Here is a 56,640-nt window from a genome sequence, read left to right on the forward strand (position 1 = left end):
TCCGATGGGATGAAAGAGGCTGCCGATCAGACAGAAAAGCAGAATTGCCCACCAGGCATAGACGCCAAGCCAAAGCTTGATCTCCGGGTTCTCTTGAACGACCTGCTTCAACCGCCCCTGCTGCCAGCCTGCGCGTAAAAGCTCCCCTGTGCCGAGCAGATATTTCGACGACCAGCGCCGTGTCAGCAGCACATAGGAGTTGATGTTATGGCCGAAGTGATCGACATAGCGCCGGTCCAGCCGGTAAAGCGTCCAGCCGCGCAGACGAAGACGTTGAGCCAGATCGAATTCCTCGAATGCGTGAAGATTGCGGTCGGAGAAATATCCCGCTTCTTCGATTGCGGCGCGACGATAAACGCCCCCACCGTTCAGACGATCGCGAACGCCATGCTTGACCTGCGAGGCAATTCGCTGCACCCGGCGGGTAAATTCCAGATTATCGAGATTGACCTCATTGATATCGCCGCTGACGCCGGCGACGCGGGGATGCTTGTCAAGATAATCGAAGGCTTCGGGCAAAAAGGTCGGATCAAGCAGCATGTCGCCGTCCATCAAGGCGACGAATTCCCCCTTGCTGTATTGAAATCCGAGCTGGGGACCGACGCCGCAGCTGGCTTTGGCAGGCGCTTGAATCTGGGCGATGATGACAGGATATCGAGAAGCGATCTCGATTGTTCGATCCTTCGAACCACTATCGGCAACGATGATTTCGCTTTCGATATCAGGCACGGCCTCTAAAGCAGCGATCACGCTTTCGATGGCCGCGCCGATCCGATTTTCCTCGTTCAGCGTCTTCAGAATGACCGATAGTTTCACAGCCGCGTCCGTTACATGTCAGTCTACTGAGGGAAGAATACAGGTTTCGGCACGAAGCTGTATGAAGAATTTCTTATATGCTTAACGCCACAGCAGAGGTCTATGCGGTTGTTGAGAGTCTGGCAACTATCGGATTTGCGGGCGCGGTGAAATCCGCTCAGTGAAGCACCCGGTTTCCGGCTGCCTTGTCCATGTAGAGCTGCAGGAGTGTCAGTGCTTGCGTCAGAATAAGCTCAAGCGGCCTGAGGTTATCCGATGACCTCTCCCCGCTTTCACCTTCGATCATCGCAGCCATGGCGCGGAAATTTTCCGCCAGCCGCACATCGCCCTCCTCTGAAGCATGTTCGGCCGCATCGAAAAGCGCTTCGCTCACAGTATTCATCATGGCGTGCCGCTCGCCGACATTCATCTCCGGTAAGCTTTTGGGTGCTGATTGCATCGATTTACCTCCGCGCGCGTCTTTGCTCCGCACCTGCCGTTGCAGATGCTTTAGCAATACGCATTGTTTGATCGGATTATTGAAACAGAGATAGGGTTGCGGGACCGGCGAAGCAAGTCATGACAGCGATGCCGTCTGCGCATGGCCTCAACCTTCCCACGGCCTACCATTCGATGCTCGAACCGTCATAGGCATGGAAGCTTCCGCTTTGCGCCGGCTGAAGTCTATCCAGAACGGAAAGCATCCTGGTCGCGCTCTCCTCCGGTAGAAACCGATCGCGGCCACCGGCGTAGTCATCACTGAGCGAGGTTGCCACGGTGCCAGGATGAAGTGCTGCCAAGACCGACTGCGGGTGAGTGCGGCCAAGTTCGATGGAAGCGGTTCGGACGATCTGGTTCAACGCCGCCTTCGAGGCGCGATAGGATACCCATCCGCCGAGATGATTGTCGCCGATCGAACCGACCCTTGCCGACAGAAACGCCATCAGCCCGCGGTCTCGCCTCGGCAGTTTCGTCGCGACGTGTTTCAACACTAGCGCGGGGCCGAGCGCATTCAGCGCAAATTGCTTCATCATCGCGTCGGCAGAAAGCTGCTTCAGTGCCTTTTCGGGGCCAACGCCGTCGATCGTCAGCGCACCGGTGGCGCAGAAGATGAGCTGAAAATCTCCCTCAAGTCTTCCGAGGGCGTCGTGAACGCTCGCGTCGTCGGTAATATCCAATCCGTCGGTGGAGCGTGAAAGCCCGACGACCTCTGCGCACCGCTTGTCAGCCTGGAGCAGTCTCGCAACAGCCGAGCCGATCCCACCGCTGGAGCCGATGACGAGCGCGCGATATCCGTCTGCGAGTGATGTCATCATCACGAGAACTCCTAAACAGGTTCCGCATCATCGAGCTTTTTCAGAAACTGGCGCGCCGCACTCCTATAGTCCTTGCGCTGTTCGTCCTTCATCCGTCCCCAGGTCGCGTAAGGCTGGGCCAGACGGCGGTTGCCGTCGAGCTTCTTTTTGTTCCGGTCAAGGAAATCCCAATATAGCGAATTGAACGGACAGGCTCCCTCCTCAGTCTTCTTGCGCACATCGTAGCGGCAGTTTTCGCAATAGTCCGACATGCGCGAAATATAAGCACCACTTGCCGCATAGGGTTTGGATCCCAGCAATCCGCCATCGGCGAACTGGCTCATGCCGATGACATTCGGCATCTCCACCCATTCGAAGGCATCGGCGTAGACTTCGAGATACCACTCATGCACCGCATGGGGATCGAGGCCCGCAAGAAGCGCAAAATTGCCGGTGACCATCAGCCGCTGAATGTGATGGGCATAGGCGTGATCAATGGTTTCACCAATGACGGTCGAAAGGCAGTTCATCTCGGTCTTGCCGTCCCAAAAGAAGGATGGAAGCGGTCGCGACGCGTCAAAGAAGTTGCGATCCGCATAGTCCGGCATGAAGTGCCAGTAGATGCCACGCATATATTCCCGCCAGCCGATGATCTGGCGAATGAAGCCCTCAACAGCGTTGATCGGCGCATCCCCTTCCAGATAGGCGCGTTCCGCCCTCCGGCAGATGTCGAGCGGATCAAGAAGACCCAGATTGATGTAGAAGGAGAGGAGCGAATGATTGAGGAACGGGTCGCTGGAGAGCATGGCGTCCTGCGTCTCACCGAAGCTCGGCAGGAAATGCTCGATGAATGCGTCTGCTGCCCGCTCCGCATCCTCCTGCGTGACGGCAAATGCGAAGCCCTTCGCTTCCCCCATATGCTCGGCAAAACGTTCATCAACGAGTTTCATCACGTCGCGCGTCGTCTTGTCGGGCGTAAACTGCGGATGAGAAGCGCGAAAGAGATCGGGCTTTGCCGGCTTGCGGTTTTCAGCATCGAAGTTCCAGCGCCCGCCTATGGGCTTGTCATCCTCCATAAGAAGTCCAGTCTTTCGGCGAACGTCGCGATAGAAGAACTCCATCCTCAGCTCACGCCGGCCCTCAACCCACGCAGCGAACTCATCCTTCGAACAGAGAAAACGGGTGTCGGTGCGTATGTCTACGGGAATGTTGAGGGACTTTTCCCAGCCAGACATCGCCTGCAACACCCGAAATTCGCCCGGCTCGGTGACGATGACCTTTTCTGGCTTGATCTCTTTGACGGCGCGCTTCAGCTCTTCGGTGAAGCTCCCCGTGTTCGGCGTATCATCGAGCTCCGTGTAGCCAACATCGAAACCCTTGCCGCGCAAATCTTCAGCGAAGTGGCGCATGGCCGAAAGGATCAGGATGATCTTCTTGCAGTGATGGCGCACATAGGTCGTCTCTTCCTGCACCTCGCACATCAGGATCATGTCCTGATCCGGATCGGCACCCTCCAGGCTTGAGACGGAGTGGGACAATTGATCGCCAAGGATGAAGATGAGATTGCGGCAGCGCTGTTTCATCGCCGCAAAACGCCAAGGTGCCGCCTGCCGTTCCAGACGGGAACCGCCATCGTCGTCTTTTTATGGGCGACGAGGATGTCGGCGATCGCTGCCAGTATTGCATCTTGTCTGCCCCAGAAGATCGCAAAGCATGTGTGGGTGTAACAAGGCGCACGCGTAAGGGCGATGCTGAGCTGATGTCGTTCAGGAAGGGTCGGGGCCGTAGCGAGACGGACGAGGGCGTCCGCAGCGCGAATCAGTGGGGCTTCGCGCACCGGCTATCGGCCATCATCGGCACGATAAATCTAAGACTTCGTTAATAAGGGGAACCAAAGACAGTCTCGCCACGTTGCTTTTCCACAATACGGAAAAGGAACTTCCAAAATGTCAAGATCAGGAAAAGCAAAATCCGTAGTTTTTTTAGCAGCAGCCTTCATGTGCGCTGCAAGCGGCCCATCGTTCGCCCTGAGCGTCATTAACCCCGCCTATGTAAACGAAGCTTCTGCCGAAGAGGCCACGAACGCTTCCGTCTCGGCATTTAGCAATGGCGGCGCAACGAAGGGCAGTGGCGACCTTCTTCTTTCAGCGGAAGAAGTTCAACACATTCGTTGGTGCGCAACACGCTACCCATCCTATCACGCGTCGGACAATACCTTTGCTAACGCCTCTGGTGCGCGCACGGAGTGCCGCTCCAAGTAAGGCGGGCTTGTTTTGCCCGCCTTCCAATTAACCGCGTTGGCAGTCTCAAATCCTGCCAAACATGTCAGAAGTGATAGTTCAAACCACCCTTGACGACGTTGTCGCTGATATCAGTCCGCGATGTGGTGCCGCCAGAGAATGTCCGAACATCGTTGGTCGCAACATAGTTGTACTCGACCTTGCCCGAAATCTGCTGATTGAACTTGTGCTCGATACCAGCACCAAGCAAATAGCCCTCCTTCATGCCATCAGGGCCGACGACATTGTCGCCGTCGCGAAGGCTCGTAACCGTCAGACCAGCCGTGCCGTAGATCAGAGTTTCGTCCATCTTGACGCCAGCTTTGGCCTTTGCCGCAACGCGCCAGCGCTCGCGCAGATTTCCGTTCGGAACGGAGACGCGGGTATCGCCGAGATGGGTCGCTTCGAGTTCGCCACCAACGACAGCACCGCCGAGGTCATAATTGTAGCCGCCCTGAACGCCCAGCGCCAAGCCCTTGCCGTCGCGGAAAGGGTTTGCACTCGGCATGGCAGCGCCAATATGGCCACCGGCATAAGCACCCGTCCAGGAAGAGCTCGCAGGCTCGTTATAGGCCGGTGGCGCCTCATAGGACGAGGTGAGGTCTGCAGCAACAACCGGGCTGGCAGCCACCATTGCCGCAATGGCAACAGCGTAAGATCTGAATTTATTGGACATCATCAACTCCATACCAAGTCCTTAAGTCTCCCCGCGGGAGACGTCATTCCGAAAGCCACCAAAGACAGTGCCTGTCTGATTGCTGTTATGGTCAACATAAGCGCGAAGGTATGGCGGAAAAAGAAACTTGGTTAGAATTTAGCTAAAACTTTAACGGCATGGATAACAGGAGGTTAACGACGAATTGCGATCGCTATTCGCGATCTGATGCTTGAGTGCCGGGTGCAGAGAGCCAGGCGTCGGGAGCAAGATGGGAACCAACAGGGCGGCCTTCTGTTTACCTAACGAACAACAAACAGAGGAGGCTCACCATGCCAAACCGTGATCCATTGGACGAGTCCACGATCGACAGCCCGCGTGGTCCAACATCAACACCGGGCATTCCGGACCGCGTCCAGGAAAAGCCGCCCGTTCCACCCGTGAAGGATCCGGGCGATACGAAAAACCCGAACGATCCGACACTCAATCCCGCACTTCTGCCGATCGGCGATCCCGCGGGCGCAGCCTGAAAGCTGTTATAGGAATTCACCAAACCGCCGTGCGAGACAATCGCACGGCGGTTTGTTTGTCTTAGAGCTTGACCCAGCTGCCGTTGTCCTTGGACGAGCGAATACACGCCTCGACAAAGGCAACGCCTTTCACGCCATCATCCACGGTTGGATAGATGACGGCCTTGTTGAGATCAGAACCGTTGCGGCGCGCATCGATGGCATTGGCCGCTTCCGAGTAGATCGTCGCGAAGGCTTCTAGGTAACCTTCCGGGTGACCCGACGGAATGCGTGTGACACGGGACGCCGCATCACCGGCACCGGCGCCACCGCGGGTGATCAGTTGCTTTGGCTCTCCAAGCTTGGTGAACCACAGATAGTTCGGGTCCGCCTGCGTCCATTCCAGCCCAGCCTTGGTGCCATAGACGCGCACCTTCAAGCCGTTCTCATGGCCAACGGCGACCTGGCTGCACCACAAAAGACCCTTGGCCGCCTGCTTTCCGTCTTTCGCCTTGAAGCGCAGCATGACGTGGGCGTTGTCATCCAGGCGCCGGCCTTCGACAAAGGTGTGCACGTCGGCTGCAAGCTCATCCAACTCCAAACCCGAAATGAAGCATCCGAGGTTGTAGGCATGGGTGCCGATGTCACCCGTCGACCCGCCTGCACCCGACTGCGCGGGGTCAGTTCTCCAGACCGCCTGCTTGGCGCCGGTCTGTTCGATCGGCTCGGCCAGCCAATCCTGCGGATACTCCATCTGAACCAGACGAATATCGCCGAGCACGCCACTTTCCACCAGCTCCCGTGCATGGCGGACCATGGGGTAGCCGGTATAATTGTGGGTGAGCACGAACAGCGCATCCGCCTTGTCGGCAACCTCTTTCAGCTTCTTGGCATCTTCGAGGTTGGAGGTCAGCGGCTTATCGCAAATGACGTGGATACCGCGCTCCAGGAAGGCCTTTGCCGCCGGATAGTGAACATGGTTCGGCGTGACGATCGCGACGGCGTCGATGCCATCTTCGCGTGTCGATTCCTTTTCCGCCATTTCCTCATAGGAGCCGTAGCAGCGGTCTTCGTCGAGCCCCAGCTCCAGACCGGACGCCTTCGACTTCTCCGGTGTGGACGACAATGCGCCTGCCACCAATTCGAACCGGTTGTCGAGACGCGCCGCCATGCGGTGAACGCCGCCGATGAACGCGCCGCTGCCACCGCCGACCATACCGAGGCGAATACGCTTGGACGCCTTGTCGGTCGTCTTTCCTTCAATTGCCATAGTTTTCAGTCCTCGCAATCGTTCTATTACAGGCCGAGCATGCGCCGGTTGGCCGCATCATCCGTGCCACTGGAGGCGAAATCGTCGAAGGCCTTTTCCGTCACGCGGATGATGTGTGCCTTGACGAATTCAGCGCCTTCGCGCGCGCCGTCTTCAGGATGCTTCAAGGCGCATTCCCATTCGACGACGGCCCAGCCATCGAAATCATTGGCCGCCATCTTGGAGAAGACGGCGCCAAAATCGACCTGGCCGTCGCCAAGCGAGCGGAAGCGGCCCGCGCGGTTGACCCAACCCTGATAGCCGCCATAGACGCCCTGGCGTCCCGTCGGATTGAACTCGGCGTCCTTGACGTGGAACATCTTGATGCGGTCTTTGTAGATGTCGATATTGTCGAGATAATCCAGGCACTGCAGCACGTAGTGCGAGGGGTCGTAGAGCATGTTGGCGCGGCTGTGGTTCTTCACACGCTCCAAGAACATTTCGAAGGTCACGCCATCATGCAGGTCTTCGCCTGGATGAATTTCGTAGCAGACATCGACACCCTGCTCATCGGCAAAGTTCAGGATTGGCGTCCAGCGTCTTGCGAGTTCGTCGAATGCCGTTTCCACTAGGCCTGCAGGACGTTGCGGCCACGGGTAGATGAAGGGCCAGGCGAGAGCACCTGAAAATGTCGCGTGTGCATCGATGCCGAGATTGCGCGATGCCTTCAAGGCGAGCTTGACCTGATCGACCGCCCATTCCTGCCGTGCCTTGGGATTGCCGCGCACTTCCGGTGCTGCAAAACCGTCGAAGGCTTCGTCATAGGCGGGGTGAACCGCCACGAGCTGCCCCTGAAGATGGGTCGAAAGCTCGGTCACTTCGACACCATTCTGGCGCGCAACGCCAGCAAATTCTTCGCAATAATCCTTGGATTCCGCTGCCTTCTTGAGGTCGATCAATTGGCTCGCCCATGTCGGCACCTGAACGCCGACATACCCTTTTTCAGCGGCCCATTTGGTGATCGCGTCCCAGCTGTTGAAAGGTGCGGCATCTCCCGCGAACTGACCCAGAAACAAACCGGGACCCTTGATCGTCTTCATCTCTGACTTCCTCCTGTATCGATACAGTTGAACGGACCAAGCCTCCGCCGCGCAACCGCGGACAAGCTAACCGCTCCAGAATTTCGTGCAACCCTGAATGTCGCTCGCGCCGCTAAAAAATGCACGGTGGCGACGCCGACCGCTGGAGAAGCTTCGAAGCGAGTCTCGCTCGCGATAACAACTTCGGGAGAGCGTCTCAAACGAAGCCAGTGCGGGAAACCTTTTGCAGTTGCTGTGGTTATCCGTTCTCAACCTTTGATCACCAGGAGCTTCGAACCGCCATGATATTGACCAGACGCGCAGTCCTTGCAGCCGGCGCCGCCTCGGCTGCCGCCACGGTTCTTTCAACGCCCTCCATCGGCCGTGCCGCAGCTCCTTTCGAGCAGCCCGCACTTCCCTTCAAGGAGGACGCGCTGGCGCCGCATATCTCGGCAAAGACGGTGGGCCTCCATTACGGCAAGCACCACAAGGCCTATTTCGACAAGCTCAACACGCTTTCGAAGGGCACGCCCTATGCGGACATGAAGCTGGAAGAGATCGTGACTGCGTCCTACGGCAAGGCGGCAGACAAGAAGATCTTCAACAACGCCGCGCAGGCGTGGAACCACATCTTCTACTGGGACCAGTTCGTGCCCGGCGGCCCGAACAGACCAGAGGGAAAAACGGCCGATGAAATCAACGCCGCATTCGGCGGTTATGACAAGTTCATCGAAAAGGCCGTCGCGGCTTCCGATGAGGTCTTCGGCACCGGCTGGGTTTGGCTCACAAGAGATGACGCCAACAAGCTCGCGCTGGTCGGATATGAAGACGGCAACAACCCTGTGGCCGTCGGTCGCCCGGCCTATCTCGGCATCGATATCTGGGAACACGCCTATTACGTCGATTACGAGAACCGCAAGCCTGCCCATATCAAGGCCGTGCTGGAAAACCTCGTGAACTGGCGCTTCGTCGGCGACAAGATCTCTGCGGCTTGAGGTTCGTCGGCGCAATCGACGACTGAACCATCGCGATCCACCTCATGCGCCCTGCATCTCGCGGGGCGCTTTCGCATGACTGCACCTCACGGCGGTAGAAGGATATATCGCATTTGAGCAATTCGACGATCATAACATTCTAATGATTTCGCCTAAAATAGTATCAGATCGCGGAAAGTTGAATATTTGATCAAAAATCATATGAATCGTTTCAGTGTTCGCTTGAGTATGTAAAGACTTTCTTATAACGACGATCAGTCGGCATTCGCGGGACAAGCGAGCCGGTTACAAAAAATTGGGAGCTCACATATGAGATACAAATTTGGCATCATCGCCGCCGCTCTGCTTTCGGCGACGTGCTTCGCGAATGTGGCAAGCGCGAAAACCTTCGTCTATTGCTCCGAAGGTTCTCCTGAAGGCTTCGATCCGGGCCTCTACACTGCCGGCACCACCTTCGACGCCGCTGCACACACCGTTTACAGCCGCCTGCTGGAATTCGAAAAGGGCACCACGAAGCCGATTCCAGGTCTCGCGGAGAGCTGGGAAGTTTCCAAGGACGGCAAGGAGTACACCTTCAAGCTGCGTCCTGGCGTCAAGTTCCAGACCACAGACTTCTTCACGCCGACCCGCGACCTGAATGCCGATGACGTTGTTTTCTCCATCGAGCGCCAGATCAAGACCGACAATCCATGGCACCAGTATGTTCCGGGCACGTCCTGGGAATATGCAGCCGGCATGGGCTTCCCTGAACTGATCAAGTCGGTCGAAAAAGTCGACGACATGACGGTCAAGTTCACGCTGAACCGCCCGGAAGCTCCTTTCCTCGCAAACCTCGCAATGCCTTTCGCTTCGATCGTTTCAAAGGAATACACCGATAAGCTCGCTGCCGAAGGCAAGCAGGCCGAACTGAACCAGAAGCCGGTCGGCACTGGTCCGTTCACATTCGTCGGCTACCAGCAGGATGCCGTCATCCGCTACAAGGCCAACAAGGATTATTGGGGCGGCGCACCGAAGATCGACGATCTGGTTTTCGCCATCACCACGGACGCTGCCGTTCGCTACCAGAAGCTCAAGGCTGGCGAATGCCACCTGATGCCTTACCCGAACGCTGCTGACGTTCAGTCCATGAAGTCGGACTCGAACCTCAAGGTCATGGAGCAGGAAGGCCTCAACGTTGCCTACCTCGCCTACAACACCACCCAGGCTCCGTTCGACAAGGTCGAAGTGCGCAAGGCGCTGAACAAGGCCATCAACAAGAAGGCCATTGTCGACGCTGTCTTCCAGGGCATGGCAACACCTGCCAAGAACCCGCTGCCGCCGACCATGTGGTCCTATAACGACAAGATCGAAGACGATACCTACGATCTCGACGCTGCCAAGAAGATGCTCGCAGATGCCGGCGTGAAGGACCTCTCCATGAAGGTCTGGGCGATGCCCGTTTCGCGTCCTTACATGCTGAACGCCCGTCGCGCGGCTGAAATCATCCAGGATGATTTCGCCAAGATCGGCGTCAAGGTTGAAATCGTCTCCTACGAGTGGGCCGAATATCTCGACCGTTCCAAGGCCAAGGACCGTGACGGCGCTGTCATGCTCGGCTGGACTGGCGACAATGGCGATCCGGACAACTTCCTTGATACGCTGCTCGGCTGCGAAGCTGTTGGCGGTAACAACCGTGCACAGTGGTGCAACAAGGAGTTCAACGATCTGGTGAAGAAGGCCAAGGTTACGACCGATCAGGCCGAGCGCACCAAGCTCTACGAAGAAGCTCAGGTTGTCTTCAAGAAGGAAGCACCTTGGGCCACGCTCGACCACTCCCTGTCCATCGTTCCGATGCGCAAGGAAGTAACGGGCTTCGTTCAGAGCCCGCTGGGTGACTTCACGTTCGAAAACGTCGACATCACCGAGTAATCGCTGCACCCAAACAGACATGCCGCGCATCTTTTCGAAGGTGCGCGGCAGTTCCTTTATGCGGCACTCATAACATACCAATAAGCAGGCGAAACTGCCTCGTGCCAGAGCATAGGTTCCTTGAAGGAACAGATCGAAGGTTTCTCATGATTGGCTTTCTCGTGCGGCGTATTGCCGTGCTCATCCCGACATTCATCGGGGTTTCTATCATCGCGTTCCTGTTCATCCGGCTTCTGCCGGGCGATCCGGTCGCACTGCTGTCCGGCGAACGCGTCATGTCGCCAGAGCGTCATGCGCAGATCAGCGCAGCGCTCGGTCTCGACCGTCCGCTCGTGATCCAGTATTTCGACTATTTGAAGGGCATCCTGACAGGCGATTTCGGCACGTCCATCGTGTCCAAATCTCCGATCATCGATCAGTTCTTCGCGCTTTTCCCGGCAACGGTCGAACTCTCCTTCTGCGCCATTATCCTGGCAATCTGCATTGGTATTCCGGCAGGTGTGATTGCGGCCATCAAGCGTGGCTCGGTCTTCGATCAGGGTCTGATGGGCATCGCGCTCGTGGGCTATTCCATGCCGATCTTCTGGTGGGGCCTGCTGCTGATCATCCTGTTTTCCGGCATTCTGCAATGGACGCCGGTTTCGGGGCGCATCTCGCTGATGTTCTACTTCCCGCCGGTCACCGGCTTCATGCTGATCGACTCGCTGCTCTCCGGGCAGAAGGGGGCATTCGCCTCCGCGCTGAGCCATCTGGCCCTGCCATCGATCGTGCTTGCCACCATTCCACTTGCCGTCATTGCGCGCCAGACGCGCTCGGCCATGCTGGAAGTTTTGTCGGAAGACTACGTGCGCACCGCACGCGCCAAGGGCCTGTCTCCCTTCCGGGTGATCGGCATCCACGCGCTGCGCAACGCCATGATCCCGGTCATCACCACCATCGGTCTCCAGGTCGGCGTCATGCTGGCAGGTGCCATCCTCACCGAAACGATCTTCTCCTGGCCGGGCATCGGCAAGTGGATGGTCGATTCCGTCTTCCGCCGCGATTACCCGGTCATTCAGGGTGGTCTGCTGTTGATTGCAGGCATCATCATGGTCGTCAACCTCATCGTTGACCTCCTCTATGGCCTGATCAACCCGCGCATCCGGCACTAAAGGGAGGACCGTTTCATGGCCGATACCGCCATTACCAAAACCGCTGCACCGGTTTCCTCTGCTGCCATGCGCAAGCAGATGCTCAAGGAATTCTGGTTCTATTTCTCGGAAAACAAGGGTGCCGTCATCGGCCTTTATGTTTTCCTCGCGCTCGTGATCATTGCCGTCTTCGCGCACTTCATCGCGCCGCACTCGCCATTTGAACAGTATCGTGACGCTGTCCTTCTGCCGCCCGCCTGGGTTGAAGGGGGACGCCTAACCTATCTGCTCGGCACCGACCCGGTCGGCCGCGATATTCTGTCCCGCCTCATCTACGGCGCGCAGTATTCGCTGTTCATCGGTGTCTTCGTCACCACGCTGTCCTTGACCACAGGCGTCGTCATCGGCGTTCTGGCCGGCTATTATCGCGGCTGGCTCGACACCGCCATCATGCGTCTGATGGACATCATCCTGGCCTTCCCGTCGCTGCTTCTGGCGCTCGTTCTCGTCGCCATTCTCGGACCGGGACTAACGAACGGCATGATCGCGATTGCCCTCGTTCTTCAGCCGCACTTCGTGCGCCTGACCCGTGCCGCGGTGATGGCAGAAAAGAGCAAGGACTATGTGACTGCGTCGCGCCTTGCAGGTGCCGGTCCTCTGCGTCTGATGTTCCGCACCATCCTGCCGAACTGCACAGCCCCACTCATCGTCCAGGCAACGCTCTCCTTCTCGAACGCCATTCTCGACGCAGCCGCTCTCGGCTTCCTCGGCATGGGCGCACAGCCGCCCGCACCCGAATGGGGCACCATGCTTGCCGAAGCGCGTGAATTCATTCTGCGCGCGTGGTGGGTCGTCACCTTCCCAGGTCTTGCCATCCTCATCACCGTTCTTGCCATCAACCTGATGGGCGATGGTCTGCGTGATGCGCTCGACCCGAAACTGAAGAGGTCCTGATATGGCACTTCTGCAAATCGATAATCTCACCGTCGAGTTTGAAACCGCCAATGGCTGGTTCCGCGCTGTGGATGGCGTGTCGATCTCGGTCGATCCGGGTGAAGTGCTTGCCATCGTCGGCGAGTCCGGCTCCGGCAAGTCCGTCTCCATGCTGGCCGTTATGGGCCTCTTACCTTGGACGGCACGCATTACCGCCGACCGCATGCTCTTCCAGGGCAAGGATATCCAGAATCTCAGCGCATCCGAACGCCGCAAGCTGATCGGCAAGGATGTTGCCATGATCTTCCAGGAACCGGTTGCAAGCCTCAATCCGTGCTTCACGGTTGGTTTCCAGATCGAGGAAGTTCTGCGAATCCATATGGGCCTCGACAAGAAGGCACGTCGCGCACGCGCGATCGAACTCTTCAAGCTCGTCGGTCTGCCGGATCCGGAAGAGCGGTTGAAGCATTATCCGCACCAGATGTCTGGCGGTCAGTGCCAGCGCGTGATGATCGCAATCGCGATCGCCTGCAATCCGAAGCTCCTGATCGCCGACGAGCCGACCACCGCGCTCGACGTGACGATCCAGAAGCAGATCCTCGATCTCATCATGCGCCTGCAGGCCGAAACCGGCATGGGCCTGATCATGATCACCCATGACATGGGCGTGGTGGCGGAAACGGCCGACCGCGTCGTGGTCCAGTATAAGGGTCGCAAGATGGAGGAGGCCGACGTGCTCACTCTGTTTGAAAACCCGAAGAGCAACTATACCAAGGCACTTCTGGCAGCGCTGCCGGAGAATGCGACGGGCGATCGCCTGACGACCGTATCGCAGTTCTTCGATGGCACACCGACGCCAGCCGCAAGCATTGGGGGAGAAACGGCATGAGCGACAACAAGATCATGCTCGAAGTCCGCGACATGAAGCGGGATTATCATATCCCTGGCGGCTTTCTGAAGCAGAGCAAGACGGTCCATGCCGTCAAGGGCGTTTCCTTCAAGCTGGAGACAGGCAAGACTCTGGCAATCGTCGGCGAAAGCGGCTGCGGCAAGTCTACCCTTGCCCGCATGCTGACCTTCATCGACGAGCCCACATCCGGCGAACTCTTCATCGATGGCGAGAAGATGGACACACGTCCCGGCCACCTGACGGCGGATATGCGCCAGAAGGTGCAGATCGTGTTCCAGAATCCCTATGGCTCACTCAACCCGCGCCAGAAGATCGGCGATGTGCTGGGTGAATCGCTGCTGATCAACACCAAAATGTCCGCCGCCGAGCGCCGCGAAAAGGCAACCGACATGCTGGTGCGCGTCGGTCTCGGCCCCGAGCATTACAACCGTTATCCGCACATGTTCTCCGGCGGACAGCGCCAGCGTATCGCCATTGCGCGTGCACTGATGCTCAATCCGAAGCTTCTCGTACTGGACGAGCCGGTTTCCGCGCTCGATCTCTCGGTCCAGGCACAGGTGCTGAACCTGCTTGCCGACCTTCAGGACGAATTCGGTCTGACCTATGTCTTCATCAGTCACGACCTGTCGGTGGTGAGGTATATCGCCGACGAAGTGATGGTGATGTATTTCGGTGAAGCGGTCGAATATGGCACCCGCGACGAGGTCTTCTCCGACCCCAAGCACAGCTACACCCGCACATTGTTTGCGGCCACGCCCAAGGCAGATGTGGAATCGATCCGCGCCCGCATGGCCGCAAAGGCTATGGCGAAGACCGGCTGATCACACGACCCTCAAGCCTCGGAGAAATCCGAGGCTTTTTCATCCCGGCTTGCGCGCACAGATCGCGTAGCGGTGCTGAATGCCACGGGCCGCAGCCTTAAGGACATTCCAGTTCTTTGCCTGGCTCTTGTGAACGTCGCGAAGATCGGTGTCGATCGTCACGTCCTCGAAGCCGGCATCGCGCAGCAATGCTGCCACCGCCTCGGCACGGGCACCTTTGGAAAAATAGACACGGGATAGAATGCTGTTATGCGTGCCGGCCATATCCGGCGGCATGTGCACCGCTTCGGCCTTGATAAGCCCGCGCCTTTGCAGCCAGTTCGCCAGGTCTTTCAGGACCTTCTCCATGCGGCTGACATTGACGAAATCGCCATCGACGATCAGCACCTGCCCGCCGGGTTTCAAAACCCGCATCCATTCACGGAAGGCAGCATTTGGATCGACCAGGGTCCAGACGAGATGACGGTTGATCACCACATCATAGCTCGCGTCCGGCTCCATGGTGTTTTCCGCATCGCCCATACGAAAGGCAATCTGCCGGTTTCGGCTCTTCGCCTTGGCTTTTGCCCGCTCCAGCATGGGCTCTGCCCAGTCGAGGCCAGTCACGCGGAAGCCGAGATCATCCATCAAATGGGAAACGACGCCCGTGCCGCTTGCGAGATCGAGCGCCAGCCTCCCCTCACCCGGCCCCAGATGCTTCAGCACAAGGCGATGCCAGGCGGCGCGTTCATCCTCGGAAAAGATTTCATGTCCGGGTGAAAGATCGAAGGTCGCAGCGCGAGCGGACCAATAAGCCTTGATCTCGTCCTTCAGACCAAAGTTGCTTCCGTAGTCATTTGCGCTGTCCATGCTCGCCGACCTTCACAATTGCAGTTGAGAACTGCTCTAAAAGATAAAACTTGACGAACGCAATCATAAAATCTTAAAGCGCCAAAAGTTTTATTGGAGAGCTATTTCAATGCGCATTACAGGCAGATCCGCAGTTCTTGCAATAGGCCTTCTGGTTTCGACCGTATGGCCGGCTTTTGCTGAAAAAGTGACCGTCAAAGACGTCACCGGACGCGATGTCGAGGTCAATGTGCCGGTCAAGCACGTCATTCTGGGCGAAGGCCGCCAAATCTATTTTCTCGCCGCTTTGGACAAGAACAACCCCTTCGAACACGTCGTCGGTTGGCGCGACGATCTGCCGAAGGCCGATCCGGAAACCTATGAGGCCTATCTGGCGAAGTATCCGGATATCGCCAAGCTGCCAAAGTTCGGCGGCATGAAGGACGGTACCTTCGATATCGAACAGGCGGTTGCGCTGAAGCCCGACGTCATCCTGATGAACATCGATGCCAAGACGGCAACGGAAGAAGCCGGCTACATCGAGAAGCTTGGCAAGGTCGGCATTCCGCTGGTCTATGTCGACTTCCGCGAAAAGCCGATGGAAAACACCGAGCCGAGCATGCGCCTTATGGGCAAGCTGATGGGCAAGGAAGCGGTCGCAGAAGACTTCATCAAGTTCCGCTCCGACAGCATCAAGCGCGTCACCGACGTTCTTGAGAAGGAAAACCCGAAGAAGCCCGTCGTCTTCGTCGAGCGCGCCGGCGGATATTCGGACGATTGCTGCATGTCCTTCGGCAATGAGAATTTCGGCAAGATGGTCGAGATCGCCGGCGGCATCAACATGGCCAAGGGCATCATTCCCGGCACCTTCGGCACGGTCAATCCCGAGCAGATCATTGCCTCCAATCCCGACCAAATCATCATCACCGGGGGCAAGTGGGACGCGTATGTTCCCGGCGGCAATTGGGTCGGCGTTGGTTACGGTGCGGATCTGAAGGAGGCCCGCCGCAAGCTGGAAGCGCTGACGAAGCGCCCGGGCTTTACCGGCGTCAAGGCGGTCGAGAACGGCAATGTTCACGCCATCTGGCACCAGTTCTACAACAACCCCTATCAGTTCGTCGCGATCCAGGAGATTGCCAAGTGGCTGCATCCCGATCTCTTCAAGGACCTCGATCCTGAGGCGACCTTCAAGGAACTGCATGAGCGTTTCCTGCCGCTCGAATACAAGCCCGGCTACTTCGTGTCTCTGAAAAACGACACGTAAAACAGAGAAGGTGATGGCCAGAACAAGGTCAGAAATGAACGAAGCGAGGCGGCCTCTCTCCGCCTCGCCATGCTGTTTTTAAAAGAGGGTCATCCCATGATTTTCAAAACGCTTGGCACCATTGCAACCATCCTTTTTGCGACGCTCTCCTCTCCGGCCTTGTCGGCGCAAATCGTCGATGCGGCCGGTCGTACCGTCGAGATGGATCTGCCTGCAAAGCGGGTGATCCTCGGCGAAGCCCGGCAGGTTCACGTCGTCGCCGCCCTCAAGGGGGACAAAACGTTTGACACGATCGTCGGCTGGCGGGACGATCTCATCAAGAAGGACCCGGATAGCTACGCGGCCTATGTCGAGCGCTTTCCGCAGATCAAGGATCTGCCCCGCTTCGGCTATCTGCCGCAAGGCGAGTTCAGCCTGGAAGCCGCAATCGCGCTGTCCCCGGATGTGATCACGCTTAACCTGGAGGCCGAGCAGAGCGCAAAGGAAAGCGGCTTCGAAGAGAAGGCCGCCGCTGCCGGCATCAAGGTCGTCTATCTCGATTTCCGGCTCGACCCGGATAAGAACACCGAACGTTCGATCCGCGCCCTTGGACAAATTTTCGGTGCCGAGCAGCGCGCAGATAAATTCATGGCCTATCGCCGCCAGCAGATTGCGCTGGTGACCGATAAGCTGGCGACCGTGAAGGATCTGAAACGTCCTGGTGTCTTCATAGAGCGCGCCCCGGGTATCTCCGGTGAAAACACCTGCTGCCGCACCTTTGGTCCGGTCAATTTCGGCGCGATGGTTGAGGAGGCCGGTGGCCACAATATTGCTTCTGACGTGATCAAGACCACCTTCGGCGATCTCAATCCGGAGCAACTCGTCGTCTCCGATCCAGCCCACATCATCGTTACGGGTTCCAACTGGGCAGCGGAATCCGATATCAACCAGTTCGTGCCTGTTGGCCGCGGCGCTGATATGACACTGGCGCGGGAGCGTCTCGCCAAGCTGATGACCCGCACGCCGTTTCCTGAACTGACGGCAGTCAAGCAAGGCAATGTCCACGCCGTCTGGCACCAGTTCTATGGCGCCCCTTACGAGTTCTTCCCCATCCAGCAATTTGCCAAGTGGTTTCATCCCGATCTCTTTGCCGATCTCGATCCGGAGAAGAATTTCGCGGACTTCCACAAGCAATTCTTACCCGTCAGCTACAAGCCCGGCTACTTCGTTTCTCTCGAAAAAGGCGTGAACTAAAATGGCTTCCGTCACCCAAACGCCCATGGAGACGACCGGAGGGCATCAATACCGCGCCCTTGCCGGCCGCCGCATACTGATCCTCGTCGGTCTTCTTCTAGCTTTGTGCCTCAGCATTGCGACGGACATGGCGCTGGGGCCGGCGCGTTACACGCTTTCAGACGTGGTAAGCGCTATCTTCGATCCGGCGGCGGTTGCCAACCAGCTTCGCGTGGTTATCTGGGACATTCGCATGCCGATTGCCTTGATGGCGGTCACCGTCGGCGCCTCTCTTTCTGTCGCGGGCGCGCAGATGCAGACCATCCTCTCGAACCCTCTGGCCAGCCCCTTCACGCTTGGCATCTCGGCAGCGGCAAGCTTTGGCGCTGCTTTGGCGCTTGTCGGCGGCATTGCGATCTTCCCAGGCGCGGTGGAGTATATGGTACCGATCAACGCCTTCCTGATGGCGATGCTGGCCGCGCTCTTCATTCACTTTGCATCAACCATGCGCGGCGTCAGCGTCGAAACCATCGTGCTTCTCGGCATCGCGCTGGTCTTCACCTTCAATGCGGCCCTTTCGCTTCTGGAATATCTAGCCTCCGAACAGGCATTAGCAGCGGTCGTCTTCTGGACCATGGGCAGCCTCACCAAGGCGACATGGGCGAAGGTCTATGTCACCGCCGCCATTCTCGTGCTGACCGTGCCGCTCTTCATGAAGAACGCCTGGGCTTTGACGGCGCTCCGCCTTGGCGATGACAAGGCTGCTAGCATGGGCGTCAACGTCCGTCGCCTGCGCCTCCAGACCATGCTGACCGTCAGCCTGCTGGCCGCCATTCCGGTGTCCTTCGTCGGCACGATCGGCTTCGTTGGTCTCGTCGGCCCGCATATTGCCCGCATGGTGGTGGGAGAGGATCAGCGCTTCTTCCTGCCCGGCTCGGTCATCTGCGGCGCGCTTCTTCTCTCTGTCACCTCCGTCGTCAGCAAGATGCTGATCCCCGGCGCCGTTCTGCCAATCGGGGTGATCACGGCTCTCGTTGGTGTGCCCTTCTTCTTCATCCTGATCTTTTCCAACAGGAGACGCGCATGGTAGCCTTGGCTCTACAGGATGTCGGCGCGAAATACGGACGCACGACCGTTCTTTCCAATGTCACTATGGATATGCTCCGCGCAGGGAGCGTCACGGCTGTCATCGGCCCGAACGCAGCCGGAAAATCCACGCTCTTCAAGCGCATTGCCAGCCTGATTTCCGGCCCCGGCGTGGTGACGCTATCGCAAACGGAGCAAGGGCCGAAGACCATCTGCTATATGCCCCAGGACACTGGTGCCAATGCGGTGCTCACGGTTTACGAATCCATCCTGCTTTCTGCCAAGCAGGGAAGCGGCTGGAAAGTTCGAGACGACGAGCTTGCGGAGATCGACGCGATCCTGAAGGCGCTCAACATCGACAACCTGTCCTTCCGCGGGCTGGGCGAACTGTCCGGCGGCCAGCGTCAGCTCGTGTCGCTTGCCCAGGCACTGGTCCGCAAGCCGGAAGTGCTGTTGATGGATGAACCGACCTCAGCGCTCGATCTTCATCGGCAAGTGGAAGTGCTGGACTTCATCTCAGGCCTCGCCCGTCGCGAGGGCATGATCGTGTTGATTGCGCTTCACGATCTGAACCATGCGCTACGCTACTGCGAAAATACCCTCGTGATTGCCGGGGGCCAGATGGTGGTGAGCGGCGCGACCGAAGATGTCATCACGCCTGCCATGCTGCGCGATATTTATCGGGTGGATGCGCGCATTGAAACATGCTCGAGGGGACAGCCCTTCGTTCTGGTGGACGGCACGGCCTAACGCTATCGCCATCTGAGACGGCTCTGGAAGGCTAATCCGATCACGCGGCGCTAAAATTATGGGGTTGCGGTGCGCGCTGCTGGCCTCCACCCACTTTGCAAAACCATCGTTCTAAGATAGGACGATTCCATGGAACATTCTTCTTCCATATCTATTCATGAGAGCATATTTTTATGGAAACTGTCGCTTCGATAAAATATTTGAACGAGGCATCGCGCACAGCAAGCCGGTCGGGCCAGATGGAGCTCAACTGCCATGCATGAGTGTCTTTCAACACCTCCAATCACCCCGCTGCCGGCATGCGAAGACCGTGAATGGGCGCGTCGCGCCATCGGCATTCTCCAGGGTGACGGTCGCCGCTCGGCAGATACTCATCTTGTCAAACCTGTTTTCAACGGCATGCGCGGCATATCGATTTATCTGAAAGACGAGTCGACGCACCCGACCGGCAGCCTCAAGCATCGCCTTGCCCGCTCATTGTTCCTCTATGGCATCTGCAACGGAAAGATCCGCCAGGGAACGACGCTGGTAGAAGCCTCGTCCGGCTCCACCGCGGTCAGCGAGGCCTATTTCGCGCATCTGCTCGACCTGCCCTTTATCGCCGTCATGCCACACTCCACCAGCCGCCAGAAGGTGGAGGCCATCGAGCGCTTCGGCGGTCGCTGCCATTTCGTCGATAGTCCTGCCGAAGTCTATACCGTTGCGGAGAAGCTGGCTGCGGAAGCGCAGGGCCATTATCTCGACCAGTTTACCTATGCCGAACGTGCAACGGATTGGCGTGGCAACAACAACATCGCCGAATCCATCTTCGACCAGATGCAGAGCGAAGAGCATCCGGAGCCTTCATGGGTAGTGATGAATGCCGGCACCGGAGGCACCTCTGCCACGATCGGACGCTACATCCGCTATCGCAATCTTCCCACCCGACTGTGCGTGGTGGACGTGGAGCACTCGGCCTTTTACCAATCCTATATGTCGGGAGACCGCAACGTCACCTGCTCGACACCGTCACGCATCGAGGGCGTGGGCCGCCCGCGCGTCGAGCCCTCCTTCATTCCCGGCGTCATCGATCACATGATCAAAATCCCGGACGCAGCATCGATCGCCGCCATGCATGTCCTGTCAGAGCGCCTCTTCCGGCGCGTCGGCGGCTCCACCGGCACCAATTTCTTCGGTGTGTGCTGGATTGCGGCAGCGATGATGAAGGAAGGACGGGAGGGTTCGCTCGTATCGCTGATATGCGACAGTGGTGACCGATACGCCGCAACGTACTACAATCAGGAGTGGCTCGCTCATAACAGGATCGATATAAATCCCTACAGAGCCATGATAGAAGCCTTTATCGATAGTGGCGACTTCAGGAGTTTCGATGCCACTGGACTACCTTGATGCGCGCCAGCTCGAAGCGTTTGTTGCGGTCATGTCGATTGGCAGCATGACGGGGGCTGCCCAGGCGCTTCGCAAGTCCCAGCCGGTGGTCACAAGACTGATCCAGGACCTCGAGAGCGAACTTGGTTTCCCCGTGCTGCATCGGAATGGGCCACGCATTGCGCCTACAGAAGAAGGCAGTGCGTTGTTTGTTCAAGCGGAGCTGTTTTTGAGCGGGCTGAAGACGATCAGCGAGACCGCTTACGACATTGCCAATGATCAGGCCGGCACCGTGCGGCTGGCTGCCGTTCCTGCACTGGCGGCCGGTATCGCACCACTTGCTCTTGCCGATCTTCCAGACCGCGGGTTCCCGCTGGACATCCATCTGTCGAGCACGACGTCGGAAAATGTCGTCCAAGCCATTGTCGCGCGCACCGCAGAGGTCGGCATCGCGAGCCTGCCTTTTGACAATCCGGGTGTCGACATCCACTGGATCGGCGAGGTTTCCTATGTTGCCGTTATCGCCAGCGACGATCCTCTGGCAAAGCGGCACGTGATCACAGCCTCGGACTTTAGGGAACGCCGCCTGTTGACCTCTGCCAACCCTTACCGATTGCGCAGACGGATCGATCAGGCGTTGAACCATCACGACGTCGAACCGGTTGGCATTATCGACAGCAATACGAGTTACGTCTCGCTGGCGCTCGCCAGAAGCGGCCTCGGTATCGGTATCGTCGAGTCCGTAACACTGACGGGCCTGCCGATCGAAGGACTGACTGTCCGGCCGCTCGATTTCCATGTTCCATTTTACTGGGGCGTCATCACCGCCACGGGCGTGCCGCTCTCGACGCCGGCGCAAAGTCTGATTGTCGCAATCGAACGTCGGTCTGAGGCATTACCGACCTTCCGCAAGCATGACGTCATGCCGAGCCTTGATTGAGGCGGGAGCGGTTTAGTCGCCAGCCTATCCCATCGTCTCGGCATTTTTACGAAGCGCCACATACTCCCAGATCGCAACGAGCAGCAGAATCGCTGCACTGGCAATCTGCAGACCATAAAGCGGCACGTCTGGGACGAAGAGGAGTGCCACCAGCACCCCGACACCGACGAAGTGCGACACTGGCCTTACATGGGATGACGCAACCTTAACGCCGATATTGCCGAGCAAAAACAGGATCGGCCCGCCCATGATCGCAAGCGACTCTCTGAGCGTAGCCGGATCATGGCTATTTGAAAGACTGAAGTCCTCTCCGACAGCCGTCAGGATGATCCCCGCGACGATGGGCAGATGGCCGTAGTTGAAAAGGTTCTGCACGATTTTTTCCGGCTCGGCCGTCTCCTCGGCTTTTTCCGAGGCTTGCTCCTGCCCATGGTGAAAATATATCCACCACATGATAACGGTGCTGAGGAAGGCCGCACAGAACACCACGAAAGTCAGGCCGGAATTCATATATTCCGTCGCCGTCTTGCCTGTCGTGAGGATCGTTTCACCAAGGCAGATGATGACGAACAGCGCGCATCGCTCCGCAAGGTGCTCGCCCGAAAGAAGAATCTGCTCATCGTCATGGGCGCCTATGCCAGGAACATAGTACCGCACGAGCGGCCCGATATATTCGATGGCGATCGCGACCGTCCACAGGGTCAAGCGATAGGTCAAGCTATCGGTCAGCCCGCCGGCAATCCAGAAAAAGCTGGAAACCACCAGCCAGACGGTGATCCTGCCGAAAGTCTTGGAGTTGCCGTGGTCGACACCGTGGAAAACATAGAGACCGAAGAGCGAGCGGGAGAGCTGCATCACTGTATAGATCGAGGCAAAGATGATCCCCTGGCTCTCGAACGCCTTGGGCAAAGCGATGGCGAGCAACACCCCGGCAAACATGAGGCCGAACAGGAACATCCTGACAGGCCCTTTATCGGTGTTCAGCAGATTGGTGAGCCATGTGATGTGCACCCACAGCCACCACAGCGCAAGAATGAGGATGGCGGCCTCGTAAAGTGCTGTCGCGCCAAAATCTTCCGTCAAAGTGTAGGAAAGCTGGATAAGCGCGAAAACGAAAACGAGATCGAAGAATAGTTCTGGAAACGTGGCCTTTTGCGACTCGTCATCGTCAGGCCTGATCCACCCGCTTCCCCTGCTATCCGTCATATATTTCCCCAAGTGGATGCAAGGCCATTCCCTCGCATGAAGCGTGTCGCGATCTTTCAGATCCACTCATACGCTTCAGGTCCTTGTTTTATCGCATGCCAATATCACAAAACCGCTGCACACTTGTGTGTAACATGGTTTGGCAGCGAGTACCCTATCGCGACGCCGTCGAAAGGGAAGTGTTCATCAGGGCTGCTTCCCTCATCAAAGCGTCTTTGCGCCCCGCCAACTCCACCTCATTGGAGTTGTCGGGATAAAAGCGTGGCCCGATGAGACGCACGCGCTTTCCGGACACGTCGACGATGTAGGTAGCAGCGCTCTCAGCTCGAGGAGCGACCTCCGCTTTTGGAGCAACGTCCGTTTTAGCAGCCACGGCAGTTTTCGCTCGCTTTGCCAGTTTTGGCTTCTTCACAACAGCACTGTTCGATGAGACTTTCTTGGTCGGCGCGATGCTGCTGACTTCGTAGGTTTGCGCCAGAACGGCAGTCGTCGTTGACAATAGGAAGAGCGCTGCGGCGCCTGCTGCGAACCGTTTCATCGGGGTCTCCAGAACTGTATAGCTTTGCAGCAACAACAGCGGACCTGGAATTTTGGTTCCACTACTCTAAGGTCACTCAAAGTCTTTTGTGCGAAACCGTACTATCCCGCTGGTAAGACTGCATGAACTTGCATAAACAACAGGATAGGCATAGGTCGTTTTCAACTGCGCATTGCGACATGCCGGGCAACTGTGCCGATTGAGATGTGGGGACGTCATTGGTCAAACTCTCTCCTTTTGTCAGGCGAACCCTGGTCATGCTGGGGCTCGGAATAGCCCTGTTGATCGGAATGGTCGGGGCATCACTGTGGCTCGTTGAAAAGAACGATAACTATTCCCGTGAGACCGCAGATCTCCGCCGAATCCGCTCGGCAATTTTGGACGTACTCACCACCCTTCAGGACGCGGAGACCGGTCAGCGCGGTTATCTGTTGACGCGCAGGGAAGATTATCTCGCTCCATATCGGGAAGCCTTGCAGACGCTGGCGGAAAAGCGTGAGCGGCTTGTGGCCAGCGTTCAGAACAAGCCGATCTATACTGGAAAGCTCCCTGTTCTTCAGACCGCCATCGATGCCAAGATCGCCGAAATCGGTCGCACGATTGATCTCGTGAATGCGGGACGGATCGATGAGGCGATCGATATCGTGCGCGCCGATACTGGCCTCATCTATATGCAGGAAATCCGCAACACGCTGGATGAGTTTCAGGATGTGACGGATGATCGGCTTCGCGTCATTGTCAACGATCAGTTGCAAGCAGCGGACAATCTTCGCTGGGTTACGATCGGCGGCGCTATCGCTATCATCGCGGTTGTGGGTGGCGCTCTTTTTCTGATCGCGAAATATGTCGGCGAACTGATGCGCTCTCGCGAGGAGGTCGATTCGCTCAATCGTGGCCTAGAAGAACGCGTTAACGAGCGCACTCGTGACTTGATACGCGCCAATCAGGAAATACAGCGCTTCGCCTATATCGTGACGCACGACCTGCGTGCGCCGCTCGTCAACATTATGGGCTTTCTGTCTGAGTTCGAAGCCTCGCTGAAACCTATCGAAAGCTATGTGCTGGCCGATGGTGCCACGCTCTCGGAAAACGAGATCAGAGACGCGCGGTTGGCTGTTAAGGAAGACCTGCCGGAAGCAATCGGTTTCATTCGCTCGTCCACCCGCAAGATGGACCAACTGATCAATGCCATCCTGAAGATTTCCCGCGATGGCCGCCGCAAGTTGCAGGCGGAGAAGGTCGATCTGAAAGAGCTTTTGGCGGTAGCGGCCGCAAGCGTTCAGCACCAGGTCTCTGCAGTGGACGGCGAGATCGACGTCAACGTGCAGCCCTTCACCGTCATCAGCGACCGGATCTCTCTCGATCAGATCCTTGGCAATCTTTTCGACAACGCCGTCAAGTATCAGATGAAAGGTCGTCCACTGCGCATTTCAGCGCGCATCATGCCGCAGGGACGTGGTATCGTGCGGCTCGACATTACCGATAATGGACGTGGTATTGCAGAAGACGACCTGGAGCGGATCTTTGAACTCTTCAGGCGCGCGGGCGATCAAGATCAGCAGGGCGAAGGTATTGGACTCGCACATGTGCGTTCGCTAATAAGAAATTTAGGCGGGGACATTACCGTCGCCTCGGAACTTGGCAAGGGAAGTACATTCCATCTGACCTTGCCAACTGATCTGCGGAAAATCACACGAGGTAACGACATATGAAAATCACCGGCCAGGAAGTCACGATCGTCATGATCGAAGACGATGAAGGGCATGCGCGCCTCATCGAGAAGAACGTGCGACGCGCGGGCGTCAACAACGAGATCGTGCCCTTCACGCTTGGCAACAAGGCGCTGGACTACATTCTCGGACCGAACCGCGATGGCCTTGTCAGCAAGGACCGCTACATTCTCGTTCTTCTCGACCTTAATCTTCCCGATATGTCTGGAATCAGGATATTGGAGCAGATCAAGAGCAACGAGCATACCAAGCGTCTGCCTGTGGTCGTATTGACGACCACGGACGACGAGACTGAAATCCAGAAGTGCTACGATCTCGGTGCAAACGTCTATATTACCAAGCCGGTCGATTACGAAGGCTTTGCAACCGCGATCAGAAACCTCGGCCTCTTCTTCTCGGTGATACAGGTTCCATAAAGGCGTAAACGCGGTGCATATACTTTATGTCGATGATGATCCCACTGTCGCGCGGCTCGCTACACGCGTGCTGGGTCGGCACGGCGTTCAGGTCGACCATGCACCGTCCGTCGTCCTTGGGCTTGAGAAATTCAATGCCGGGACATTCGACGCCGTGGTGCTGGACCATTATTTTGTCACCGGCACCGGCCTGCAATTCCTCAATGCCATCGGCGACCGCAGCCGCGATACGCCCGTTCTTTATGTCACCGGCGCAAGCGAGGCACAGATCGCCATCGACGCATTGAAGGCGGGTGCTGCCGACTACGTCATTAAGACGGTCGCCGACGATTTCTTCCCACTGCTCTTGACCTCCATCGAACAGGTCTGCGCCAATTTCCAGCTTCGCAAGGAGAAGGAAGAGGCGGAGCGTCTTCTCGTGCGTGCCAAGGAACGCGCCGAGCTGATGGCAAAAGAGATGAACCATCGCATCGCCAACAGCCTTTCGCTGGTCTCGGCAATGATCCGCATGCAGATGATCGCTGCCTCCAGCGAAGAGGCTCGCACCGTTCTATCGGAAACCCAGAACCGAATTTCAGCCATCGCCGGCGTCCATCGCAGTCTTTATACCGCCGACAATATGGGTGTGGTGGAACTTGACGCCTATCTCTCTTCCATCATCAATGAGCTGGCGAAATCCGGGCCGGACAATGAGCGCATTCGCATCAAGACGGACATGGAGACGATCAGCGCGGCACCCGACCAGGCGGTGGCACTCGGCGTGATCGTGACCGAACTTACGACGAACTCGTTGAAATACGCCTACCCCACCAGTGATGGCGATATTCGCATCTCGCTCAAGATCCGCGAGGGCAAGCTGCAACTAACCGTCGAAGATGACGGTGTGGGGATGGGAAGCAAGCCGAAGCCGCAAGGCACCGGGCTTGGCACAAAGCTCATCTCTGCCATGGCCCAGAGCCTGAAGGCGACGGTCGAGCAGAGCAGCGTTCAGGCACATTCGGGAACACGCATCTGCGTGGAATGGGAAGCGCCGCCTGCCTGATACGGCGACGCTCTTTTCACTTAGTAAGTACCCGGCAAACCAGCAACGATCTGCGGCGCAGGCGCACCAGCCATCACCTGTGACGGCGGAGCAAGCGAAGTTACAACGATCGGGGTGCCGTCAGGCACACGATTGTAGAGGTCGACAATATCCTGGTTCATCAGGCGGACGCAGCCGGACGACACGGATTTGCCGATCGTCCACCATTCCGGCGAACCATGCAGTCGGTAGATCGTATCGCGGCCGTCCTTGAAGATGTAAAGCGCACGTGCTCCCAACGGGTTCATCAGACCCGGAGCCATGCCCCCGTTTGCGGAGCTGTAAGGCGCAAGTTCCGGCTGGCGCGCGATCATCTCATCGGGCGGCGTCCAGCGCGGCCACTGGCGCTTATACTGGATGACACCCCTGCCCGCCCACTCGAATCCTGCACGCCCCAGGCCCACACCGTAACGCATCGCCTGGTTGTTTTCATAGGTGAGATAGAGGAAGTGGTTCGCCGTATCGACGACGATGGTTCCGGGCCTTTCGCCAGTCGGGTTCTCGACCATCTGGCGGTAAAATTGCGGATCGATTTTCTGGTACGGGATCGCCGGCAGCGGGAACTGCTCATCCGGCTTCGGTCCGTAGACCTCAGCATAATAAGGATCGACTCTGGGGCGTGTTTCCACTGCCTCGCGCGGCGTGGTGGTGCATCCTGCCAGTGCCGTCAGGGCCAGTCCGCCGGTGCCGAACAGAAAGCTTCGGCGTGTCGTTTCATGCTTATTCAATCCAAATCCTCATCAACTGGAGCGCCGTGCGTCCTATTGGACGGCCAAAAGACGCTCCACCTTCTTAACTCTATGCATCGTGCCTGCCGAAATCGGTTACGATGTTCAGGCCGATGCCATCGTCATCGTGCTCCGGAAAACGGGTCGGCGAGCGCTGCTTCCGGGCGGCTTATCGGATACTTCGTCCCGGAAACACGACCCGCCATGTCCTTTGCACCGCTGTTCTTCAAAATAGCGCGGAAGCTTGGATGCATCCCGCCATCGACATAAGCGTTCATGACGCTTGAAGTTCCACCGGCCATGGCAACATCGAGCTTCTGCTTCTCGACGTCGAGCCGCGAGGCCACTTGCGGGTCAAGTTGATTGACAGCGGGTGGGCAGGCTGCCAGCGGATCGGCCGGCTCTCCACCGGCAAATTCTGCGTTGAACACGTAGCGGCGACCGCAGACAGAGACCTTTGGCTGACGGCGGGTGACTTCGAAATAGTCGTAGCCATCCTTCAGCGTCCGCCAGAAGGGGAAGTTCGGATCATTCTTGTAAGCCGCCAAATTCTTCGCCGTCATGCGGAACGGGTAGGCCTGAACCTGGAAGCGATCCTGGCCGCCCTTCAAGGCACGCTCGACGATCGCATAGATCTCGCCAATCTGCGCATCCGTCATGGCGTAGCAGCCAGACGAAGAACAGGCGCCATGCACCATCAGCGCTTCACCCGTATAGCCGAGCGCCGATTCAAGCCGGTTCGGATAGCCGAGGTTGAAAGAGACATAATATTGCGAGTTCGGGTTCAGCATGCTGGAGGAGACATGGTAGAAACCTTCAGGCGCCTGTCGATCCCCGCTCTTGGTTTTGGGACCAAGCTTGCCGGACCACCGGCACATCGGATAGGCCTTGAACAAGGCGTAGTTACCGCTCTTGTCAACCTTCCAGACTTCCAGCTCGCTTTCCTGCTTGAAAATCCGCACGAGCACGGGGCTTTCCGGCTTCATGCCCTTGGCAGACATGGCGGCAGCAACCTTGGAGGATAATTTAGGCGGCTCTTTCGACGCGCTGTCGAACCCCATGGACGTACAGGCAGCAAGCGACGCACACAGCCCGACGACAGCTGCGGCGCGCGCCGATGCGATCATGATGTCTCGAAGCTTCGTGGCTACGAAACCCGATTTTGCCGAAGTGCTCATGGAACGTCTTGCCCGTCTCTTTGTCGCGTGACTAACTAAAGAAGGTGACCACATGACGGCAATCACCCGAATGGACAAAGAGTCGTGAATTTCCGTTACGAGTCCGTTAATCATAGACACACAACGACGTGAGCGCGACAAATGGCAGTCCCGCTATCGCAAAAGTCCCTGACCGCCGTCGATCCAGACCGGCGTGCCGGTGATATGACGCGACTTGTCGCTCGCCAGAAACACCACGAGATCGGCGACGTCCTCGCTGAGACCCGCCTCCCCGCCCGTGATCGGAATATCGCCCTCCGGCCATTCGACCGGGATTTCCGTTTCATGGGAGCTACGGATATCGGTGTTGTCGTCGATCTTCGTCTCGATTGCGCCTGGACAGATCGCGTTGACGCGGATTTTGTACTGGCCAAGCTCAAGCGCCAATTGCTGCGCCATCGCAAGCTGCCCGGCCTTGGTGGCTGAGTAGGCAGTGGCGCCCGGCGACGTGAAGGTGCGTGTGCCGTTGATGGATGAGATTATGACAACCGATCCGCCACCGGCGGCCTTCAGATACGGCACCGTCTTATGGAGGGTCATGTAGGTGCCTCGAAGATTGACGGTCATGGTCTTGTCCCACTCTTCCGGTTTCAGATCATCGATCGGCGCCCAGACGCCGTTGATGCCGGCATTCGCCACCACAACGTCCAACCGTCCATACTTTTCAGTAAGCCGGGTGACGGCCTGATCCATTGCAGCCTCATCCGCGACGTCGGCAACCAGCGTCAGAGCCTCGCCGCCATCCTTCTCGATATCGGCAACGAGCTTTTCGAGTTCATCGGCAGTGTGCCCGAGCGCACCGATGGCATATCCATCCTTGGCAAGAGCGAGGGCGGAAGCGCGGCCGATGCCAGATCCCGCGCCGGTGACGAGTGCAACTTTTTCCTGCGCCATAGGCGGTCTCCTATTGATGGCCGTAGCGTTTGGCCAGAACGAGTGGCTTATCCACTAAACTGGATAAAATACGGGTTGTTCCCGGCGCCTGCGCGCGTCACCATGCCGGGATGAACAAGGATTTCTTCGATAGGGATGCGGTGGTCGTTGCCAAGGCAATGATCGGGATGGAGTTTCGCTTTCACAACACGGGCGGCATCATCGTTGAGACAGAGGCCTATCGACCTGACGACCCCGCCTCGCACAGCTTCAACGGGCCAACGCTGCGCAATCGTGTCATGTTTGGTGCGCCAGGACACCTCTACGTCTACCGCTCCTACGGAATTCATTGGTGCGCGAACATCGTGTGCACCTCTGGCTCGGCGGTCTTGATCCGCGCGCTTGAACCTCAAACGGGAGTGGACCTGATGAAGATGAGACGCGGAAGTGATGTGTTGCGGAACCTATGCTCCGGTCCGGGCAAGCTCTGCCAGGCGCTTGCGATCACCGGCGACGCCGATGGAATGTCTGTGTTTGAGCAACCGGTCCTGCTCCGTCCAAGTGAGACCGATCCAGAAATCGTCACAGGACCGCGCATTGGCATTACAAAGGCGGTAGATTTGCCGTGGCGTTTCGGCGCCAAAGGCTCACCCCATCTCAGCAAACCGTTCAGCTCTCTAACCTAAACCACCATCGGTGGCTCATCGTTCTCATCCGGGTTGGGATTGGGCGCCTCGTCCGGCAGGCGGTCAGGCTCTGGCTCCTGGATTGGAGGGACTTCAGGCTGCGGCGGGATTGGCGGCGTCGTGGCATCTGGCTCTGTCGGAACAATACCCATCGCGTCTCATCTCCAAATGTGTGCGGGCAGCCGGTCCCCAGAAATCGCCTTCCGGTCCACTGTGTTCGCCGGATCGGTCCATTCTTGCGACCACGCTGCCCGCTCTCCTGACATGACGTTGTAACGTCCAAGTCCGTGGAAGGGTTGCCCGCTTTTTTCGAACTCAAACAAATCCAAGTGAGCTGCGCGCGATCTCGCGCTGATCGCCATAATCACGCGTATGGGCGTCATGGCCATATTCGTGCGCTGCATTGGTCAACTGCAACTCGGGAACCTGAAGCAAGGCATCGGCATAGGTGCCGGTCTCCTCGTCATTCTCAACAATCGTGTGAATTGGCTTCAAAAAATCGAACATGGCTTCCTCCCATTCGAAGTTTCAACCTAACGCATCAGCCGACGCTACGTTCCTCCTCATAGCGGCAAACCATGTCCGTTAGGTACCAACTTTACTACACTTTAATTTGACGAATCGTTATGACGCAGACGCGCATTGTAGCGATCGCGACTTGAAGCCAGCTCCATCTTATGCCTTCTATCAGCACGCTCGCGGTTCCGGCTTATCGGGATGACGAGACCGCAAGATCAAGTTACCGATTTGCGCGCCCTGCGTTAGACGCCGCGGCGATTGCCCCACAGCAAAACGTGAAGTTGAGGCAACACGCGCGCCTCGAACCAGCGCTCCGATGCGACCTTTTCCACCAGCCACAACATGCGATCCATAATGCCGTCGACATCGACGCGCGCATCATCGTCATCGGGTGGTGGCGGGGTGTGATTGCCGGGCTGAAGATAGACCGGAAGGGCGGGAAAGCGCGAAGCGGCTTCGCGCGCATAGGCAAAATCGGCGTCATCGAAAACGACGACCTTCAGCGCAAGCTGAGGTCCTGTCCCGGCAGCCTCCAGACAGTTCTCGAAGGCCTGCCAGTCCGTCTCCATGCCGCTGGAGGGTGGCTTGGGGCTGAGCACGAGATAATCCAGATCGGCAAACCAGTCCCTGCAGATGCTTCCTTGCGTCTCGAGCGCAAAGCGATATCCCTCGCGCTTACCTTTCTGGATCAGCGGTCCTAGCGGCTGGATCGCAGGATTGCCGCCGGACAATGAAACGGTGATCGGCTTGTCGCCAGACAGCCTGACGACTTCCGCCCAGATCGCCTCGACGGAGAGCGGCTTCCAGTCATCCCGATAGTCGCTATCCACCGCATGCAACGTATCGCACCAGGAACAGCGATAATCGCAGCCGCCGGTGCGAACGAAGACAGTCGGTAGACCGATCAGCAGCCCCTCGCCCTGGATGGTCGGACCGAAGATTTCGCTGATCCGGATCGGCAGGTCACGCGGCGCATCAACAGCCGCACTCATCGCGCAGCCGCCGGCCGGTACTCTGCCCATGTCTTGGCGGTCTCGCTGACGCGCACTGCACTCGTCTCGGGAAGCCGATCCTTGCACCACTCGTAGAAATGCTGCGCCAGCCGTTCCGCGGTCACCATGTCATGGCCGAGAACGTCGTTCAGATGCCGGTGGTCGAAGCAGTCGTCGATATAGCGCTTCAGCGGCGCCAGCTCGTGGTAGTCGCGAACGAAGCCGTGCTCGTTCAAAGCCTCACCGGAAAGCTCCACCTCGACGATGTAATTGTGGCCATGCAGCCGCGCACATTGATGATCGGCGGGCAGGCCGTTGAGTTGATGCGAGGCGGAGAAGTGAAATTCCTTGGTGATGCGAAACATCAACGCACCTCCCGCGCCGCATAGGCACTGGTAGCCGCCGCCCAAAAATCCGGGTCTTCGTAATCTGTGGGGTCAGCCACGCCAGCCAGATGAAAGGCCTCGCGCCGCTCGACGCAGGTGCCACATCGCCCACAATGGCGCTCGCCGCCCTTGTAGCAAGACCAGGTTTCGCCAAAGGGCGTGTCGTGCTTTGCCCCATCGGTCACGATATCCGCCTTGGAGACCATGACGTAAGGTGCGTAAAGCTCCACCTCGGCATAGCCCTCCAGCGCATGGGCCTGCATGGTGTTGAAGCTATCGATAAAGCCTGGGCGGCAATCCGGATAGATGAAGTGATCGCCGCCATGAACGGCAATCGCCACCGCATCCGCCTGCTGCGCAGCCGCCAGACCAAAGGCAATGGTGAGCATGATGGCATTGCGGTTCGGCACCACGGTGGAGCGCATGGTCTCCTCTGCATAGTGCCCATCCGGCACCTCGACATCGTCCGTCAAAGCCGAGCCGGTGAGATGAGCGCCGATGGTGCGAATGTCGATGATGTGATGCGGCACACCAAGGCGGGCGGCACAGGCACCCGCATAGTCCAGTTCTTTTCTGTGGCGCTGACCATAATCGAACGACAGCAGAGCAAGCAGTTCGTGTTCCGCTGCAATTCTGTGCGCAAGCGAAACGGAGTCCAATCCGCCGGAGCAGATGACGATCGTTTTCATAATTTGAGATCCCTTGTTTTGACCGGGTGGGCTGCGACCGGATTACCGCTGGGCTTCTAGAGCAAAGGGCGAGGCTTGTGAAGACGTAAAAAGCCTAGTGACTCGCTCCAAGGGTGGACAACAAAATAACATGATATTTTTAGTCATATTTAATTGCCGATGCGTCATTTCCGTTCTATGAGAGCCCAACTCAGCGAATAGTCGGATACTACCCATGTGGAGCAAGCCTGCTTCTCAGTCTCAGATCAACGCAGCAATGGAAGCCTACTACGACGACCTTTGCTGCGCTATGCGCAAGCGAGGACACACGCCTCTCGGTTCGCAGGATATAGTTCACGATATTTATGTGCGGCTGATGGGGAAACCGCGACTGCCGGAAAACCAGTCGGCGGTAAAAGCATTCCTCATTCGCGCCTGCATCAATCTGGGCATAGACCACTTCAGAAGGGCAAACTTCGAAAAGCGGCTGTTCGCTGGTAACTCCGAAGAGGCTGCAACTGTAGCGGACGCTTGCCAGAGCGCTGAAGACACCGCGGACATAGGCCTGAGGCTCGTCATTCTGGAACAGGCAATCATGGAGTTGTCTTTGCAGCGTCGCCGGGTGTTTCTCGCAAGTGCAGTCGGAGGACTGACATCGACTGAGATCTCGAAGAAGAGCGGACTCACGAAGAATATGGTCGATCGCCATTTGCGAAAGGCTTATTTGCACTGCCTCCAACGACTGGAGCCGACACTTTGACGGATCTCGCAGATCTTACGGGCAACGCCGAAGAGGAGGCAATTGATTGGCTTCTGAAATTGCGAGACCGTCCCAACGATGAAGAGTTGAAAAAGGATTTCGACGCCTGGTTAGCCAAAGACCAGAGCAATGCGAAAGCCTATGAGCGTGTGCGTTGTCTCGTAGGCGATGCGAAGCGGCTCTCGGCGGCGCAAAGCGACTTTGGATTTCCTCTTCCGTCCAAGCCACCTTCGAAGACGGTTCTCCCCTCCATCATAGTCATGACTGGGATAGCTGCGGGCTTGTATCTTTACATGTCGGATGCGCTGATAACCTTACGGGCCGATCACGTCACGGACATTGCTCAGCGAGCATCCTTCAGAGCCCCTGACGGTTCCAATCTCGTGCTGAACGCTGACTCAGCGATAGCGTTTCAGTTTTCGCAGCACGAACGGCGTGTCATTTTGATGCGCGGCGAAATGCTTGTCGACGTTACGCCAGACCCGACAAGGCCCTTCGTCGTCGAGGCCGACGGTGCGACCGTGACAGCTTTGGGCACAGCCTTCGACGTCAACATGCTGGAGAGCGAAACAAGGGTTGCTGTCATCAGACACAGTGTCGCTGTGCGCCTTAACGATGAGCATCAGGTGAAAGTCGTCAAGGAGAACGAGGGCGTTAATTTTGCCTCAGCCTCCGGAATTAGCGAGACCTTTCCTGTCGACTCAAAGTCCGTCACTGAATGGGAAAGCGGCAGGTTGGTATTCGACGAGCAGCCTCTTCCGGACGTTATCGAGACCGTCGGTAGGTACTTGCCGGGAAAGATCCTGATCGCAAACCGCGAACTGCGTAGCAAAATGGTCTCTGGGACCCTCGATATGAGCGATCCTGACAAGGCTCTTCAGTCTTTCGCCAAAGCGTTTGATATCAAGCTATTGAAGCTCACGCCCTACCTCACGATCCTGCGCTGATATCGCCAGCGAAAAATCTTAAAAAGATGTCCCAAATACTCATGTTCATTCGTACCGGGGATGAAAACATCCAATATCCGGAGACTCCCCATGGACCGTGGACACCTGAATATTCGACCGGGACGTCGAAGCTATATCTTGCCGACGTTGCTTATTGGTTTTGCGCTTGGGAGTGGGTGCAATGCCTTTGCAGAGCCAGCGAAGCTGGATGCGTTTGACATTCCAGCAGGTTCTCTTAGCTCGGCGATCAACCGCCTAGGCTCTCAATCGGGGCTGCAAATTCTTTTCGATTCTTCGATTACGACAGGCAAGACGAGCCCGGAGATCAAAGGGCAGATGGACGTGAGTCATGCGCTTGAAGCGCTATTGTCGGGCAAGGGATTGGCCTATCGATATATCTCTGTGGATACTATCAAGATCGAGCCGGCATCGGAGCCAGTCCAGCCTCCACCATTAGACGGAGCTACCACACTTAAGACAATTGTGATCAGAGGGCGGGAGTTCAACGAAAGTGCGCTGGGCAATGCCGCATTTGACTCAGCCGATATCGAACGTTCCCAAGCTAGTACGCTTCCGCAATTGTTGCAAAGGACACCTGGGGTGGCGACCGCAGGCGGCGTAAGACTACAAGGACAGACAACGGTGATACGCGGGTTTGCGAGACCATCAGATACCAGGGTGTTGCTGGACGGTGCTCCAAAAAATTTCGAACTTTACGATCAGGGTTCCATCTTCATAGAGCCGGAAATCCTGAAGAGCGTCGAACTTCAGAAGGGTGCAACATCGGTTCGCTACGGAAATGGCGGCTTCGGCGGCACCATCCTGATGGAAACGAAGACAGCAAAGGACATGCTGAAGCCCGGCCAAAGCTTTGGAGGATGGACGAAAGGAAGCTATCACACCGCCAATAATCAGCGAACAGGGAGTGTCATGGTCTATGGGCAATCAGATTTCGACACGCCAGTAACCTATGACGGGCTGATGTCTGGAACCTGGCGCAAGAGCGGCAATATGCGCGTGGGCGGTGGAGAGGTTTACGACGCATCAAATGACCGGCTCACAACATTCACCGCCAATGGCGGCGCTGCTTACGAAGGTCACGAAATCCGCGCTTCCCTCACCTACGGACGCTCCGATGATTGGGGGCCAGTGGCAGCCGTTCGTGGCGATCTTGCCGTGAGTCAGTCCAGTATCGATCGGTACGGAAGGCAACAGGCACGACTGCGTGCGTTGGCTGCTCGCGATTTAGACGACTTTTCGGCCACGCTCAAATACCGCTATGACGGCGAAAGCGACCTCGTGAATTTCAAAGCAATGGCAAGCTTTTCTTCCACGAGCCTCCATCGCACGCGGCCCATCATCCCGGGATTTACACCCAGCGCCTCGCTTGGCGGCCAAGAGAATGACGCCCAATACTCCGACATCAAGTTTGAGGCAGAGAACACGTCCAGGCTTGAAATACTGAATGCTCCGCACGTCTTGAACTATGGCATCCAGATCGGCATGCATGATCGTGACGCGTGGATGTACGACGTCGCGAACAGCAGCAATCCAAGCTACAACTACGGCTACTATGCGTCCTGGATCGTGCCTGAAGGCGAACAGACATCGATCTCAGCCTTCATTCGTGATGAAGTCGAAGTCACGGATGGCTTCTTCATCACTCCGGGACTTCGCTTCGACCACGTGAGAATGGAAGGCAAACCGAATGCCGCTACGAGATACAACAACCCCTTGGCGGGACATGATTACTCGGCGGTTTCCTACAATGGCTTCACCCCAGCCCTGAGCGGCCGTTGGGAAGCGACGCCTTCCACAACGCTTTTTCTCGACTGGGCTTACGCGATGCGAACTCCCATTATCGATGAACTCTATTCGTCGCAAAGCATCGCAACGAAAGCATCTGCAACATCAAGAGATCTTCTTCCGGAACGCAATAACTCCTTCAATGTGGGTGTGTCGCAGGAGTTTTACGATGTGTGGAGTTCAGGGGATACTCTCACTGCCTCGGTATCCGGTTTTTACAATCACGTTACCGATCCCGTCACCAGGCGATTTGGTAGTGCCAATCTGGCAAATGTGACAGGTCCTGTGCCCTTCTATTGGAACACGCCATCCTATCGTATCTACGGCGTTGAAGTGAAAGCGAATTATGAATCGGACACCGTGTTCGGTAGCCTCGGTCTTTCCATCATGAATGGCTCCCGCAAGGGCGCGATCAACGACATTTACGGCGGCAAAACTTATCCCGGCGATATGGCTCCGCTCACTGTGAACGCTTCGCTAGGTTATCGAATTCCAGACTCCGAACTGTCACTGCGCTGGACCGGCCAGTTCGTCGCCGAACAGAAGCACACACCTTACTATCAAGGTACCGGGTACTTTTACGCGAGGCCTGAAAGTGGAGGCTATGCCGTCCACGGACTTCTCCTGGAATGGACACCGAAGGAAGGGTTTATGGCAGGAACGGAAGTCAGAGCAGGCGTCGAAAACATCTTTGATAAGTTTTACAGCCCTTATCTCGCCGATGGCGTATCGGCGATGGCGGGCAGAAACTTCACGCTTTCGGTCAGCCGAAAGTTCTAAATGCACACCAAGGGACGAGGCGTGCATCCCCAGTTGGCATGCGACCCACCATTACCGTTCATCCAGCCAGCATGTCTGCCAAATTCACGCAGGCTCGTCCCACCCGCCGATCTGCGAATAGATGGCGTTTCGTAGGCCTCGCACGTCGCGGTTCAGTGCCGCGAGCGCTTCTGGCGTCTGGGTCGACGCCGCCAGCAGCGTATCGCTCAGGCACCCCGCCTTGTGCTGCAGCGCCCTGCCCGCATCGGTCAATGCGATAACGACCTGGCGTTCATTGCTGGCGTTTCGCGTTCTTTGTAGCAGGCCCGACGCTTCCAGACGTTTGAGAAGCGGAGTGAGAGTGCTGGATTCAAGCGCCAGCGAGGCCGCGATGGCACCGACAGTCTGCTCGTCTTTGCTCCATAGAACGTTGAGCACGAGGTACTGGGGATATGTCACCCCCAGCTCATCGAGAAGCGGCTTGTAGGCGCGCTGGATCGCGATGCCTGCACTGTAGATCGCGTAGCACAGCTGGTCGCTAAGAGGCGGGGGATCATTCCTTTTGGTGGCCATGTCGAACTCCTTTCCCTTTATATACAGGGCGTTACGACAAAGACCAATATCGCGATAAATAATATCTTGACGATCCCGAAAATCCATGTGAGTTTATTGTTATCGCAATAATAGTTATTGCAAAATTTAAGGAGATTACGATGAAGACCTTGACCTCGATCACAGCTATCGCCGCCGCCTTTGTAACCACAGCATCTGCCCATGCCGCAGACGTCATTCCTGAGAACCAGATCGTCAGGAATGTTGTTCTGGTTCATGGCGCCTTCGCCGATGGCGCCGGCTGGAAAGGCGTCTATGAAAACCTGACAAAGCGCGGCTACCGCGTCAGCATTGTCCAGAATCCATTGACCTCACTGGAAGACGACGTTGCCGCAACCAAGCGGGTGCTGGACCGACAGGATGGTCCGACAATCCTGGTCGGGCACTCCTGGGGAGGCACGGTCATCACTGAGGCCGGCATCGATCCCAAAGTGGCGGGCCTGGTCTATGTCTCGGCCCTCTCGCCAGACGCTGGCGAAACCACGGCCCAACAGTATGAGGGCTTTGCACCGGCAACGGAATTCGTCTTGGACATCACCAAGGACGGGTACGGTTATGTCAACCGCGATAAGTTCAAGGCGGGGTTTGCTCATGATGTGAGCGATCAGGATGTCGCATTCATGCGCGACTCTCAGGTGCCGATCAACATGTCTGCATTTGCCACAAAGTTGAAGAACGCCGCGTGGCACAGCAAGCCCAGCTGGGCTGTGATCGCCACAGAAGACAAGGCTTTCGATCAGGCGATGCTGATCCATATGGCCGAGCGCATCAAGGCGAAGATTACGAAGGTTTCGGCGAGCCATGCGCTGTTCATGACCCAGCCGGAGGTCGTGTCCGGCACGATCGACAAGGCGGCGAAAACTGTCTCCACCAAGCAGAAGTGACGTAAAATGAAACTGCCACCGGGGCGCAGCCGCGACCCCGGTGGCAGTCAGTTCCTCGCAATACCGTGTCAGCGACACGGGCACTTCAGTGCCGCCGATGTTATCGTAGCAGAGACTGCGCTTCTTCGATGCCGAGCGCTGCAGGCTGGCTGCAGGTAGTTGTCAGCTCGATGAAGCGGCCTTCTTCGCCGGATTTCAGGATCGAGGTCATAACGTCGATGCCGTGAAGCGAGCGCTCCAATGAGCAACGGGCGTCCCGGCCTTCGATCAGAGCCATCACCATATCGGCGAGGCCGGCGGTACGGTAATTGGCGCGCGGGCCGTTCGGGCTCTCCTGGTTGGAAATACCGAAGGGATGCGCCCAGTCTTCGAGGGGTTTGATGTCCTTGTCGCGGCCGCTGGCCTCGACCACGCCGCCAAAGAAGTTGGGGTCGGGCACGTAGATGGAGCCCTCGGTGCCGTAAAGCTCCATATTGGCATGACGGTGCGACCAGACATCCCAGCTGGCAGACAGCGTAATCGTCGCGCCATTGACGAATTCCAGCAGCGCATGGATGTTCGTGGGCGTCTCGACCGGAATGACCTGGCCGTTAAGCGGCTGGCTCGTTACGGTGCGGGTCGGGTTTGCCATGGAGGTCAAGGCGCCGACGCGCTTCACCGGACCGATGAGGTTGATCAGGTTGGCGATATAGTAGGGGCCGAGATCGAGGATCGGACCGCCACCCTTCAGGAAGAAAAAGCCGGGATTGGGGTGCCACATCTCCATACCGGGGCTCATCACATGGCATGTGCCCGAGGTGATGCGGCCGACGCCGCCTTCGTCAATGTGCTTGCGAGCCAACTGGTGCGCGCCGCCAAGGAAGGTGTCCGGTGCGCAACCGACGGCGAGGTTCTTTTCCTTCGCAATGCGGCGCAGTTCCTCACCCTCTTCCAGGCTGAGCACAAGCGGCTTTTCCGAGTAAACGTGCTTTCCGGCTTCCAAGATCGCCTTGGAGACTTCGAAATGCGCTGCCGGAATGGTGAGGTTGACGACGACGTCGATCTCGTCATTCGCCAGTAGTTCCTCAATGGACTGCGCCTTGACGCCGAACTCTTCCGCACGCAGTTCCGCGGCGCTTCTGTTCAAGTCCGCGCAGGCAAGCACCTTCAGCCCTTTAAAGAGCGGAGACAGCGAAAAATAGGTTGTTGAAATATTGCCGCATCCGATGATGCCGACGCCAAGTTCCTTGGCCATGATGGGTGACTCCAAAGTGGTCTTGATGATGGTATCCGGCCAACCGAGTGTGAGATTCGTTGGCCGGACACGCGTGAAAATAGAGCGGTGATTGCGGCGAACTGGCGCTCACCGCAATGGTGTCAGTAGGTCTTGAAGGATTCGATGGAGCGTGTGATCAGGCGATCAGCATCGCTTGGATTGTCATGCTCGACCACATAGTACTTCACGGCTGTGTTCTTCAGGGCCGCGACAAGACCCTTCCAGTCGACGGTGCCGTGCCCGACATCCGACCAGCCGTCTTCATTCTTGTTTTCACCGGCCGGCGCGATGTCCTTGACGTGGACTGCGGTGACGCGCTTGCCATAGCTTTCGATCCAGGCAAAAGGATCGGCATTGCCACGGATAATCCAGGCGATATCGGCTTCCCACTCCAGATCAGGGCCGCCCGCAAGGATCTGCTCCTGTGGCGTGGAGCCGTCTTCCAAGGTCGCGAACTCGAAGTCGTGGTTGTGCCAGCCGAAAGAAATGCCGGCATCGCGATAGGGCTTGCCTGCTTCCTGAAGTCGCTTGCCGAGGGCAAACCAGCCCGCTGCGTCGCTGGGGCGCTGATCAGGCATGAGATAGGGGCAATAGATCGCCTCGATACCAAGCGTCTTGGCGACCTTCAGCGACTGCTCGCGATCATTTTCCAGCATGTCGAGGCCGAAATGGCCCGTCGGCATGGTGAGACCATTAGCGTCGAGATCGGCGCGGAGGCCCTTGAGCGCTGCCTCATCCATATTGGCATAGATCCCGCCAAAACCTTCGACATGGGAATAGCCTGCTGCCGACAGCTTCTTGAGGATATCGGAAAGCGGCGGGAAATTGCGCGCGCTGTAAAGTTGAAAGCCGAGTTTGGTCATATGTCTCTCCTGACATTTGGCTCGAATGGTGAAGATGAGAGGGTCAGATGCGGTCTTCCGTGCCCGCATCGAATAGGGATGCCATGGTCATGTCAAAACCGAGCTTGACCCTGGTTCCGGGCGCAAAACGTCTATGGCCGCCAACGCGCACCGATATCGTATGGCCTGCATGTTTCAGCCAGATGAGGTTATCGGCACCCATCGGCTCTTCGATGTCGACCACGGCCTCATGCACCTCGCCGCTGATGATATCGGCGTCCACACGAATATGTTCGGGGCGAACGCCGAGAACCGCAGGTTTGCCGGCCGTCAGCGGTGCCACGGCCTGATAACCGTCGAGGCTGAAGCTCACGCCATTGGTCACGAAGACGACCTTGCCGTCTTTTTCCGCCAATTCACCCCGCATGAAGTTCATCGACGGCGAGCCGATGAAGCCTGCGACGAAGAGGTTCTTCGGACGGTTATAGATCGAGACCGGATCATCCAGCTGCTGGATGACGCCGGCTTTCATGATGGCAATACGGTCGGCCAAGGTTAGGGCTTCGATCTGGTCGTGCGTCACATAGATCATCGTGTTCTTCAGCGCCTGGTGCAGGCGCTTGATTTCCACACGCAGTTCGGAGCGGAGCTTGGCATCGAGGTTCGACAGCGGTTCGTCGAAGAGGAACACATCCACGTCGCGCACCAGTGCACGGCCGATCGCCACACGCTGGCGCTGGCCGCCGGAAAGTTCGGCAGGCTTGCGCTTCAAAAGAGGCTCGATCTGCAAAATGCCCGCGGCTCTTTTGACCCGACGATCGATCTCGTCCTTCGGCACTTTCGCGACCTGCAAGCCGAAGGACAGGTTCTTCTCCACCGTCATCTGCGGATAGAGCGCATAGGATTGGAAGACCATGCCGATGCCACGATCCTTCGGCTCTTCCCAGGTGACGTTGCGATCCTTGATGAAGATCTGGCCTTCGGTCGGCTCCAGAAGTCCGGCGATGCAATTGAGCAGAGTGGACTTGCCGCAGCCTGACGAGCCAAGAAGAACGAGAAACTCGCCATCATAGATATCGAGATTGAGCGTGGACAGCACGTTGACCGCGCCGAACGACAGAGACAAATCCCGAATGGAAACGCTTTTATTCATGAACTTACCCTTTGACTGCGCCTGCGGCGATGCCGCGCACAAAAAGTCGGCCTGAAACGAAGTAAACGAAAAGAGGAACGGCACCCGTCAGCAGCGTTGCAGCCATGTTGACGTTGTATTCCTTCACGCCCTGAACCGAGTTGACGATGTTGTTCAGCTGAACGGTCATCGGATAGTATTCAGGCCTTGTGAACACGACGCCGAAGAGGAAGTCGTTCCAGATGCCCGTGACCTGAAGGATCATGGCGACGACGAAGATCGGCATCGACATGGGCAGCATGATGCGGAAATAGATCTGCCAGAAATTGGCGCCGTCGATGCGCGCAGCTTTGAAGAGCTCTTCCGGTAGCCCTGCGAAATAGTTGCGGAACAGCAGGGTCAGGATGGGCATGCCGAAAATGGTATGAACCATGATGAGGCCCGTCAGCGTGCCATAGATGCCCATTTCACGCAGCACGATGACGATCGGATAGATCATCACCTGATAGGGAATGAAGGCACCAATGATCAGGACCGAGAAGAAGAACTCAGAACCCTTGAACTTCCAGTTCGCCAGCGCATAGCCACTGATCGAGGCGATCAGGATCGAGACGATAGTGGACGGGATCATAATGCGCACGGAATTCCAGAAGCCGCGTGAAAGCCCGTCGCAATTAAGCCCGGTGCAGGCATTCGCCCAGGCCTTGACCCACGGCTCGAAGGTGATTTCCACCGGCGGCGCGAAGATGTTGCCGAGTCGGATCTCCGGCATGCCCTTCAGCGACGTCACGACCATGACGTAGAGCGGCAGGAGATAATAGAGCGCTGCGACGATCAGCGTGCCGTAAAGGATGATGTTACGTCGCGACAGTCTCTTGCGGGGTTTACGGCCGCGAGGTCCGCTCAATTGATCCGAGACGGCATCTGCACCGGCAGCGACGGTGTTGAGAGTGCTGATGTTAGCCACGCTTGCGCCCTCCGAATTCGAGATAGGCCCATGGAACGATGATGATGGCGACGGTGAGCAGCATCATGGTGGAGGCGGCAAAGCCCTGCCCCAGGTTCTGCGCCTGGAACATGTAGTCGTAGACATATTTCGCCGGCACTTCCGAGGCGATGCCGGGACCGCCGCTCGTCTGCGCCACGACGAGGTCGTAGACCTTGACGATGCCGCTTGCGATAATGACAAGCGTTGTGATGAAGACGGGGCGCATCATCGGAATGACGATGAGCAGGTAGGTCTTCCACATGGGAATGCCGTCCACACGCGCCGCCTTCCAGATATCCTCGTCGATGCCGCGAAGCCCCGCGAGCATCAGGCACATGACGAGGCCCGTACCCTGCCAGAGCGCTGCGATCAGGATGCCGTAGATGACGATCTGCGAGTTATAGAGCGGATCGAAGGTGAAGCTTTCCCAGCCGAGCGAACGCACGACCGACTGAATGCCGAATTCCGGGTTGAGCAGCCACTGCCAGACGAGGCCCGTCACGATGAAGGACAGGGCAAAGGGATAAAGGAAGATCGTTCTGAACGTATTTTCGAACCGGATCTTCTGGTCCATCAGTGCGGCCAGCAGAAAGCCGATCACCAGGCTGAAAATCAGGGACAGGATGCCGTAAATGGCCAGGTTCTGGATCGATATGATCCAGCGTGGTGCGGCCCACAGACGCTCATACTGATCAAAGCCGACAAAGGTCGTCCTTGGCAGGAGCTTGGAGTTGGTAAAGGAATAAACGACGGTCCAAATCGTGCCGCCCAGGAAAATGACCATGGAGGTCAAGATCAGGGGGATGGATGCAATCTTCGAGTTCAGATTGCGAAAAAGCTGGTTTGGACGTCCAGAATGGCTCTTTACGGCCATATGCCCTCCTATCAATCGTTGCTCCGGACATCTGTTGAGCAATATCCGAAAGATATCTCGACGAGCGCCCGACTGCGCACTCATGAGGTTTCGCGGCATCGGCGGGATTTCGCCCGCCGATGACTTGCGATTGATAATCAGTCCGCCGAAGAGATGATGTCAGCGAAACGCTTCTGCGCCTGCTCAGCGGTCAGCGATTCATTGGCGAAGAACTCCGCCATCAGGTCTTCCTTCTGCTTCTGCGAGTCAGCGGAAATCAGCTGGTCGGTGCTGGTGAGGGCGTTGCCCTTGGCGAGAATGGCAAGACCCTTCTTCATGCAGTCGTTCGCCGCATTGAGATCGACGTCCCCGCGGATCGGCAGCGAGCCCTTCTTCAGGTTAAAGGCAACCTGCGTCTTCGGATCGACGATGGTTTCGGCCAGCACTTCCTGCGCCTTGGACTTGGCTTCATCCTTCAAGAGCGGAAAGTAGAAGGCATCGCCACCGGTCGTCAGATATTCGTTGAGACCAAGACCCGGCAGGCAGGAATAATCCGTGCCGGCCTTTTGACCTGCCAGCTGGAACTCACCCTGCGCCCAGTCACCCATGACCTGGCCGCCGGCCTTGCCGGTGATGACCATGTTGGTGGCCTGGTTCCAGTCCTGAACATTGGAGCCCTTGGCAAGTTTGCGGGCGGCGTCGGCGGCAGCGAAAATCTTCGCCATTTCCGGTCCGGCTGCGGCCTCGGCATCCTTGTCCTTGTAAACCTTCTCGTAGAGATCCTTGCCGCCGAGTGACAGAACAAGCGTATCGAACAGGCCGTTCGCCTGCCATGCCTGACCACCAAGCGCCAAAGGCTGGATACCGGCCTTCTGCAACGCAGGACCAGCCGCAATAAATTCATTCCAGTTCTTCGGAACCTCGACGCCGGCTTTCTTGAAGGCCGCATTGGAAAGCCACAGCCACTGCCAGGAGTGGATGTTCACCGGCGCGCAGTAGATCTTGCCATCGATGGTGCAGCTGTCGAGCAGGCTTGCCGGCTTGATTACCTCTTTCCAGTTGCCCTTCGTGGCAACGTCGGTGAGATCGCGCATCAAACCGGCCTGAACAAGCTCTTCAGCCTGGCGTCCGTGGTTGAACTGCGTGGCACCCATGGGGTCGCCGCCGGTGATGCGGCTGATCATGATCGGGCGGGCAGTGCCGCCGGAACCCGCAATCGCGCCATCCACCCACTTGTTTCCGGTTGCATCAAATGCCTTGGCAAGCTCGGCCACGGCAGCAGCTTCGCCGCCCGATGTCCACCAATGCGTTACTTCAAGATCCGTCGCTGCGGCTATACCCGCCGGCAGCATAACACTTGCCGCCAAAGCGGTCAGGATAGAACGAATGCGCATGAGTCTCCTCCCTCACTGAAACGTTGCCGTAAGACCGTATGCGAATCATATTCGTTGCGCAACTGGGCAAGATGCGAAATTTTAACTTTCTAAAAATGCAATTATATTCAATTATTTAAGTCGAAAATCACTGGATGAATCAGCAGGATTTGGGAGGAATGAGGGTTCCTTCGCCGGGTAGCCTGCGTTTTTCCCCACTCGTCGCTAAACGCAAAAACTTCATAGGCCACGTCAAACATTAAAATATATAAATAAATAAAAAATCGCTTTCAATATGAAATATTACTCATTTATATTTTACGTTCCCCTTGGTCCTTTTTCACTTCGTACATTTTTTACTAGACTGGCGTAGACGCATATTCCTTATATTAAATATAGACTCATCCTATTCTATTTATTGATCTTTTTCTTTTAGAAATAAAAAACCATGGCGCCCGGGTTTTAACGCGCCCTTAACCATCGTTCTATTAAATAGATTTTCGACAACCGTGGCCCGATTGCGTGTTCTAACGACATTTTCGGCCTGCATGCGGCGGTCGCAATGGGCGCATGACGCAAGCCCGGTTTTCCAAATGTCCTCATCATCATGAACGCCCGCTTCGGCCTCAAAACCGAAGAACGGAATGCTGTTCCCTGTCGAAGGCCTGGAGCCACGGTGAAGGTAGTACTCGTAGACGATAGCCGATCGGCACTCTTTGCTCTTCAATCATCGTTGAGCAACATTGAAGGTATTGAAATTATTACATTTATGGTGCCGAAAGAGGCGCTGACCTATTGTCTTGCAAATCCTGTCGACCTGCTTTTCATCGACTATATGATGCCGGGCTACACGGGCATCGATGTAATCAAAACGTTGAAACAATCGCCCGACTACGACCTTGTGCCGATCGTCATGGTGACAGCGGAACGCCAGCGCGAAGTCCTGATTGCCGCAATCGAGGCGGGCGCTACCGAGTTTGTATCAAAGCCGTTTGACGCAATCGAGCTTCAGGCCCGCGCGACCAATCTACTGCAACTGCGTAAGGCCCATCTCGAAATCTCGCGCCAGGCGATGCGGCTCGAGGAAGAGGTCGCTCACGCGACCCAAGAACTGGTTGCGCGCGAAGAAGAAATCATCTGGCGCCTTGCAAGGGCGATCGAGTTTCGCGATGGCGCAACCGGCGACCACATCTCGCGTGTGGCGAAGATCAGCCAATTGATTGCCGCCGATCTCGGCCTCGACAAAGAAACGTGCCGGATGATCTATCTCGTGGCACCGCTTCACGATGTCGGCAAGATCGGCATTGCCGACTGCATTTTGCAGAAGCCGGGCAAACTCGATGACAACGAAATTGCGGAAATGCGCAAGCACGTGGAGTTCGGCGTCAGCATGCTGGGCGACGGCACATCGCGTCTTCTGCAGATCGCCGAGGCGATTGCAGGTGGCCACCACGAGAAGTGGGATGGCACAGGATACCCGAAGGGCATCAAGGGCACGGATATTCCGCTCGTCGCGAGGATCGTCGCCGTCGCGGATGTTTTCGAAGCGCTGTGCACGCAACGCCCCTACAAAAAGGCGTGGGAGATCGAGGCTGCTCGCAACCACATCCTTGAAAACAGCGGGCTACACTTCGATCCCGACTGTGTCGCAGCATTCGATCGGCAGTGGCCGGCCATCCAGACACTGATGACAAATGGCAGCAAGGCGCAGGTCGAACCGCCAGCGCTGGCAGCCAGCCTCATCGACACACTTTCCCTTTCTCCCGAAGGGCGCGTTCAAACCGAAAACACCCAGGAAAGCCGATGACCCCTGAAACAGTCACTCTTCCCTCATCCCTGTCGATCAGGGGGATCACCGCAATTCACGAGACCCTGCTTTCCGCATTTCAGGAAAGCAGCGCCGTCGTGCTGGACATCCCCGAGGACGCATCGGTCGATCTGAGCTTCGTTCAGCTTGTCGAGTCGTCCCGTCTTTACGCCCGCGAGCAGGGCAAATTCATCACTTTGAAGAAGCCAGCCGGCAAAAGCGTCGTGGAAACGCTGGGACGCGCTGGTTTTCTTGAGAACATGGACGAGGCTTCGCGCCTCTTCTGGCTGCATGGAAAGGACATCTAAATGAGCGCCAACATTCTTACCGTGGACGATTCCGCAAGCATTCGCATGACGACGAAGATCGCCCTCACCAATGCCGGTTACCAGGTAACCGAAGCTGTAGACGGGGCTGACGGACTTGCGAAAGCAAAGAGCGCTCCCTTCGACCTCATCGTCACCGATCTTAACATGCCGAACATGAATGGTCTGGAGATGATCGAGGCGCTGCGCCAGTCGCCAGCCCATACCGGCGTGCCGATCATCTTCCTGACGACCGAATCCGATGCCGACATGAAGGCGCGCGCCAAGGCAGCCGGCGCCACCGGCTGGGTAACCAAGCCTTTCGACCCGGAAAACCTCGTGAAGATTGTCAGAAAGGTACTTGGTAAATGACGCTGCTGGACCCAATTCAGGTTTTCAGGACGGAGGCCGCCGAGCTTTTCGAGCAGATCGAAAGCGGGCTTCTCGACCTCTTGCATGATCTATCCAATCAAAGTCAGATTGATGCCGTGTTTCGCGGTCTGCATACCTTAAAAGGGTCCGGCGCAATGTTCGGCTTCGAGGCACTCGCTGCCTTTACCCATCACTGCGAGACGGCCTTCGACCGTGTTCGCAAGGGCGAAGTTCCTGCCACCAGCGAGTTGATCGCTGCCGTTCTGGAAGCCCAGGACCACATGCGTCGCTTGGTGGACAATCCTGCAACTGCTTTTCCTGAAACCGGCGATCGGTTGCTGGCCAAGTTGCAGGCTGCTGTCGGCGAAGGCTCTGGTAAGAAGGCCGTTGCCCAGTCGGCTCCGAAGGCGACAGCTGCTGTTCCGGCGCCAAAAACCTCTGGCGCGACGTGGACGATCACCTTCCGTCTTCCTGAGAACGCGATGGCGAATGGCACCAACCCACTCGGCCTGCTCAACGAGTTGGCTGAGCTTGGCGAATGCATCATCATCGCCAACACAGGCGCCATCCCTCCTCTTGGAGAAATCGACCCCACGCAGCTTTATCTCGGCTGGTCTGTGACCTTGACGACCGAACAGCCCCGTTCCGCCATCGATGACGTCTTCATCTTCGTCATGGACGATATGGAGCTTGAGATCACGCAGGTGGAAGACACCACCGCTTCCCAGGAAATCGTGCCCCCGCCGGCCCCTGTCGAAGAAGCCGCCAAGGCCAATCCGCAGCTTGTTCAGGCGGCCACCGATGGCAAGCAGGGAAGAGCCGCTGAGAATGTACGCGTCCCGGCTGAACGGCTAGATGAATTGATGGACCGCGTCGGCGAGCTTGTTATCGCCCAGTCGCGTCTGTCGCAGCTCGCCAACACCAGCGTCGACATTCACCTGCGCGCCGTCTCCGAGGATGTGGAGCGGCTGTCGGGCGAGCTTCGCGACACGATGATGGTGCTTCGCATGGTGCCGATCGCCCAGCTCTTCAGCCGCTTCCGCCGCCTGACGCATGATCTGGCGCGCGAAACCGGCAAACAGATCGAGCTGATCACCGAGGGCGAAAGCACTGAAGTCGATAAGGCCGTGATCGAACGGCTTGCCGATCCACTCGTCCACCTTGTTCGCAACTCCTGCGATCACGGCCTGGAAACACCGGAAGAGCGCATAGCCGCCGGCAAGGACCCGGTTGGACATGTTTCACTTGTCGCGCGCCAAACCGGTGGGGATGTCATCATCACCATCAAGGACGACGGTCGTGGCATCAACCGCGAGCGGGTTCGCGCCAAGGCGGAATCCTCCGGGCTCGTGGCCCCGGGCGCAACCCTGACAGACCAAGAACTCCTGCAGATGATCTTCGAGCCAGGCTTCTCGACGGCGGCCCAGGTTACGAACCTCTCCGGCCGCGGCGTCGGCATGGATGTCGTCAAGAAGACGATCGAGGCGCTGCGCGGCACGATCAACATCACCAGCGCACCGGGTGCTGGCTCGGAAGTATCGCTCGCCATTCCGCTCACCCTTGCCATTATCGACGGTCTGCTCGTTCGCGTCGGCCATGGCTGCTACGTCATTCCGCTCTCGGCAGTCGAAGAGTGCCTGGAACTGTCTCCGGAAGACGACGTCAAATCTCGCGGCCGCTCGTTCATTTCGCTGCGTGAAAGCCTGGTGCCGTTCATCCGCCTGCGTGAGCTTTTCCAGAGCGGCACGAAGCCGGACCAATTCCAGAAGGTGGTGGTCATTTCCACCGGCTCGGAACGTGTGGGTCTCGTCGTCGACCAGATCATCGGCGATCACCAGACCGTCATCAAAGCTATGTCCAAGCTGCACCATGATGTTGCGACCTTCTCGGGCGCCACCATTCTTGGAGACGGCAGCGTCGCTCTCATTCTCGACGTCGCACATCTGGTTGCGGCAGGCCAGCAACAGGAGGCGCAGATGCGCATTGCCGGATGAACCAGCCGCTTTTGAAACAGCCCGTAGACTTCTGGGCCGAACGCCAAGACATTGAAGTTCTGACATTTTCGATCGAAGGCGAGACCTTTGCCATCGAGGCCGCACAGGTTCAGGAAATCCTCGACCTTCTTCCAGAGACGGCCGTTCCGGGCGCCAAGGCCTTTGTGTCGAGCGTCATCAATTTTCGCGGCAAGGTCATTCCGCTGGCGGACGTTCGTCTCGCCTTCGGCATGCATGCGGCGGAGAAGACCATCGACAGCCGCATCATCGTCATCGAGGTTTCGCTGGAAGGCGAACAGACGCTGGTCGGGCTTAGAACCGACAAGGTCTACGAAGTGACGACCTTTTCCAAGTCCGCCAGCGAGGCGCCGCCCAGCGTCGGGATGCGGTGGCGACCCGACTACATCAACTGCCTGATCAAGCGCGGGGCCGAGTTCGTCATCATGCCGAACCTGATCGCGATTTTCTCGGCGCAGCGAGAAAGCTTGCCCGGAAAGATCAGCGCGCAGGGCAATGTCGTGGAACTTGGAAAGGCATGACGTCCGCGACGTCGATAGGGACCGACGAGTAAGCGGGCGCCGAAAGGCATGAACGACACTTTCCCTGCGCCCAACCGGGCGCGTGGAAGCTCACGACACGGCATACCGAAAGAAAATGGATCTTTCGGGTCAGCAAACACCTGATGCGCCTTGCGCATCACTTAAGGGGGCAAAATGCGATTTACGATTAAACTTAAACTGACGCTGGCATTCGGCATTATCCTGATGGTTCTTGCTGGCCTGTCGTTCTACAGCATCAACAGCCTTGGCACGGTCAATCAAGCGATCGGCGAACTGGCAAACGGCCCGGAGAAGCGCCTGCAATACGCGCTCCAGATCGATCGCAATCTCTCTGAAATCATTCGCCAGCAGAAGAACGCGCTGCTCGAAAGCGGTGCTGATGGTACCGCCCGCTACATGAAAATCGCGGACGAACTGACGACGACGACTCTGGACCTGGGCCGCACCGGCCTGTCGCAGGCCTCGGAACAGGGCAGGCCTTACTGGGTTGCCGTGATCGAGAACTTCGAGAAGTTCGACGGAGAGTCCGTAAAGTTGAAGGACCTCTTGGCAGCTGGGAACAGGCAGAGTGCCATTGAATTCTCGAACGGCCAGATGCGCGCTCTCGCACTGACTATCGGTACTAACACCAAAGACCTCGTGCGTGTTCAGCTCGAACGGGTCGACACGATGCTTGCCGGCAGCCAGGCTACCTATGAGCAGGTTCGTCTGATCATGATCATCGCCGTTGCATCGGCAGTTCTTGGAAGCCTGATCATCGCAACCTGGATCGCGCTCGGCATCAACACCGGCCTGCGCAAGATCATGGCGGTTGCCGAAGCTGTCGCGGTTGGCGATCTCGACAAGAACGTCGAGATCAAGACCAATGACGAGATCAAGGACCTCGTCGAACGCATCAATGTGATGACGGCCAACCTTCGCAATACGGCCAATGTGGCAAACCAGATTGCCGAAGGCGACCTGACCGTGACGCCGAAGCCGCTCTCGGACAAGGACACCCTCGGTATCTCGCTTGAAAAAATGGTCGAACGCCTGCGCGGCGTCGTCGGTGACGCGCTTGCCGCAGCAGACAACGTCTCCTCCGGCAGCCAGGAACTGTCTTCGTCGTCCGAACAGCTGTCGCAGGGTGCCACCGAACAGGCATCCTCTGCCGAAGAAGCGTCCGCTTCGATGGAAGAAATGGCAGCAAACATCAAGCAGAACGCTGACAATGCGGCCCAGACCGAGAAGATCGCGCGTCAGTCTTCCAAGGATGCCGAAGCCAGCGGTGAAGCCGTCGGCCGTGCTGTGGTCGCCATGCGGACCATTGCCGACAAGATCTCTATCGTCCAGGAAATCGCGCGTCAGACCGATCTTCTGGCATTGAACGCTGCTGTCGAAGCTGCACGCGCCGGTGAACACGGCAAGGGCTTCGCGGTCGTCGCTTCTGAAGTGCGCAAGCTGGCAGAACGCAGCCAGGCGGCCGCCGCTGAAATCTCCTCGCTCTCCGGCGAGACAGTGCAGGTTGCAACCGAAGCCGGCGAAATGCTGAACCGCCTGGTTCCAGACATTCGCAAAACGGCAGAACTGGTCTCGGAAATCTCTGCCGCATGCCGCGAGCAGGATATCGGTGCAAGCCAGATCAACGAAGCGATCCAGCAGCTCGACAAGGTGACGCAGCAGAACTCCGGTGCTTCCGAAGAGATGTCCGCCACCTCGGAAGAACTGGCCGCACAGGCCGAAGAGCTTCAGGCCAGCATCGCCTTCTTCAAGGTTGAGCGTGCCAATACAAATGGTCGCCCCGCCCCGGCTCGCGCAGCGGCTCCCTCGGTCGCGCACCGTCCTGCGGCAAAATCTGCTGCCCCGGTTCGTCGCCCTGCCCCGTCGCAATCTGTCCACGCCCAGCAGGCCCGCGCCAACGGCTTCGCACTCGACATGTCGATGGGTGGCCCGGACGCAAACGATCAGGACTTCCGCGAAAGCGCCTAAGATTTGCGAGGAGCCTCGGACTGAAGGCCCAGGCTCCTCGTCACCCACCCGCCAGACCCGAGCAAGACTCCCAGCATCTGAGCTTCCTCGTTCCGTCGCCTGCCGCCATGTTTAAGGATCCACCAAAATGCGATTTACGATAAAGCTCAAACTTGCGCTCGCCTTTGCGCTCATCATTCTGTTATCGGCGGGTATGGCCGGCATGGCAATTACCCAGCTGTCATCGCTCAATGCAGCGGTAACGGATATCGTACAGGGCCCTGCCGCCAACCTGCGCAACTCCAGCGACCTCTCGGACGCCATTCTGAATGCGATCGCCAGCGAGAAGAGCGCGGCACTCAATGAAGATGCTGCTCGGATTTCAACCTATGTCGACGCCGCCCGCACCGACCGCGCAAAAATTGGACAGATTATTGCGACGCTGGAAAAAGAGACAAATCCAGCAATTCATGCGAAGGTGACGGAACTGAAGGCTGCGGTTCCTGCGTGGGAAAAGCTGCAGGAAGAAGTACTCCGCCTTGCAACCATCAACACGCCTGAAAGCAATCGCCAAGCCGGTGCTATCTCCATGGGAGACGGCGAAAAAGCCACGAAGGCTCTGCTGACCACTCTGGAAAGCCTGAACAACGAAATCGCTGCTGACTTGAAGGCAACGGACGAAGCGACCAACCAGGAATATGACACCTCGCGTACGATCCTCATCAGCGTCGTTGCAGCGATCATCATCCTGTCGATCCTGATCGCTACATGGATTGCGCTTGGTATCAACAAGGGATTGCAGCAGGCGATCCGTGCGTCCCGCGCCGTTGCGCTTGGCGACCTTGATCAGGACATCGCAATCAAGAGCAATGATGAGATCAAGGATCTCGTCGACAGCATGAACGTGATGACGACCAACCTGCGCGCCACCGCAGCGGTTGCAAACAACATTGCGGAAGGTGATCTTTCCCAGGACGTGAAGCCGCTCTCCGACAAGGACCGCCTGGGTATCGCCATGAGCAACATGGTTGTAAATCTTCGCGCGACCGCCGATGTTGCCGGTACGATCGCCTCGGGTGATCTGTCCAAGGACGTGAAGCCTCTGTCGGATCGGGATACGCTGGGCAACGCCATGCTGCACATGGTCACGAACCTGCGCGAAACGGCAACCGTCGCAAATAAGATCGCAGAAGGCGATCTGACTGTTACGCCAAAGCCGCTTTCGAACCAGGACACGCTGGGCATTGCTCTCCAGTCGATGGTCGAACGCCTGCGCGGCGTCGTCGGCGACGCGCTGGCTGCAGCAGACAACGTTTCCTCCGGCAGCCAGGAACTGTCGTCGTCTTCCGAACAGCTGTCACAGGGTGCCACCGAACAGGCCTCCTCTGCCGAAGAAGCCTCCGCTTCGATGGAAGAAATGGCCGCCAACATCAAGCAGAACGCCGACAACGCGGCTCAGACCGAGAAGATCGCGCGTCAGTCCTCCAAGGATGCAGAGGCAAGCGGTGAAGCCGTCGGTCGCGCCGTGGTCGCCATGCGCACGATTGCTGAAAAGATCTCTATCGTCCAGGAAATCGCGCGTCAGACCGACCTTCTGGCACTGAACGCCGCTGTCGAAGCCGCGCGTGCCGGTGAACATGGCAAGGGCTTTGCAGTCGTTGCTTCTGAAGTTCGCAAGCTGGCAGAACGCAGCCAGGCGGCCGCCGCTGAAATCTCCTCGCTCTCCGGCGAGACGGTTCAGGTTGCAACCGAAGCCGGCGAGATGCTGAACCGTCTGGTTCCAGACATCCGCAAGACGGCGGAACTGGTCTCGGAAATCTCTGCCGCATGCCGCGAGCAGGATATCGGTGCTAGCCAGATCAACGAGGCGATCCAGCAGCTCGACAAGGTGACGCAGCAGAATTCCGGTGCTTCCGAAGAAGTCTCTGCCACATCCGAAGAACTGGCCGCACAGGCCGAAGAGCTTCAGGCCAGCATCGCCTTCTTCAAGGTCGAGCGTGCCAATGCCGCCGCAGCAACTCGCTCTGCACCGGCTCGCCATGCAGCCCCGGCGGTCGCACATCGTCCAGTTGCGAAGCCTGCCGCTCCCGTGCGTCGCCCTGCACCGACGAGTGCCGTCCATGCTCAGCAGGCTCGCGCCAACGGCTTTGCCCTCGACATGTCCATGGGTGGACCGGACGACAACGACCACGACTTCCGCGAAACGGCCTGACACTGGGTACAACCCAATCATTCTAGAAACTATGGCGGGCGATCCAGCCCGTCACCATCACAGGCCTAAGGTCTCTTTGAAAAGCGGCATGATAGCGCTGGCTACGTGTCCTACTTAGCTAAGGAACACCTCGATGCGTTTTACGATTAAATTGAAACTCACTCTGATCTTCACATTGCTCGTCGGTCTGATGGCAGGCTGCGCGATTTTCGGGATCAGCGGCCTCAATCGATTGGCGACGCTCCAAGATGCTATGATGACGGGACCCATCCAACAGGATGATGTGGCCAACGATCTGGCGAAGGCATTTGACGGTCTCGGTTTGGCAGAGGGTGATCTTTTGCTCGCAACCACCGAGCAGAAAATGAACGCCGCCTTCGAAACCATCGAAGAAGAGAGAAAAAATTTCACGACGGCGCTGAATGCGGGCGAAGCTGCGGCACCCGAAGAATTCAAAGGCAAGTGGGCGGAAATTCGCGAGTTCTGGGCTGGTTATGAGAAACTGGAAGATCGACTTGTCGGCTACATGAAGACGGGCCGCCGTGATGACGCGCTTGCCTTGAACCAGAATGAAGGAACAGTGGCGGGCCAAAAGCTCGACGCCCTGACGGAATCGCTTTCCAGCTTGACCGAAGCCGCCGTTAAGAAAGCCGATGAGGCGAGCGACGCTGCCTATCAAAGCACGTTCGGTACGCTTGTGATCATCGCTTCAGTCGCTGGCGTCGTGTCCATTGTTTCAGCAATATGGATCAGCATCTCCATTAGCCGCGGCCTCACAAGGGCAACGACAGCGGTTCGCAAGGTCGCCGAAGGCGATCTGACGGAGAATGTTCAGGTGAACTCCCGCGACGAAATCGGTGTCCTGTTGACGCATGTCGACGACATGGTCGAACGCCTGCGCGGCGTCGTCGGCGATGCGCTGGCCGCGGCAGACAATGTTTCCTCCGGTAGCCAGGAGCTGTCTTCGTCTTCCGAACAGCTGTCACAGGGTGCGACCGAGCAGGCATCCTCTGCCGAAGAAGCCTCCGCTTCGATGGAAGAAATGGCAGCAAACATCAAGCAGAACGCTGATAATGCTGCCCAGACCGAAAAGATCGCGCGTCAGTCCTCCAAGGATGCAGAGGCCAGCGGTGAGGCGGTTGGCCGTGCTGTGGTTGCCATGCGCACGATCGCTGAAAAAATCTCTATCGTCCAGGAAATCGCGCGTCAGACCGACCTTCTGGCACTGAATGCCGCCGTCGAAGCTGCACGCGCCGGTGAACACGGCAAGGGCTTCGCGGTCGTTGCTTCTGAAGTGCGCAAGCTGGCAGAACGCAGCCAGGCAGCAGCCGCTGAAATCTCTTCGCTCTCCGGCGAGACGGTCCAGGTTGCGACCGAAGCCGGCGAGATGTTGAACCGTCTGGTTCCGGATATCCGCAAAACCGCGGAACTGGTCTCGGAAATCTCTTCCGCATGCCGCGAGCAGGATATTGGAGCCAGCCAGATCAACGAGGCGATCCAGCAGCTCGACAAGGTGACGCAGCAGAATTCCGGTGCCTCCGAAGAAGTCTCTGCCACATCCGAAGAACTGGCTGCACAGGCCGAAGAGCTTCAAACGAGCATTGCCTTCTTCAAGGTCGAGCGTGCCAACGTGGGACCCGCGGTTCGGCCAACGCCCGTGCGCCAGGCAACGCCAGTGGCAGCACCACGAAGTGCTGGAAAACCGGCAACGCCAGGCCGTCGCCCTGCCCCGACAAGTGCGGTCCATGCCCAGCAAGCGCGTGCCAAGGGTTTTGCCTTGGACATGTCCATGGGCGGCCCGGATGAGAACGACGGCGATTTCCGCCATGCTGGCTAACGAACACTATGGATGCGGGCCTCAAGCCCGCCTCCCCTGACCTGACGTAACAACCGCTCAATCGGCAATGTCGACCAAGACTTCTGGAGAAGACGCAAATGGCGAGCCCTACATCTACCATGCAATACGTGACGTTCAGCCTTGGCGAGGAAGTTTTCGCGGTTCCTGTGGACGTTGTTCGTGAAATCCTCGACCACGAAGAAGCCTTCAAGATCCCCCACGGCCCTGATTACCTGCTCGGCCTGAGGGATGTGCGCGGACAGGGCGTTCCGGTCATCGACCTTCGCCTGCGCCTTGGCATGACCAAGACGGTTAAGACCTCGCACACGCGCATTCTGGTGCTCGACAT

The 56,640-nt window shown here is 57.5% G+C and carries 55 protein-coding genes and 2 pseudogenes (2 of these 57 running past the window's edge); 32 read left to right on the top strand and 25 right to left on the bottom strand.

The genetic code is table 11. The annotated features are described in order from the left end of the window. The 4 genes from EYC79_RS17030 to EYC79_RS17045 form a co-directional block, all read right to left on the bottom strand. Nucleotides 1–816, bottom strand: partial view of a glycosyltransferase family 2 protein gene (locus tag EYC79_RS17030; protein ID WP_130978728.1) — the 5' portion only. The gene continues 186 nt to the left of window position 1, outside the view; the window shows 816 of its 1,002 coding nt (coding positions 1–816); the start codon lies at nt 814–816; its stop codon lies beyond the left edge, outside the window. Nucleotides 817–973: 157 nt separating this feature from the next. Then, on the bottom strand, nt 974–1,255 hold the full coding sequence (locus EYC79_RS17035) for a hypothetical protein (protein ID WP_130978729.1): 282 nt from the start codon (nt 1,253–1,255) through the stop codon (nt 974–976). Nucleotides 1,256–1,418: 163 nt separating this feature from the next. Beyond that, nucleotides 1,419–2,111, bottom strand: coding sequence for an SDR family NAD(P)-dependent oxidoreductase (locus EYC79_RS17040; protein ID WP_165457063.1), 693 nt, complete (start codon nt 2,109–2,111; stop codon nt 1,419–1,421). A gap of 11 nt (nt 2,112–2,122) precedes the next feature. After that, complete coding sequence (locus EYC79_RS17045; RefSeq protein WP_130978730.1) at nt 2,123–3,673, bottom strand: cryptochrome/photolyase family protein; 1,551 nt, start codon at nt 3,671–3,673, stop codon at nt 2,123–2,125. A gap of 363 nt (nt 3,674–4,036) precedes the next feature. Here EYC79_RS17045 and EYC79_RS17050 point away from each other — a divergent pair, with 363 nt between their 5' ends. Continuing rightward, nucleotides 4,037–4,351, top strand: coding sequence for a BA14K family protein (locus tag EYC79_RS17050; protein ID WP_082447356.1), 315 nt, complete (start codon nt 4,037–4,039; stop codon nt 4,349–4,351). 64 nt (nt 4,352–4,415) lie between these two features. Here EYC79_RS17050 and EYC79_RS17055 read toward each other — a convergent pair whose 3' ends face one another. Further along, a complete protein-coding gene (locus tag EYC79_RS17055; RefSeq protein ID WP_113265688.1) occupies nt 4,416–5,045 on the bottom strand; it encodes an outer membrane protein in 630 nt (209 codons plus the stop codon). Between the two features lie 311 nt (nt 5,046–5,356). Between EYC79_RS17055 and EYC79_RS17060 the strand changes: the two genes are divergently transcribed. Beyond that, entirely contained in the window at nt 5,357–5,554 is a 198-nt protein-coding gene (locus tag EYC79_RS17060) for a hypothetical protein (protein ID WP_062441777.1), read from the top strand. 61 nt (nt 5,555–5,615) lie between these two features. On the opposite strand, the gene EYC79_RS17065 is transcribed toward EYC79_RS17060, so the two are convergent. Further along, nucleotides 5,616–6,803, bottom strand: coding sequence for a Gfo/Idh/MocA family protein (locus EYC79_RS17065; protein WP_130978731.1), 1,188 nt, complete (start codon nt 6,801–6,803; stop codon nt 5,616–5,618). 26 nt (nt 6,804–6,829) lie between these two features. Next, nucleotides 6,830–7,882: a sugar phosphate isomerase/epimerase family protein gene (locus EYC79_RS17070; RefSeq protein ID WP_130978732.1), complete on the bottom strand. Its 1,053-nt coding sequence runs from the start codon at nt 7,880–7,882 to the stop codon at nt 6,830–6,832. Nucleotides 7,883–8,163: 281 nt separating this feature from the next. Here EYC79_RS17070 and EYC79_RS17075 point away from each other — a divergent pair, with 281 nt between their 5' ends. From EYC79_RS17075 to EYC79_RS17100, 6 genes are all read left to right on the top strand, one after another. Continuing rightward, nucleotides 8,164–8,856 carry a superoxide dismutase gene (locus EYC79_RS17075; RefSeq protein WP_130978733.1) on the top strand — a complete coding sequence of 231 codons (693 nt, stop codon included), beginning with the start codon at nt 8,164–8,166 and terminating at the stop codon, nt 8,854–8,856. A 309-nt stretch (nt 8,857–9,165) separates the two neighbouring features. Continuing rightward, a complete protein-coding gene (locus tag EYC79_RS17080; protein ID WP_062424094.1) occupies nt 9,166–10,764 on the top strand; it encodes an ABC transporter substrate-binding protein in 1,599 nt (532 codons plus the stop codon). Between the two features lie 146 nt (nt 10,765–10,910). Further along, nucleotides 10,911–11,915, top strand: coding sequence for an ABC transporter permease subunit (locus tag EYC79_RS17085; RefSeq protein WP_062424093.1), 1,005 nt, complete (start codon nt 10,911–10,913; stop codon nt 11,913–11,915). A gap of 15 nt (nt 11,916–11,930) precedes the next feature. Beyond that, nucleotides 11,931–12,848 carry an ABC transporter permease subunit gene (locus EYC79_RS17090; RefSeq protein WP_062424092.1) on the top strand — a complete coding sequence of 306 codons (918 nt, stop codon included), beginning with the start codon at nt 11,931–11,933 and terminating at the stop codon, nt 12,846–12,848. 1 nt (nt 12,849) lies between these two features. Then, nucleotides 12,850–13,716: an ABC transporter ATP-binding protein gene (locus tag EYC79_RS17095; protein ID WP_082447357.1), complete on the top strand. Its 867-nt coding sequence runs from the start codon at nt 12,850–12,852 to the stop codon at nt 13,714–13,716. Then, the gene (locus EYC79_RS17100) at nt 13,713–14,558 is read left to right on the top strand and encodes a dipeptide ABC transporter ATP-binding protein (protein ID WP_165457064.1); all 846 of its coding nucleotides are present in this window, start codon (nt 13,713–13,715) and stop codon (nt 14,556–14,558) included. Before EYC79_RS17095 ends, EYC79_RS17100 begins: the two co-directional genes overlap by 4 nt. Before the next feature lie 39 nt (nt 14,559–14,597). On the opposite strand, the gene EYC79_RS17105 is transcribed toward EYC79_RS17100, so the two are convergent. Continuing rightward, a complete protein-coding gene (locus EYC79_RS17105; protein WP_130978734.1) occupies nt 14,598–15,407 on the bottom strand; it encodes a class I SAM-dependent methyltransferase in 810 nt (269 codons plus the stop codon). 109 nt (nt 15,408–15,516) lie between these two features. On the opposite strand from EYC79_RS17105, the gene EYC79_RS17110 reads away from it, so the two are divergent. The 6 genes from EYC79_RS17110 (at nt 15,517) to EYC79_RS17135 (ending at nt 22,006) form a co-directional block, all read left to right on the top strand. Continuing rightward, nucleotides 15,517–16,650 carry an ABC transporter substrate-binding protein gene (locus EYC79_RS17110; RefSeq protein WP_130978735.1) on the top strand — a complete coding sequence of 378 codons (1,134 nt, stop codon included), beginning with the start codon at nt 15,517–15,519 and terminating at the stop codon, nt 16,648–16,650. A 96-nt stretch (nt 16,651–16,746) separates the two neighbouring features. Beyond that, the gene (locus EYC79_RS17115; RefSeq protein WP_130978736.1) at nt 16,747–17,883 is read left to right on the top strand and encodes an ABC transporter substrate-binding protein; all 1,137 of its coding nucleotides are present in this window, start codon (nt 16,747–16,749) and stop codon (nt 17,881–17,883) included. A gap of 1 nt (nt 17,884) precedes the next feature. Further along, entirely contained in the window at nt 17,885–18,952 is a 1,068-nt protein-coding gene (locus EYC79_RS17120; RefSeq protein ID WP_112519580.1) for a FecCD family ABC transporter permease, read from the top strand. Beyond that, nucleotides 18,946–19,698 (top strand): ABC transporter ATP-binding protein, encoded by a 753-nt coding sequence (locus EYC79_RS17125; RefSeq protein ID WP_113260864.1) that lies wholly within the window; start codon nt 18,946–18,948, stop codon nt 19,696–19,698. Before EYC79_RS17120 ends, EYC79_RS17125 begins: the two co-directional genes overlap by 7 nt. Nucleotides 19,699–19,953: 255 nt before the next feature. After that, nucleotides 19,954–21,087, top strand: coding sequence for a PLP-dependent cysteine synthase family protein (locus EYC79_RS17130; RefSeq protein WP_111847041.1), 1,134 nt, complete (start codon nt 19,954–19,956; stop codon nt 21,085–21,087). Further along, nucleotides 21,068–22,006, top strand: coding sequence for a LysR family transcriptional regulator (locus EYC79_RS17135; RefSeq protein WP_130978737.1), 939 nt, complete (start codon nt 21,068–21,070; stop codon nt 22,004–22,006). The genes EYC79_RS17130 and EYC79_RS17135 overlap by 20 nt, the downstream gene beginning before the upstream one ends. Before the next feature lie 24 nt (nt 22,007–22,030). On the opposite strand, the gene EYC79_RS17140 is transcribed toward EYC79_RS17135, so the two are convergent. Together EYC79_RS17140 and EYC79_RS17145 are read right to left on the bottom strand one after the other, a co-directional pair. Next, nucleotides 22,031–23,212 (bottom strand): low temperature requirement protein A, encoded by a 1,182-nt coding sequence (locus EYC79_RS17140; RefSeq protein ID WP_130978738.1) that lies wholly within the window; start codon nt 23,210–23,212, stop codon nt 22,031–22,033. Nucleotides 23,213–23,366: 154 nt separating this feature from the next. Then, the gene (locus EYC79_RS17145; protein WP_112357856.1) at nt 23,367–23,750 is read right to left on the bottom strand and encodes a hypothetical protein; all 384 of its coding nucleotides are present in this window, start codon (nt 23,748–23,750) and stop codon (nt 23,367–23,369) included. Between the two features lie 257 nt (nt 23,751–24,007). Here EYC79_RS17145 and EYC79_RS17150 point away from each other — a divergent pair, with 257 nt between their 5' ends. The 3 genes from EYC79_RS17150 to EYC79_RS17160 are packed head-to-tail and all read left to right on the top strand — an operon-like array spanning nt 24,008 to nt 26,938. Then, nucleotides 24,008–25,462: a sensor histidine kinase gene (locus tag EYC79_RS17150; protein WP_113227512.1), complete on the top strand. Its 1,455-nt coding sequence runs from the start codon at nt 24,008–24,010 to the stop codon at nt 25,460–25,462. Further along, nucleotides 25,459–25,896 (top strand): response regulator, encoded by a 438-nt coding sequence (locus tag EYC79_RS17155; protein WP_062424082.1) that lies wholly within the window; start codon nt 25,459–25,461, stop codon nt 25,894–25,896. The genes EYC79_RS17150 and EYC79_RS17155 overlap by 4 nt, the downstream gene beginning before the upstream one ends. Nucleotides 25,897–25,909: 13 nt before the next feature. Then, nucleotides 25,910–26,938 carry a sensor histidine kinase gene (locus EYC79_RS17160; protein ID WP_130978739.1) on the top strand — a complete coding sequence of 343 codons (1,029 nt, stop codon included), beginning with the start codon at nt 25,910–25,912 and terminating at the stop codon, nt 26,936–26,938. A gap of 20 nt (nt 26,939–26,958) precedes the next feature. On the opposite strand, the gene EYC79_RS17165 is transcribed toward EYC79_RS17160, so the two are convergent. The 3 genes from EYC79_RS17165 to EYC79_RS17175 form a co-directional block, all read right to left on the bottom strand. Beyond that, entirely contained in the window at nt 26,959–27,705 is a 747-nt protein-coding gene (locus tag EYC79_RS17165; RefSeq protein ID WP_130978740.1) for a L,D-transpeptidase, read from the bottom strand. A 122-nt stretch (nt 27,706–27,827) separates the two neighbouring features. Continuing rightward, complete coding sequence (locus tag EYC79_RS17170; RefSeq protein ID WP_130978966.1) at nt 27,828–28,832, bottom strand: L,D-transpeptidase family protein; 1,005 nt, start codon at nt 28,830–28,832, stop codon at nt 27,828–27,830. 204 nt (nt 28,833–29,036) lie between these two features. Then, a complete protein-coding gene (locus EYC79_RS17175) occupies nt 29,037–29,816 on the bottom strand; it encodes an SDR family oxidoreductase (protein WP_130978741.1) in 780 nt (259 codons plus the stop codon). Nucleotides 29,817–29,926: 110 nt separating this feature from the next. Between EYC79_RS17175 and EYC79_RS17180 the strand changes: the two genes are divergently transcribed. Beyond that, entirely contained in the window at nt 29,927–30,481 is a 555-nt protein-coding gene (locus tag EYC79_RS17180; protein WP_130978742.1) for a DNA-3-methyladenine glycosylase, read from the top strand. On the opposite strand, the gene EYC79_RS23515 is transcribed toward EYC79_RS17180, so the two are convergent. From EYC79_RS23515 to queC, 5 genes are all read right to left on the bottom strand, one after another. Further along, the gene (locus EYC79_RS23515; RefSeq protein ID WP_165457065.1) at nt 30,478–30,633 is read right to left on the bottom strand and encodes a hypothetical protein; all 156 of its coding nucleotides are present in this window, start codon (nt 30,631–30,633) and stop codon (nt 30,478–30,480) included. The two genes, EYC79_RS17180 and EYC79_RS23515, sit on opposite strands and share 4 nt — an antisense overlap. Nucleotides 30,634–30,796: 163 nt before the next feature. Next, nucleotides 30,797–30,988 carry a hypothetical protein gene (locus tag EYC79_RS17185; RefSeq protein ID WP_062424077.1) on the bottom strand — a complete coding sequence of 64 codons (192 nt, stop codon included), beginning with the start codon at nt 30,986–30,988 and terminating at the stop codon, nt 30,797–30,799. 254 nt (nt 30,989–31,242) lie between these two features. Then, entirely contained in the window at nt 31,243–31,992 is a 750-nt protein-coding gene (gene queE / locus EYC79_RS17190) for a 7-carboxy-7-deazaguanine synthase QueE (RefSeq protein WP_130978743.1), read from the bottom strand. Beyond that, the gene (gene queD / locus EYC79_RS17195) at nt 31,989–32,357 is read right to left on the bottom strand and encodes a 6-carboxytetrahydropterin synthase QueD (RefSeq protein ID WP_130978744.1); all 369 of its coding nucleotides are present in this window, start codon (nt 32,355–32,357) and stop codon (nt 31,989–31,991) included. Before queD ends, queE begins: the two co-directional genes overlap by 4 nt. Continuing rightward, the gene (queC, locus tag EYC79_RS17200) at nt 32,357–33,067 is read right to left on the bottom strand and encodes a 7-cyano-7-deazaguanine synthase QueC (RefSeq protein ID WP_116492914.1); all 711 of its coding nucleotides are present in this window, start codon (nt 33,065–33,067) and stop codon (nt 32,357–32,359) included. Before queC ends, queD begins: the two co-directional genes overlap by 1 nt. Nucleotides 33,068–33,281: 214 nt before the next feature. Between queC and EYC79_RS17205 the strand changes: the two genes are divergently transcribed. The 3 genes from EYC79_RS17205 (at nt 33,282) to EYC79_RS17215 (ending at nt 37,339) form a co-directional block, all read left to right on the top strand. After that, entirely contained in the window at nt 33,282–33,806 is a 525-nt protein-coding gene (locus tag EYC79_RS17205) for an RNA polymerase sigma factor (RefSeq protein WP_113265365.1), read from the top strand. Continuing rightward, nucleotides 33,803–34,753, top strand: coding sequence for a FecR family protein (locus EYC79_RS17210; RefSeq protein WP_130978745.1), 951 nt, complete (start codon nt 33,803–33,805; stop codon nt 34,751–34,753). The genes EYC79_RS17205 and EYC79_RS17210 overlap by 4 nt, the downstream gene beginning before the upstream one ends. A 90-nt stretch (nt 34,754–34,843) precedes the next feature. Then, on the top strand, nt 34,844–37,339 hold the full coding sequence (locus tag EYC79_RS17215; protein WP_130978746.1) for a TonB-dependent receptor: 2,496 nt from the start codon (nt 34,844–34,846) through the stop codon (nt 37,337–37,339). 84 nt (nt 37,340–37,423) lie between these two features. On the opposite strand, the gene EYC79_RS17220 is transcribed toward EYC79_RS17215, so the two are convergent. Further along, on the bottom strand, nt 37,424–37,891 hold the full coding sequence (locus tag EYC79_RS17220) for a MarR family winged helix-turn-helix transcriptional regulator (protein ID WP_111847026.1): 468 nt from the start codon (nt 37,889–37,891) through the stop codon (nt 37,424–37,426). Between the two features lie 140 nt (nt 37,892–38,031). Here EYC79_RS17220 and EYC79_RS17225 point away from each other — a divergent pair, with 140 nt between their 5' ends. Then, complete coding sequence (locus EYC79_RS17225; protein ID WP_113175922.1) at nt 38,032–38,814, top strand: alpha/beta fold hydrolase; 783 nt, start codon at nt 38,032–38,034, stop codon at nt 38,812–38,814. A gap of 100 nt (nt 38,815–38,914) precedes the next feature. Here the strand turns inward: EYC79_RS17225 and EYC79_RS17230 are convergent, their stop codons facing one another. The 6 genes from EYC79_RS17230 to EYC79_RS17255 form a co-directional block, all read right to left on the bottom strand. Continuing rightward, on the bottom strand, nt 38,915–40,048 hold the full coding sequence (locus EYC79_RS17230) for a Gfo/Idh/MocA family protein (protein ID WP_130978747.1): 1,134 nt from the start codon (nt 40,046–40,048) through the stop codon (nt 38,915–38,917). Nucleotides 40,049–40,170: 122 nt separating this feature from the next. Then, nucleotides 40,171–40,932 carry a sugar phosphate isomerase/epimerase family protein gene (locus EYC79_RS17235; protein WP_130978748.1) on the bottom strand — a complete coding sequence of 254 codons (762 nt, stop codon included), beginning with the start codon at nt 40,930–40,932 and terminating at the stop codon, nt 40,171–40,173. A 43-nt stretch (nt 40,933–40,975) separates the two neighbouring features. Beyond that, nucleotides 40,976–42,064 carry an ABC transporter ATP-binding protein gene (locus EYC79_RS17240; protein ID WP_130978749.1) on the bottom strand — a complete coding sequence of 363 codons (1,089 nt, stop codon included), beginning with the start codon at nt 42,062–42,064 and terminating at the stop codon, nt 40,976–40,978. A gap of 4 nt (nt 42,065–42,068) precedes the next feature. Further along, complete coding sequence (locus EYC79_RS17245; protein WP_062424066.1) at nt 42,069–43,010, bottom strand: carbohydrate ABC transporter permease; 942 nt, start codon at nt 43,008–43,010, stop codon at nt 42,069–42,071. Beyond that, complete coding sequence (locus tag EYC79_RS17250; RefSeq protein WP_062424065.1) at nt 43,003–43,905, bottom strand: carbohydrate ABC transporter permease; 903 nt, start codon at nt 43,903–43,905, stop codon at nt 43,003–43,005. Before EYC79_RS17250 ends, EYC79_RS17245 begins: the two co-directional genes overlap by 8 nt. Before the next feature lie 137 nt (nt 43,906–44,042). After that, nucleotides 44,043–45,278, bottom strand: a complete 1,236-nt coding sequence (locus EYC79_RS17255; protein ID WP_062424064.1) for an ABC transporter substrate-binding protein — start codon at nt 45,276–45,278, stop codon at nt 44,043–44,045. Nucleotides 45,279–45,933: 655 nt separating this feature from the next. Between EYC79_RS17255 and EYC79_RS17260 the strand changes: the two genes are divergently transcribed. From EYC79_RS17260 to EYC79_RS17300, 10 genes and pseudogenes are all read left to right on the top strand, one after another. Continuing rightward, entirely contained in the window at nt 45,934–47,064 is a 1,131-nt protein-coding gene (locus EYC79_RS17260) for an HD-GYP domain-containing protein (RefSeq protein ID WP_130978750.1), read from the top strand. Next, on the top strand, nt 47,061–47,372 hold the full coding sequence (locus EYC79_RS17265) for an STAS domain-containing protein (RefSeq protein ID WP_062441850.1): 312 nt from the start codon (nt 47,061–47,063) through the stop codon (nt 47,370–47,372). The genes EYC79_RS17260 and EYC79_RS17265 overlap by 4 nt, the downstream gene beginning before the upstream one ends. After that, a complete protein-coding gene (locus EYC79_RS17270) occupies nt 47,373–47,741 on the top strand; it encodes a response regulator (RefSeq protein ID WP_062424062.1) in 369 nt (122 codons plus the stop codon). Then, complete coding sequence (locus tag EYC79_RS17275; protein WP_130978751.1) at nt 47,738–49,735, top strand: chemotaxis protein CheA; 1,998 nt, start codon at nt 47,738–47,740, stop codon at nt 49,733–49,735. The genes EYC79_RS17270 and EYC79_RS17275 overlap by 4 nt, the downstream gene beginning before the upstream one ends. Further along, a complete protein-coding gene (locus EYC79_RS17280; protein WP_130978752.1) occupies nt 49,732–50,274 on the top strand; it encodes a chemotaxis protein CheW in 543 nt (180 codons plus the stop codon). Before EYC79_RS17275 ends, EYC79_RS17280 begins: the two co-directional genes overlap by 4 nt. Before the next feature lie 174 nt (nt 50,275–50,448). After that, nucleotides 50,449–52,263: a methyl-accepting chemotaxis protein gene (locus tag EYC79_RS17285; RefSeq protein WP_130978753.1), complete on the top strand. Its 1,815-nt coding sequence runs from the start codon at nt 50,449–50,451 to the stop codon at nt 52,261–52,263. 127 nt (nt 52,264–52,390) lie between these two features. Next, a pseudogene (locus tag EYC79_RS24070) lies at nt 52,391–53,110 on the top strand (MCP four helix bundle domain-containing protein); the annotation flags it as partial. A 285-nt stretch (nt 53,111–53,395) separates the two neighbouring features. Next, nucleotides 53,396–54,454 (top strand): annotated as a pseudogene (locus tag EYC79_RS24075) (methyl-accepting chemotaxis protein); the annotation flags it as partial. Nucleotides 54,455–54,587: 133 nt separating this feature from the next. Continuing rightward, a complete protein-coding gene (locus tag EYC79_RS17295) occupies nt 54,588–56,291 on the top strand; it encodes a methyl-accepting chemotaxis protein (RefSeq protein WP_130978755.1) in 1,704 nt (567 codons plus the stop codon). A gap of 98 nt (nt 56,292–56,389) precedes the next feature. Next, nucleotides 56,390–56,640, top strand: the 5' portion of a protein-coding gene (locus tag EYC79_RS17300; protein ID WP_062424057.1) for a chemotaxis protein CheW. It continues 244 nt past the right edge of the window; only the first 251 of its 495 coding nucleotides appear in the window; its start codon is at nt 56,390–56,392; its stop codon lies off the right edge, out of view.

This window comes from Agrobacterium cavarae (genome assembly GCF_004310285.1).
GTDB classification, from domain to species: domain Bacteria; phylum Pseudomonadota; class Alphaproteobacteria; order Rhizobiales; family Rhizobiaceae; genus Agrobacterium; species Agrobacterium cavarae.

Excerpts from the sequence above, each read along its gene's own strand:
- EYC79_RS17035 (WP_130978729.1), bottom strand. The coding sequence starts at position 1,255 with ATGCAATCAGCACCCAAAAGCTTACCGGAGATGAATGTCGGCGAGCGG.
- EYC79_RS17040 (WP_165457063.1), bottom strand. The coding sequence starts at position 2,111 with ATGATGACATCACTCGCAGACGGATATCGCGCGCTCGTCATCGGCTCC.
- EYC79_RS17045 (WP_130978730.1), bottom strand. The coding sequence starts at position 3,673 with ATGAAACAGCGCTGCCGCAATCTCATCTTCATCCTTGGCGATCAATTG.
- EYC79_RS17050 (WP_082447356.1), top strand. The coding sequence starts at position 4,037 with ATGTCAAGATCAGGAAAAGCAAAATCCGTAGTTTTTTTAGCAGCAGCC.
- EYC79_RS17055 (WP_113265688.1), bottom strand. The coding sequence starts at position 5,045 with ATGTCCAATAAATTCAGATCTTACGCTGTTGCCATTGCGGCAATGGTG.
- EYC79_RS17060 (WP_062441777.1), top strand. The coding sequence starts at position 5,357 with ATGCCAAACCGTGATCCATTGGACGAGTCCACGATCGACAGCCCGCGT.
- EYC79_RS17065 (WP_130978731.1), bottom strand. The coding sequence starts at position 6,803 with ATGGCAATTGAAGGAAAGACGACCGACAAGGCGTCCAAGCGTATTCGC.
- EYC79_RS17070 (WP_130978732.1), bottom strand. The coding sequence starts at position 7,882 with ATGAAGACGATCAAGGGTCCCGGTTTGTTTCTGGGTCAGTTCGCGGGA.
- EYC79_RS17075 (WP_130978733.1), top strand. The coding sequence starts at position 8,164 with ATGATATTGACCAGACGCGCAGTCCTTGCAGCCGGCGCCGCCTCGGCT.
- EYC79_RS17080 (WP_062424094.1), top strand. The coding sequence starts at position 9,166 with ATGAGATACAAATTTGGCATCATCGCCGCCGCTCTGCTTTCGGCGACG.
- EYC79_RS17085 (WP_062424093.1), top strand. The coding sequence starts at position 10,911 with ATGATTGGCTTTCTCGTGCGGCGTATTGCCGTGCTCATCCCGACATTC.
- EYC79_RS17090 (WP_062424092.1), top strand. The coding sequence starts at position 11,931 with ATGGCCGATACCGCCATTACCAAAACCGCTGCACCGGTTTCCTCTGCT.
- EYC79_RS17095 (WP_082447357.1), top strand. The coding sequence starts at position 12,850 with ATGGCACTTCTGCAAATCGATAATCTCACCGTCGAGTTTGAAACCGCC.
- EYC79_RS17100 (WP_165457064.1), top strand. The coding sequence starts at position 13,713 with ATGAGCGACAACAAGATCATGCTCGAAGTCCGCGACATGAAGCGGGAT.
- EYC79_RS17105 (WP_130978734.1), bottom strand. The coding sequence starts at position 15,407 with ATGGACAGCGCAAATGACTACGGAAGCAACTTTGGTCTGAAGGACGAG.
- EYC79_RS17110 (WP_130978735.1), top strand. The coding sequence starts at position 15,517 with ATGCGCATTACAGGCAGATCCGCAGTTCTTGCAATAGGCCTTCTGGTT.
- EYC79_RS17115 (WP_130978736.1), top strand. The coding sequence starts at position 16,747 with ATGATTTTCAAAACGCTTGGCACCATTGCAACCATCCTTTTTGCGACG.
- EYC79_RS17120 (WP_112519580.1), top strand. The coding sequence starts at position 17,885 with ATGGCTTCCGTCACCCAAACGCCCATGGAGACGACCGGAGGGCATCAA.
- EYC79_RS17125 (WP_113260864.1), top strand. The coding sequence starts at position 18,946 with ATGGTAGCCTTGGCTCTACAGGATGTCGGCGCGAAATACGGACGCACG.
- EYC79_RS17130 (WP_111847041.1), top strand. The coding sequence starts at position 19,954 with ATGCATGAGTGTCTTTCAACACCTCCAATCACCCCGCTGCCGGCATGC.
- EYC79_RS17135 (WP_130978737.1), top strand. The coding sequence starts at position 21,068 with ATGCCACTGGACTACCTTGATGCGCGCCAGCTCGAAGCGTTTGTTGCG.
- EYC79_RS17140 (WP_130978738.1), bottom strand. The coding sequence starts at position 23,212 with ATGACGGATAGCAGGGGAAGCGGGTGGATCAGGCCTGACGATGACGAG.
- EYC79_RS17145 (WP_112357856.1), bottom strand. The coding sequence starts at position 23,750 with ATGAAACGGTTCGCAGCAGGCGCCGCAGCGCTCTTCCTATTGTCAACG.
- EYC79_RS17150 (WP_113227512.1), top strand. The coding sequence starts at position 24,008 with ATGCTGGGGCTCGGAATAGCCCTGTTGATCGGAATGGTCGGGGCATCA.
- EYC79_RS17155 (WP_062424082.1), top strand. The coding sequence starts at position 25,459 with ATGAAAATCACCGGCCAGGAAGTCACGATCGTCATGATCGAAGACGAT.
- EYC79_RS17170 (WP_130978966.1), bottom strand. The coding sequence starts at position 28,832 with ATGATCGCATCGGCGCGCGCCGCAGCTGTCGTCGGGCTGTGTGCGTCG.
- EYC79_RS17175 (WP_130978741.1), bottom strand. The coding sequence starts at position 29,816 with ATGGCGCAGGAAAAAGTTGCACTCGTCACCGGCGCGGGATCTGGCATC.
- EYC79_RS17180 (WP_130978742.1), top strand. The coding sequence starts at position 29,927 with ATGAACAAGGATTTCTTCGATAGGGATGCGGTGGTCGTTGCCAAGGCA.
- EYC79_RS23515 (WP_165457065.1), bottom strand. The coding sequence starts at position 30,633 with ATGGGTATTGTTCCGACAGAGCCAGATGCCACGACGCCGCCAATCCCG.
- EYC79_RS17185 (WP_062424077.1), bottom strand. The coding sequence starts at position 30,988 with ATGTTCGATTTTTTGAAGCCAATTCACACGATTGTTGAGAATGACGAG.
- queE (WP_130978743.1), bottom strand. The coding sequence starts at position 31,992 with ATGAGTGCGGCTGTTGATGCGCCGCGTGACCTGCCGATCCGGATCAGC.
- queD (WP_130978744.1), bottom strand. The coding sequence starts at position 32,357 with ATGTTTCGCATCACCAAGGAATTTCACTTCTCCGCCTCGCATCAACTC.
- queC (WP_116492914.1), bottom strand. The coding sequence starts at position 33,067 with ATGAAAACGATCGTCATCTGCTCCGGCGGATTGGACTCCGTTTCGCTT.
- EYC79_RS17205 (WP_113265365.1), top strand. The coding sequence starts at position 33,282 with ATGTGGAGCAAGCCTGCTTCTCAGTCTCAGATCAACGCAGCAATGGAA.
- EYC79_RS17215 (WP_130978746.1), top strand. The coding sequence starts at position 34,844 with ATGGACCGTGGACACCTGAATATTCGACCGGGACGTCGAAGCTATATC.
- EYC79_RS17220 (WP_111847026.1), bottom strand. The coding sequence starts at position 37,891 with ATGGCCACCAAAAGGAATGATCCCCCGCCTCTTAGCGACCAGCTGTGC.
- EYC79_RS17225 (WP_113175922.1), top strand. The coding sequence starts at position 38,032 with ATGAAGACCTTGACCTCGATCACAGCTATCGCCGCCGCCTTTGTAACC.
- EYC79_RS17230 (WP_130978747.1), bottom strand. The coding sequence starts at position 40,048 with ATGGCCAAGGAACTTGGCGTCGGCATCATCGGATGCGGCAATATTTCA.
- EYC79_RS17235 (WP_130978748.1), bottom strand. The coding sequence starts at position 40,932 with ATGACCAAACTCGGCTTTCAACTTTACAGCGCGCGCAATTTCCCGCCG.
- EYC79_RS17240 (WP_130978749.1), bottom strand. The coding sequence starts at position 42,064 with ATGAATAAAAGCGTTTCCATTCGGGATTTGTCTCTGTCGTTCGGCGCG.
- EYC79_RS17250 (WP_062424065.1), bottom strand. The coding sequence starts at position 43,905 with ATGGCCGTAAAGAGCCATTCTGGACGTCCAAACCAGCTTTTTCGCAAT.
- EYC79_RS17255 (WP_062424064.1), bottom strand. The coding sequence starts at position 45,278 with ATGCGCATTCGTTCTATCCTGACCGCTTTGGCGGCAAGTGTTATGCTG.
- EYC79_RS17265 (WP_062441850.1), top strand. The coding sequence starts at position 47,061 with ATGACCCCTGAAACAGTCACTCTTCCCTCATCCCTGTCGATCAGGGGG.
- EYC79_RS17270 (WP_062424062.1), top strand. The coding sequence starts at position 47,373 with ATGAGCGCCAACATTCTTACCGTGGACGATTCCGCAAGCATTCGCATG.
- EYC79_RS17275 (WP_130978751.1), top strand. The coding sequence starts at position 47,738 with ATGACGCTGCTGGACCCAATTCAGGTTTTCAGGACGGAGGCCGCCGAG.
- EYC79_RS17280 (WP_130978752.1), top strand. The coding sequence starts at position 49,732 with ATGAACCAGCCGCTTTTGAAACAGCCCGTAGACTTCTGGGCCGAACGC.
- EYC79_RS17285 (WP_130978753.1), top strand. The coding sequence starts at position 50,449 with ATGCGATTTACGATTAAACTTAAACTGACGCTGGCATTCGGCATTATC.
- EYC79_RS17295 (WP_130978755.1), top strand. The coding sequence starts at position 54,588 with ATGCGTTTTACGATTAAATTGAAACTCACTCTGATCTTCACATTGCTC.